This window comes from Telluria sp. Soil_C_11 (assembly GCF_057657395.1).
In genome coordinates this window covers 400,074-457,744 of the sequence record NZ_JBDGIN010000002.1, presented here as the reverse complement: position 1 = coordinate 457,744, position 57,671 = coordinate 400,074, and the positions used below count along the sequence as shown (strand labels likewise).

The 57,671-nt window shown below is 67.1% G+C and carries 44 protein-coding genes (2 of these 44 cut by a window edge); 29 read left to right on the top strand and 15 right to left on the bottom strand.

From position 1 onward, the window contains the following. Positions 1-640, bottom strand: the 5' portion of a protein-coding gene (locus AC3A6M_RS04955) for a CHASE domain-containing protein (protein WP_487851614.1). It extends 2,426 nt beyond the left edge of the window; 640 of the gene's 3,066 nt are visible here — the first part of the coding sequence; its start codon is at positions 638-640; its stop codon lies off the left edge, out of view. Between the two features lie 69 nt (positions 641-709). Between AC3A6M_RS04955 and AC3A6M_RS04950 the strand changes: the two genes are divergently transcribed. Then, positions 710-2,758, top strand: a complete 2,049-nt coding sequence (locus AC3A6M_RS04950; protein WP_487851613.1) for a prolyl oligopeptidase family serine peptidase — start codon at positions 710-712, stop codon at positions 2,756-2,758. Between the two features lie 145 nt (positions 2,759-2,903). Next, entirely contained in the window at positions 2,904-3,176 is a 273-nt protein-coding gene (locus AC3A6M_RS04945) for a helix-turn-helix domain-containing protein (RefSeq protein WP_487851612.1), read from the top strand. On the opposite strand, the gene AC3A6M_RS04940 is transcribed toward AC3A6M_RS04945, so the two are convergent. Continuing rightward, positions 3,151-3,897, bottom strand: coding sequence for a helix-turn-helix transcriptional regulator (locus AC3A6M_RS04940; protein WP_487851611.1), 747 nt, complete (start codon positions 3,895-3,897; stop codon positions 3,151-3,153). The two genes, AC3A6M_RS04945 and AC3A6M_RS04940, sit on opposite strands and share 26 nt — an antisense overlap. A 398-nt stretch (positions 3,898-4,295) precedes the next feature. Here AC3A6M_RS04940 and AC3A6M_RS04935 point away from each other — a divergent pair, with 398 nt between their 5' ends. Continuing rightward, positions 4,296-9,218 (top strand): hybrid sensor histidine kinase/response regulator, encoded by a 4,923-nt coding sequence (locus AC3A6M_RS04935; protein WP_487851610.1) that lies wholly within the window; start codon positions 4,296-4,298, stop codon positions 9,216-9,218. A gap of 10 nt (positions 9,219-9,228) precedes the next feature. Next, entirely contained in the window at positions 9,229-10,083 is an 855-nt protein-coding gene (locus AC3A6M_RS04930; protein ID WP_487851609.1) for a CheR family methyltransferase, read from the top strand. A 115-nt stretch (positions 10,084-10,198) separates the two neighbouring features. Here the strand turns inward: AC3A6M_RS04930 and AC3A6M_RS04925 are convergent, their stop codons facing one another. Next, entirely contained in the window at positions 10,199-10,822 is a 624-nt protein-coding gene (locus AC3A6M_RS04925) for a glutathione S-transferase family protein (RefSeq protein ID WP_487851608.1), read from the bottom strand. A gap of 242 nt (positions 10,823-11,064) precedes the next feature. Further along, a complete protein-coding gene (locus AC3A6M_RS04920) occupies positions 11,065-14,838 on the bottom strand; it encodes a DUF5801 repeats-in-toxin domain-containing protein (RefSeq protein WP_487851607.1) in 3,774 nt (1,257 codons plus the stop codon). A gap of 419 nt (positions 14,839-15,257) precedes the next feature. Here AC3A6M_RS04920 and AC3A6M_RS04915 point away from each other — a divergent pair, with 419 nt between their 5' ends. Next, positions 15,258-16,328, top strand: coding sequence for a response regulator transcription factor (locus tag AC3A6M_RS04915; RefSeq protein ID WP_487851606.1), 1,071 nt, complete (start codon positions 15,258-15,260; stop codon positions 16,326-16,328). Positions 16,329-16,521: 193 nt separating this feature from the next. Continuing rightward, complete coding sequence (locus AC3A6M_RS04910; protein ID WP_487851605.1) at positions 16,522-19,191, top strand: M1 family metallopeptidase; 2,670 nt, start codon at positions 16,522-16,524, stop codon at positions 19,189-19,191. 16 nt (positions 19,192-19,207) lie between these two features. Here the strand turns inward: AC3A6M_RS04910 and glpD are convergent, their stop codons facing one another. After that, positions 19,208-20,806: a glycerol-3-phosphate dehydrogenase gene (gene glpD / locus AC3A6M_RS04905; protein ID WP_487851604.1), complete on the bottom strand. Its 1,599-nt coding sequence runs from the start codon at positions 20,804-20,806 to the stop codon at positions 19,208-19,210. A 107-nt stretch (positions 20,807-20,913) separates the two neighbouring features. Between glpD and AC3A6M_RS04900 the strand changes: the two genes are divergently transcribed. Next, positions 20,914-21,561: a phosphohydrolase gene (locus AC3A6M_RS04900; RefSeq protein ID WP_487851603.1), complete on the top strand. Its 648-nt coding sequence runs from the start codon at positions 20,914-20,916 to the stop codon at positions 21,559-21,561. After that, positions 21,542-22,366: an SIR2 family NAD-dependent protein deacylase gene (locus tag AC3A6M_RS04895; RefSeq protein WP_487851602.1), complete on the top strand. Its 825-nt coding sequence runs from the start codon at positions 21,542-21,544 to the stop codon at positions 22,364-22,366. The genes AC3A6M_RS04900 and AC3A6M_RS04895 overlap by 20 nt, the downstream gene beginning before the upstream one ends. Positions 22,367-22,772: 406 nt before the next feature. Here the strand turns inward: AC3A6M_RS04895 and AC3A6M_RS04890 are convergent, their stop codons facing one another. Then, positions 22,773-24,866: an ATP-dependent helicase gene (locus AC3A6M_RS04890; protein WP_487851601.1), complete on the bottom strand. Its 2,094-nt coding sequence runs from the start codon at positions 24,864-24,866 to the stop codon at positions 22,773-22,775. Between the two features lie 289 nt (positions 24,867-25,155). Further along, entirely contained in the window at positions 25,156-25,356 is a 201-nt protein-coding gene (locus tag AC3A6M_RS04885) for a hypothetical protein (RefSeq protein ID WP_487851600.1), read from the bottom strand. A 174-nt stretch (positions 25,357-25,530) separates the two neighbouring features. On the opposite strand from AC3A6M_RS04885, the gene AC3A6M_RS04880 reads away from it, so the two are divergent. The 11 genes from AC3A6M_RS04880 to AC3A6M_RS04830 all read left to right on the top strand — a co-directional run bounded on the left by AC3A6M_RS04880 (position 25,531) and on the right by AC3A6M_RS04830 (position 36,206). After that, positions 25,531-25,707, top strand: a complete 177-nt coding sequence (locus AC3A6M_RS04880) for a hypothetical protein (RefSeq protein WP_487851599.1) — start codon at positions 25,531-25,533, stop codon at positions 25,705-25,707. A gap of 48 nt (positions 25,708-25,755) precedes the next feature. Further along, complete coding sequence (locus AC3A6M_RS04875; RefSeq protein WP_487851598.1) at positions 25,756-26,349, top strand: chromate transporter; 594 nt, start codon at positions 25,756-25,758, stop codon at positions 26,347-26,349. Continuing rightward, positions 26,346-26,933 (top strand): chromate transporter, encoded by a 588-nt coding sequence (locus tag AC3A6M_RS04870; RefSeq protein WP_487851597.1) that lies wholly within the window; start codon positions 26,346-26,348, stop codon positions 26,931-26,933. The genes AC3A6M_RS04875 and AC3A6M_RS04870 overlap by 4 nt, the downstream gene beginning before the upstream one ends. Positions 26,934-27,002: 69 nt before the next feature. Beyond that, entirely contained in the window at positions 27,003-27,860 is an 858-nt protein-coding gene (gene fghA, locus AC3A6M_RS04865) for an S-formylglutathione hydrolase (protein ID WP_487851596.1), read from the top strand. A 121-nt stretch (positions 27,861-27,981) separates the two neighbouring features. Continuing rightward, a complete protein-coding gene (locus AC3A6M_RS04860; protein WP_487851595.1) occupies positions 27,982-28,452 on the top strand; it encodes an Hsp20/alpha crystallin family protein in 471 nt (156 codons plus the stop codon). Positions 28,453-28,489: 37 nt separating this feature from the next. After that, positions 28,490-29,230 (top strand): phosphoribosyltransferase, encoded by a 741-nt coding sequence (locus tag AC3A6M_RS04855; RefSeq protein WP_487851594.1) that lies wholly within the window; start codon positions 28,490-28,492, stop codon positions 29,228-29,230. Continuing rightward, positions 29,181-30,419, top strand: a complete 1,239-nt coding sequence (locus tag AC3A6M_RS04850) for an SRPBCC family protein (RefSeq protein ID WP_487851593.1) — start codon at positions 29,181-29,183, stop codon at positions 30,417-30,419. The genes AC3A6M_RS04855 and AC3A6M_RS04850 overlap by 50 nt, the downstream gene beginning before the upstream one ends. Positions 30,420-30,428: 9 nt before the next feature. Further along, complete coding sequence (locus tag AC3A6M_RS04845; RefSeq protein WP_487851592.1) at positions 30,429-31,757, top strand: erythromycin esterase family protein; 1,329 nt, start codon at positions 30,429-30,431, stop codon at positions 31,755-31,757. A gap of 165 nt (positions 31,758-31,922) precedes the next feature. Next, positions 31,923-32,411: a (2Fe-2S)-binding protein gene (locus AC3A6M_RS04840; protein WP_487851591.1), complete on the top strand. Its 489-nt coding sequence runs from the start codon at positions 31,923-31,925 to the stop codon at positions 32,409-32,411. Further along, positions 32,408-34,693, top strand: a complete 2,286-nt coding sequence (locus AC3A6M_RS04835; RefSeq protein ID WP_487851590.1) for a xanthine dehydrogenase family protein molybdopterin-binding subunit — start codon at positions 32,408-32,410, stop codon at positions 34,691-34,693. Before AC3A6M_RS04840 ends, AC3A6M_RS04835 begins: the two co-directional genes overlap by 4 nt. 4 nt (positions 34,694-34,697) lie before the next feature. Continuing rightward, positions 34,698-36,206, top strand: a complete 1,509-nt coding sequence (locus AC3A6M_RS04830) for a tetratricopeptide repeat protein (protein WP_487851589.1) — start codon at positions 34,698-34,700, stop codon at positions 36,204-36,206. Positions 36,207-36,236: 30 nt separating this feature from the next. Here the strand turns inward: AC3A6M_RS04830 and AC3A6M_RS04825 are convergent, their stop codons facing one another. Beyond that, complete coding sequence (locus AC3A6M_RS04825; RefSeq protein ID WP_487851588.1) at positions 36,237-36,842, bottom strand: nicotinamidase; 606 nt, start codon at positions 36,840-36,842, stop codon at positions 36,237-36,239. Positions 36,843-36,992: 150 nt separating this feature from the next. Further along, positions 36,993-37,334: a hypothetical protein gene (locus AC3A6M_RS04820; protein WP_487851587.1), complete on the bottom strand. Its 342-nt coding sequence runs from the start codon at positions 37,332-37,334 to the stop codon at positions 36,993-36,995. A 211-nt stretch (positions 37,335-37,545) separates the two neighbouring features. Here AC3A6M_RS04820 and AC3A6M_RS04815 point away from each other — a divergent pair, with 211 nt between their 5' ends. The 4 genes from AC3A6M_RS04815 (at position 37,546) to AC3A6M_RS04800 (ending at position 44,452) form a co-directional block, all read left to right on the top strand. Continuing rightward, positions 37,546-38,703 carry a pyridoxal phosphate-dependent aminotransferase gene (locus AC3A6M_RS04815; protein ID WP_487851586.1) on the top strand — a complete coding sequence of 386 codons (1,158 nt, stop codon included), beginning with the start codon at positions 37,546-37,548 and terminating at the stop codon, positions 38,701-38,703. A 17-nt stretch (positions 38,704-38,720) separates the two neighbouring features. Continuing rightward, on the top strand, positions 38,721-40,958 hold the full coding sequence (locus AC3A6M_RS04810) for a hybrid sensor histidine kinase/response regulator (protein ID WP_487851585.1): 2,238 nt from the start codon (positions 38,721-38,723) through the stop codon (positions 40,956-40,958). Between the two features lie 87 nt (positions 40,959-41,045). Further along, positions 41,046-42,743: a vWA domain-containing protein gene (locus tag AC3A6M_RS04805; protein WP_487851584.1), complete on the top strand. Its 1,698-nt coding sequence runs from the start codon at positions 41,046-41,048 to the stop codon at positions 42,741-42,743. Positions 42,744-42,814: 71 nt separating this feature from the next. After that, on the top strand, positions 42,815-44,452 hold the full coding sequence (locus AC3A6M_RS04800) for a Na+/H+ antiporter (protein WP_487851583.1): 1,638 nt from the start codon (positions 42,815-42,817) through the stop codon (positions 44,450-44,452). 8 nt (positions 44,453-44,460) lie between these two features. Here AC3A6M_RS04800 and AC3A6M_RS04795 read toward each other — a convergent pair whose 3' ends face one another. Continuing rightward, positions 44,461-46,947: a PAS domain-containing protein gene (locus tag AC3A6M_RS04795; protein ID WP_487851582.1), complete on the bottom strand. Its 2,487-nt coding sequence runs from the start codon at positions 46,945-46,947 to the stop codon at positions 44,461-44,463. 193 nt (positions 46,948-47,140) lie between these two features. Here AC3A6M_RS04795 and AC3A6M_RS04790 point away from each other — a divergent pair, with 193 nt between their 5' ends. Together AC3A6M_RS04790 and AC3A6M_RS04785 are read left to right on the top strand one after the other, a co-directional pair. Then, entirely contained in the window at positions 47,141-48,298 is a 1,158-nt protein-coding gene (locus AC3A6M_RS04790; RefSeq protein WP_487851581.1) for a DNA topoisomerase IB, read from the top strand. Positions 48,299-48,323: 25 nt separating this feature from the next. Beyond that, positions 48,324-49,370 carry an L-dopachrome tautomerase-related protein gene (locus AC3A6M_RS04785; RefSeq protein ID WP_487851580.1) on the top strand — a complete coding sequence of 349 codons (1,047 nt, stop codon included), beginning with the start codon at positions 48,324-48,326 and terminating at the stop codon, positions 49,368-49,370. 9 nt (positions 49,371-49,379) lie between these two features. Here the strand turns inward: AC3A6M_RS04785 and AC3A6M_RS04780 are convergent, their stop codons facing one another. Beyond that, a complete protein-coding gene (locus AC3A6M_RS04780; RefSeq protein ID WP_487851579.1) occupies positions 49,380-49,526 on the bottom strand; it encodes a hypothetical protein in 147 nt (48 codons plus the stop codon). A 146-nt stretch (positions 49,527-49,672) separates the two neighbouring features. Here AC3A6M_RS04780 and AC3A6M_RS04775 point away from each other — a divergent pair, with 146 nt between their 5' ends. After that, positions 49,673-50,566 carry an AEC family transporter gene (locus AC3A6M_RS04775; protein ID WP_487851578.1) on the top strand — a complete coding sequence of 298 codons (894 nt, stop codon included), beginning with the start codon at positions 49,673-49,675 and terminating at the stop codon, positions 50,564-50,566. Here the strand turns inward: AC3A6M_RS04775 and AC3A6M_RS04770 are convergent. The 4 genes from AC3A6M_RS04770 to AC3A6M_RS04755 form a co-directional block, all read right to left on the bottom strand. Then, the gene (locus AC3A6M_RS04770) at positions 50,543-51,514 is read right to left on the bottom strand and encodes a DMT family transporter (protein WP_487851577.1); all 972 of its coding nucleotides are present in this window, start codon (positions 51,512-51,514) and stop codon (positions 50,543-50,545) included. The genes AC3A6M_RS04775 and AC3A6M_RS04770 overlap by 24 nt on opposite strands. Before the next feature lie 86 nt (positions 51,515-51,600). Beyond that, a complete protein-coding gene (locus tag AC3A6M_RS04765; RefSeq protein ID WP_487851576.1) occupies positions 51,601-52,338 on the bottom strand; it encodes a helix-turn-helix transcriptional regulator in 738 nt (245 codons plus the stop codon). Between the two features lie 91 nt (positions 52,339-52,429). Next, a complete protein-coding gene (locus tag AC3A6M_RS04760) occupies positions 52,430-53,818 on the bottom strand; it encodes an FAD-binding oxidoreductase (protein ID WP_487851575.1) in 1,389 nt (462 codons plus the stop codon). A 93-nt stretch (positions 53,819-53,911) separates the two neighbouring features. Continuing rightward, complete coding sequence (locus AC3A6M_RS04755; protein WP_487851574.1) at positions 53,912-54,664, bottom strand: SDR family NAD(P)-dependent oxidoreductase; 753 nt, start codon at positions 54,662-54,664, stop codon at positions 53,912-53,914. A gap of 193 nt (positions 54,665-54,857) precedes the next feature. Here AC3A6M_RS04755 and AC3A6M_RS04750 point away from each other — a divergent pair, with 193 nt between their 5' ends. The 3 genes from AC3A6M_RS04750 to AC3A6M_RS04740 form a co-directional block, all read left to right on the top strand. Further along, the gene (locus AC3A6M_RS04750; protein WP_487851573.1) at positions 54,858-55,442 is read left to right on the top strand and encodes an A24 family peptidase; all 585 of its coding nucleotides are present in this window, start codon (positions 54,858-54,860) and stop codon (positions 55,440-55,442) included. Between the two features lie 21 nt (positions 55,443-55,463). Beyond that, positions 55,464-56,297, top strand: coding sequence for a Flp pilus assembly protein CpaB (gene cpaB, locus AC3A6M_RS04745; protein ID WP_487851572.1), 834 nt, complete (start codon positions 55,464-55,466; stop codon positions 56,295-56,297). 90 nt (positions 56,298-56,387) lie between these two features. Further along, positions 56,388-57,671 carry the 5' portion of a type II and III secretion system protein family protein gene (locus tag AC3A6M_RS04740; RefSeq protein ID WP_487851736.1) on the top strand. Its footprint extends 195 nt past the window's final position, so 1,284 of the gene's 1,479 nt are visible here — the first part of the coding sequence; the start codon lies at positions 56,388-56,390; its stop codon lies beyond the right edge, outside the window.

The following is a 57,671-nucleotide window of genomic DNA, read 5'->3' as shown; positions in this document are numbered from 1 at the left end:
TCATGGCGAGCACCGGGCGCGGGGTAGCGAGTTTCAGCGGCGTGGTGGAAGGCAGGAGTTCCGCGCGGTCGCGCGCCCGGTCCAGCGCGCGCGACACCGCCGGCCGGTTCGCCAGCATGTCTACCCCGAGCCGCGGCGGCATCATCGGTTCCAGATAGCTCAGCACCAGGTAAGCCGGGCGGCGACCTGGCGGCTTGATGTCGAAGGCCGGATAACCCTGCGGGTCGAGGCTGCGGTCGGCCCGCACCGAGGCCACGAACGCGTCGCGCTGCTCATCGAGGACATGGACGCCGTAGTTGAGCGACTCGATGGCCGGGTAGTTCTCGCGCACGTCCAACGATTGCACGTAGCGGTGGAACTGCAGGCGCGAGACCTGGCCCCCGTTCGCGTTGAACAGGGCCGCCAGGTCGCGCACCACGCGGGCATAGGCCTGTACCGCGCCGTCCAGGCGCTGGCGGGCGGATTGCGCGATGCCGTCGAAGCGGCGCTGCGCCGCGTCTTCGACGGTGCGCTGCGCGCCGAAGTACAGGACCGCTCCCACCAGCAGCGCCAGCCACAAGCCGCCGAACCACAAAGCGATGCGCACCGGGCCACTGGCGCCGACGGTTTTCCCCATATTGCGCGTACTCGCTTCTGCCATGGCCGTATCGTCCTGGGCAAGTTGTGGATAGTTGCTAGTATTACGCAATCTATTAAGGCAAGGCAACCTATGGAACACGATCCCTACCTGTGGCTGGAAGACGTCGACTCCGGGCGCGCCCTCGCCTGGGTGGCCGCGCGCAACGCCGACACCGAAGCCGAACTGGCCTCGGTTCCCGGCCATGCGCAGCTGCGCACGCGCCTGAAAGCCATCCTCGATTCGAAGGACCGTATCCCCTACGTCGGCAAGCATGGCGGCTGGTTCTACAATTTCTGGCGCGACGCCGGACACGAACGCGGGATCTGGCGCCGCACCACGCTGGACGAATACCGCAGGCCGGCGCCGGAATGGGAAACGGTGCTCGACCTCGACCGGCTCGCGCGCGACGAAAACGAGAACTGGGTCTGGGCCGGCGCCACCTTCCTCCGGCCGCACGGCGAACGCTGCCTGGTCTCGCTGTCGCGCGGCGGCGGCGATGCCGAGGTGGTGCGCGAATTCGACCTGGCAGGAAAAGCCTTCGTGGAGGGAGGCTTCGTCCTGCCCGAAGCCAAGGGCAGCGTGGCCTGGATCGACCGCGACACGCTGTTCGTGGCCACCGACTTCGGCCCCGGCTCGATGACCAGCTCCGGCTATCCGCGCGTGGTCAGGGAATGGAAGCGCGGCACCGCCCTGCCTGAAGCGCGCCCGGTCTACGAAGCGCAGGAAGACGACCTGTCGGTATCCGCCTGGCTCGACCACACTCCCGGCCACGAGCGCCAGTTCGTGCAGCGCCAGACCGGCTTCTACGAGAGCGAACTGTTCGTGCGCGATCCGGCCAGCGGCGCGCTCACGCGCATCGACAAGCCGGACGACGCCGATGCCTTCACGGTGCGCGACCAGTTGCTGATCCAGCTGCGCTCGGACTGGCGCATCGGCGCCGCAACCTGGCCGCAGGGCGCGCTGCTGGCGATCGGGTTTGCCCGCTTCCTGCAGGGCGATCGCGGGTTCAGCGCGCTGTTCCTGCCTGGCGAAACCACTTCACTGGACGGGATCGCGGCCACGCGCAGCGCGATCCTGCTGACGGTGCTGGACAAGGTCAAGAACCGCATCGTCGAACTGCGCCACGCCGACGGCGGCTGGCAGCGGCGCGAGGTGGCCACGCCGGGCATGGGTGCGCTGGGCGTCTCGGGCATCGACGAGATCGAATCGGACGAGTACTTCCTGACGGTGACCGACTTCCTGACCCCGAGCTCCCTCTACCTGGCGCAGGCCGGCGCCGACCGGCGCACGCTGCTGAAATCGATGCCGGCCTTCTTCGACGCCAGCCCGTACGTGGTGAACCAGTTCGAGGCGGTGTCGCAGGACGGCACCCGGATCCCGTATTTCGTCGTGATGCGCAAGGACACCCCGATGGATGGCGCGAATCCGACCCTGCTGTACGGCTACGGCGGCTTCGAGGTCTCGCTCACGCCCTTCTACAGCGGCGTCACCGGGGAGGCCTGGCTGGCGCGCGGCGGCGTCTACGTGCTGGCGAACATCCGCGGCGGCGGCGAATTCGGCCCGCGCTGGCACCAGGCCGCACTCAAGGAGCAGCGCCAGAAGGCCTTCGACGACTTCCTGGCGGTGGCCGGGGACCTCGTCGCACGCAAGCTCACCAGCCCGCGCCACCTCGGCATCATGGGCGGCAGCAATGGCGGCCTGCTGGTGGGCGCCGCGCTGACCCAGCGTCCGGACCTGTTCGGGGCCGTGGTCTGCCAGGTGCCGCTGCTGGACATGCGCCGCTACCACAAGCTGCTGGCCGGCGCCTCGTGGATGGGCGAATACGGCGATCCGGACCAGCCGGAAGAATGGGCTTATATCGGCCGGTACTCGCCCTACCACCGGGTCTCGCCGCAGCAGCGCTATCCGCGCGTGCTGTTCACCACGTCCACGCGCGACGACCGCGTCCATCCGGGCCATGCGCGCAAGATGGCGGCCCTGATGCGGGAACAGGGCCACGACGTGCTGTACTGGGAAAACACGGAAGGCGGCCATGCCGGCGCGGCCAACAACGAACAGACAGCCACCATGTGGGCGCTGAGCTATACCTTCCTCTGGAAAGAATTGGCCGAAAATCAAGCCCGAAAACAGCAAGATTGAGTTAAATCAACTAGCAAAACAACACTTACCCGCTTTCTGGGGCAGTTCCTGACGGAACTATCAGTATTGCTAGGTCGCCGGATGAATGATGCATGGAATACTTGTCTTCCACACATCTTTACAACCTTTCCATGGAGGAGCGGCGATGGCTAATGATTTCGTTACCGAAGCAAGCCTGCGGGAGCCTGAAGCAGGCAACGCGGCAAAATTCCAGGCAGCGCTGGCTCCGACCGTGAGCGAGCTGAAGAAATACCGCATCAGCAAGCGGGAAAGTCAGGAAAAGTTCTGGGGACGCTTCGGCGTGACGCAGTCGAGCGGCAGCCGGTTCGAAACCGGCCTGGCCATTCCGGCCCCGGTGGCCCTGCTGCTGAAGCTGTATGTGAACGGCAAACTCAACGATGGTGATCTTCTGGGGTAATCAAGCCCAGCGAGATCGCCCGCACGACCGCCTGCTGCCGGGTGTTGACGTTGAATTTCTGGCGAATGTTGCCCATATGAAAATTCACCGTCGCCTCGGAGCAGCCGGTTATCTTTGAAATTTCCCACGAAGATTTTCCCACCATCACCCAATTCAGCACTTCGAGCTCGCGCGGCGTGAGCCGTGGCGCGGCTTCGTGCGTGGCCGGCGGGCAGAAACGGACGCCGGAAGCGAAGGCATGGTCGCGCACCAGCGCCAGTGCCGGCAGCAAGGGCAGCACCGCATTGGCGAAGTCGGGCTTGAACACCTGGCTGTCGGACGCAAGATTGGTGGCGAAACCGAGCATCCCGAACTCGCCGTTCGGACCGTGGATGGGAAAAGTCACGCCGGCGCGGATGCCGTGGCGGCACCCGTCTTCATACAAGGCGCGCTGGGCCGGGCTGCGGAAGGTGTCGGCCTGCCACACCAGCGGCAACGTGCTCGACAGGCAGTGGCTGACGATCGGATCGACATAGGCGAGGCGCTCGGCCTCGTAACGCTCGCGCCACGGGCGCGGATAATTGGTCTGGAAAAATGCGTGCTCGAGGCGCGCATGGCGCGATCCCGACATCGCAAACAACACCTTTTCAAAACCGTAGTGCCGGCCCAGGGAGAACAGCGCTTCTCCCCAGCTCGACGCCGTGTCGCTATGCATCAGCTCGTCAAGTTCGACGGTCATCATGGCTAACTCCGCGCTGTTGATGTGTAAAGTTGCTGTGTAACACCTGTATGCTAGTTGAGTTGTAACCAAAAAGCACGAAGAATTATTCTTTTAATCACTTTCTCTTCGACAATTGCAACGAGGAAGTTGTCGTTTTGCCACAACGGTGGAGTCCGACGCCATGCCAATCGTGCGCCGCGCTTCTCCAGAGTTGGCTAAGCTCGCGCGAATTGTCCGTTCAAAATTGCATGAATGCAAGTTTTAGCCATCGGTTAACATTGTTGCCATTCTTGCTTGCCCATGCTTGACTTGACCGGACACAAGAGTATCTTTACAGCTTTCTTATATTTAACAAACCGTTGTTGCGATGCCTGCTCGCGCGCGCTCTACACCTTTTCTACCTCGAGGAAACCTAGTCAATGAATAACATGACTGACCTGGCTGAACAGCTGGACGTCAAGCTGCTGCTGTCGACCTTGATGGCGCTGAAAAAAGGCGACTTCTCCGTGCGCATGCCCTCCGACTGGACCGGCGTGTCCGGCAAGATCGCCGACACCCTGAACGACATCATCGAGACCAAGCAGAAAATGGTCGAGACGGTGACCGAGGTGTCGCGCGTGGTGGGCCGCGAAGGCCACCTGACCCAGCGCGCCGACGTGCCGGGCGTGGTCGGCGGCTGGTCGACCATCATCAGCTCGGTCAACACCCTGATCGACGACCTGGTGCGCCCGACCACCGAAATGGCGCGCGTCATCGGCGCGGTGGCAAAGGGCGACCTGTCGCAGACCATGGCCCTCGAAGTCGACGGGCACCCGCTTAAAGGCCAGTACCTGCGCGCGGCGACCACCGCGAACACGATGGTGGAACAGCTCTCCTCCTTCTCTTCCGAGGTGACCCGCGTGGCGCGCGAGGTGGGAACCGAGGGCAAGCTGGGCGGCCAGGCCTACGTGCCGGGCGTCGCCGGCACCTGGAAGGACCTGACCGACTCGGTGAACTCGATGGCGGGTAACCTGACCTCGCAGGTGCGTAACATCGCGGAGGTGACCACCGCGGTGGCGAACGGCGACCTGTCCAAGAAGATTACCGTGGACGTGCGCGGCGAGATCCTGCAGCTGAAAGACACCATCAACGTGATGGTGGACCAGCTGCGTTCCTTCGCTTCAGAGGTGACGCGCGTCGCACGTGAAGTGGGTACCGAGGGCAAGCTGGGCGGCCAGGCCTACGTGCCGGGCGTCGGCGGCACCTGGAAGGACCTGACCGACAACGTGAACTTCATGGCGTCCAACCTGACGGGCCAGGTGCGTAACATCGCGGCGGTGACGACCGCGGTGGCGAACGGCGACCTGTCCAAGAAGATCACCGTGGACGTGAAGGGCGAGATTCTCGAACTGAAGAACACCATCAACGTGATGGTGGACCAGCTGTCCTCGTTCGCTTCCGAGGTGACCCGTGTGGCGCGCGAGGTCGGCACCGAGGGCAAGCTGGGCGGCCAGGCGCAGGTGAAGGGCGTGGCCGGCACCTGGAAGGACCTGACCGACTCGGTGAACTCGATGGCGGGTAACCTGACCGGCCAGGTGCGTAACATCGCGGACGTGACCACCGCGGTGGCGAACGGCGACCTGTCCAAGAAGATCACCGTGGACGTGAAGGGCGAGATTCTCGAACTGAAGAACACCATCAACGTGATGGTGGACCAGCTGAACTCCTTCGCCTCCGAGGTGACCCGCGTGGCGCGCGAGGTGGGTACCGAGGGCAAGCTGGGCGGCCAGGCGAACGTGCCGGGCGTCGCCGGTACCTGGAAGGACCTGACCGACGGCGTGAACTCGATGGCGGGTAACCTGACGGCGCAGGTGCGTAACATCGCGGACGTGACGACCGCTGTGGCGAACGGTGACCTGTCCAAGAAGATTACCGTGGACGTGAAGGGCGAGATTCTCGAACTGAAGAACACCATCAACGTGATGGTGGACCAGCTGTCCTCGTTCGCCTCCGAGGTGACGCGCGTGGCGCGTGAAGTGGGTACCGAGGGCAAGCTGGGCGGCCAGGCCTACGTGCCGGGCGTCGGCGGCACCTGGAAGGACCTGACCGACAACGTGAACTTCATGGCGTCCAACCTGACGGGCCAGGTGCGTAACATCGCGGCGGTGACGACCGCGGTGGCGCGCGGCGACCTGTCCAAGAAGATTACCGTGGACGTGAAGGGCGAGATCCTCGAACTGAAGGACACCATCAACGTGATGGTGGACCAGCTGTCCTCGTTCGCCTCCGAGGTGACGCGCGTGGCGCGCGAGGTGGGCACCGAGGGCAAGCTGGGCGGCCAGGCGAACGTGTCCGGCGTCGCCGGTACCTGGAAGGACCTGACCGAGAACGTGAACCAGCTGGCGGCGAACCTGACCAACCAGATGCGTGCGATCGGCGAGGTGGCGACGGCGGTGACGCGCGGCGACCTGTCGCGTTCGATCCAGGTGGAAGCGCGCGGCGAGATGTCCTACCTGAAGGACAACATCAACGAGATGATCCGCAACCTGAAGGAGACCACGCAGAAGAACGCGCAGCAGGACTGGCTGAAGACCAACCTGGCGCGCTTCACCCGCCTGCTGCAGGGCCAGCGCGACCTGCAGGCCGTGACCAAGCTGATCCTGTCCGAGCTGGCTCCCTTGATCACCGCCCACCACGGCGTGTTCTACATGATGGACTCGGAGGGCAATGACGCCCGCCTGCGCCTGATCGCCTCCTACGGCTATCGCTCCAGCCGCAAGCTGCCGACCTCCTTCCTGCCGGGCGAAGGCCTGGTGGGCCAGTGCGCGCTGGAGAAGACCCGCATCTGGCTGACCGACGTCCCGCGCGACTACATCCAGGTGTCGTCCGGCCTGGGCGCGGCGCCGCCGACCAACATCGTGGTGCTGCCGATCCTGTTCGAACAGCAGGTCAAGGCGGTCATCGAGATCGCGTCGCTGGACCGCTTCACGGAAACCCACCTGTCCTTCCTCGACCAGCTGATGGAATCGATCGGCGTGGTGCTGAACACCATCGAGGCGAACAGCCGTACCGAATCGCTGCTGACCCAGTCGCAGTCGCTGGCACAGGAACTGCAGCAGACCAACCAGGAGCTGGCGGAAAAGGCGCGCCTGCTGTCCGAGCAGAACATCGAGGTGGAACGCAAGAACCGCGAGGTGGAGCAGGCCAAGCTGGCGCTGGAAGAAAAAGCGACCCAGCTGGCCCTGTCCTCGAAGTACAAGTCCGAGTTCCTCGCGAACATGTCGCACGAACTGCGTACGCCACTGAACTCGCTGCTGATCCTCGCGCAGCAGCTCTCGGATAACCCCGAGGGCAACCTGTCGCCGAAGCAGGTGGAATTCGCGAAGACCATCCACGGCTCCGGCTCCGACCTGCTGACCCTGATTAACGACATTCTCGACCTGTCGAAGATCGAGTCCGGCACCGTCACGCTGGACGTGTCCGAGTACCGCTTCTCGGCGCTGCGCAACTACGTGGACCGCACCTTCCGCCACATGGCCGAGGCCAAGCACCTCGGCTTCCAGGTCGACCTGGCCGACAACCTGCCGACCGCGCTGATGACCGACACCACGCGCCTGCAGCAGGTCCTCAAGAACCTGCTGTCGAACGCGTTCAAGTTCACCAGCCACGGCAACGTCGCGCTGACGATCAGCCTGGTGACGAGCGGCTGGACCGCCGACCACCCGCACCTGCTGCATGCGGACGCGGTGCTGGCGTTCTCGGTGCGCGACACCGGCGTCGGCATCCCGTCCGACAAGCTGCAGCTGATCTTCGAGGCCTTCCAGCAGGCCGACGGCTCGACCGCCCGCAAATACGGCGGCACCGGCCTGGGCCTGTCGATCTCGCGCGAACTGGCGCGCCTGCTGGGCGGCGAGATCCGGGTCGAATCGACGGTCAACATCGGTTCCACCTTCACGCTGTACCTGCCGTACAACCGCGCCGGCTTCATCAACTACGAGCAGACCCGCCAGCCGCAGCCGGCCCGCTTCGCGCCGCCGCAGCCGCAGCCGCCGATGCTGCCGGCCCCGGTGGCCCAGCATGCGGAATCCGAGGCCGAGACCGTGGTCGCGACCAGCATCGCGGTACCCGACCCGGCTACCGGCCTGGTCGAGTATGCGAGCATGCTGGACGACCGCGGGCTGATCGTGCCGGGCGATCCGTCGGTGCTGATCGTCGAGGATGACGAACGCTTCGCCAAGACCCTGCTCGACTTCGCCCGCGAAAAGAACTTCAAGGGCATCGTCACCCACCGCGGCGACTCCGCGCTGTCGCTGGCGCGCGACTTCCAGCCGGCCGCGATCCTGCTCGACATCGACCTGCCGGACATCGACGGCCTGACCGTGCTGGAGCGCCTGAAGCGCGACCCGGGCACGCGCCACATTCCGGTGCACGTGCTGTCGGCGATGCGCGAGCGCGAGCGCTCGCTGCGCCAGGGTGCGATCTCGTACATCAACAAGCCGGTCAGCCGCGAGATGCTGCAGGAGGAATTCACGCGCATCCAGAAGTTCCTGATGGGCGGCAAGCGTTCGCTGCTGGTGGTCGAGGACGACATGGCCCAGCGCGAGTCGATCGTCTCGCTGATCGGCGATTCCGACGTCCACATCGTCACGGCCGAGACCGGGGCGGCGGCGCTCGAGGCGCTGGCCGGCCAGCACTTCGACTGCATGGTGCTGGACCTGACCCTGCCCGACATCTCCGGCTTCGACCTGCTCGACCAGATCGGCAAGCAGCCGGCGCTGCGCGACCTGCCGATCGTGATCTACACGGCCCAGGAGCTGAGCCGCAAGGAAGTCACGAAGCTGAAGCGCTACGCCAAGACCATCGTGGTCAAGGACGCCCGCTCGCCGGAGCGCCTGCTGGACGAGACCGCGCTGTTCCTGCACCGTTCGCACGCCAGCCTGCCGGACCTGCAGCGCCGCATCCTCGAGGAGATCCATGCCGCGGACGGCGGCCTGGCCGGACGCAAGGTGCTGATCGTCGACGACGACCTGCGCAACATCTTCGCCCTGTCCTCGCTGCTCGAGCGCCAGCAGATGCAGGTGCTGTTCGCCGAGAACGGCCGCGACGGCATCGAAGTGCTGGAGAAGGACCCGAGCATCGAGATCGTCCTGATGGACATCATGATGCCGGAGATGGACGGCTACGACACGATGCGGGCGATCCGCCGCATCCCGAAGTTCAAGTCGCTGCCCATCATCACCCTGACCGCGAAAGCGATGAAGGGCGACCGCGACAAGTGCATCGCCGCCGGCGCCTCGGACTACATCACCAAGCCGGTGGATGTGGCCCAGCTGCTGTCGATGATGCGCGTTTGGCTGCATTGAGGAGGTCCGCATGAACGCGTGGACCGGCCTAGCGGCCGGGCTCGCGGTCGAGGAACTGGAAACGGAGCTGCTGCTGGAAGCGATCTTCCAGCGCTTCGGCTACGACTTCCGCGCCTACGACCGCGCGGCCCTGCGCGCCAAACTGTCCGGGGCGATGCGCGAACTCGGCGCATCGACCCTGTCCGGCCTGCAGGAACAGGCGCTGCACGGGCCAAGCGCCGCATCGGCGGTGCTGCGCGCGCTGTCGCCAGCGCCTGCCCCGCTGTTCGACTGCGTCGGCCATGCGGCCCGCCTGCGCGGCGTGCTGGCGCCGTCGCTGCGCGGCTGGCCGGTGCCGCGGGTGTGGCTGGCCGAATGCGCCGGCGTCGGCGAAGCCTGGACCCTGGCCATCGTACTGGCCGAGGAAGACGTGCTGGGCAAGCTCGACATCCATGCCACCCTCGCCAACGAGGAGCTGGTGGCGGCCATGCAGGAAGCCCGCTTGCCGCTGGCCGAGCTGGAAGCGGCGCGCGCACGCCACGCCGAAAGCGGCGGACGGGGCGACCTGCTGGACTTCTTCGAGATCGAGGACGGCGCCGACGGCAGGCAGGTCCGCCTGCGCGCCGACCTGCGGCGCCGCATCACCTGGTCGCAATACAGCCTGGTGACGGATGCTTCCTTCAACGAGTTCCAGGCCATCCTGTGCTGCCACGCCCTGGGCGACTTCGGCCCGGTGCTGCGCCAGCGCGTGCTGCGCCTGTTCCACGACAGCCTGGCGCGTTTCGGGGTACTGTGCCTGGACCACCAGATGTCGGTGGCGGATGCGTATGCGGGGACCTACCAGGCGATCGAGGGGGATCGGCCCTGGTACAAGCGGGTGGGGTGAGCACCAGCTTATAAACAGTCGCCCCCGCGGAGGCGGGGGCCCAGGTTTGCATGCGTTGCATTAGCGCGCGCAACCTGGGTTCCCGCCTGCGCGGGAACGACGGTGCAGCGTCCGGTCAGACCACCTGCGCGCTCGGCCTCTCCGCAATCCTGTCGCGCCAGGCCTGCACGTAACCGAACCCCTCCTCCCCCGCCCTGAACTTCATCAGCCCGCGCGCGAACTCGAGCGCGCAGAAGGCCGTGATGTCGGCGATCGTGAAGCGCTTGCCGGCCACGTAGTCCTGGCGCGCCAGCACGCCGTCCAGCCAGCGCACCGTGTCGCGCATCTTCTGGCCCTGGGCCGCGCCGAAGTCGGCGAACTGCGGCTGTTCCAGCGGCGCCAGCGCGGGGTGGGTATGGCGGATGCAGTTGGCGGCCTTCAGGAACAGCTGCAGCTCGGCGCGGCGGTCCGCCATCTCGATGAAGGCGCGCTCCTCGAAGCCTTCGCCCATCAGGTTCTGCTGCGGGTACAGCCCCTCCAGGTAGGTGCAGATGGCGCGCGTCTCGGACAGCTGGCGGCCGTCGTCCAGTTCCAGCACCGGGATCTGGGCCATCGGGTTCATGCCCGTGAAGCTTTCGCTCCTGTGTTCCCCCTTGAACAGGTCGACCGGAACCAGCTCGATGCCGGTGATGCCCTTCTCGGCGATGAACATGAGCACCCGGCGCGGGTTCGGAGTACGGTGGCTGGTGTAGAGTTTCATGGGTCTCCTCGGGGTTATTGTAATGGCGAATGCGCTGCCGCCAGCGATCATAGCGCATCCGCTGCGGCGCCTGCCCCGCGAAGCGAGCCTGGCGATTTTTCAAGGCGAACAGGTAGCCGTGCACCCGCATACAAGAGCACATCCAGCTGCACCCGATGGAGCGGTTCACGCTGTTCTGCGTGTAGCTGTTGATCCTGTGCCGGCAGGGAGTGGCGCCCCGCTGCCGGCACACGCCGACGCGCTCAGACGAGCGTCGCGATATCCCCCGCTGCGATGTGCACCCCGACTATGGTCACGATGGTGTGCTGGCCACCGCTTTCGAGTATGTCGACCTTGGTGTCGGCCGTACTGGTGTCGAGCGTATAGCTGTTCGCCCCAAGCAGCACCAGCTTGTCGGTGCCGAGTTCGAAGCCGTTCACCTGGTACTTGGACTCGGCGGGGGCCAGGTCGATATCGAAGGCATCGGCCTTGCCCGAGACGCCGTTCAGTACATAGTCGAAGGTTCCCAGCTGGTTCGCCGACAGGTTGGTCGTGAACGCACTGCTGGCCGTATCGCCGTCGCCGTCGGTGACGGTTGCAGTGAAATCGAGCTTGATGCCGTTTGCAAGGTTGTTGATCTGGGTGATGAACTGGATCTCGGGAATCTTCACCACGCCGCTAGCCATCGTCAGCTGGATGGCGTCGATCAGCTTGCCGCCGCCGTCGATCGTGAACGATTGCGGCAAGTGGCCCGTGGTGGCGATATCCTGGCTGACCAGTAGCTGGTTGGATGTCGTGCCATCCGCGAAGAACACCCGGTAGTACAGTCGTTCGCCGCCCGAGTAGTTGTAGCCGGTGACGGCATTGTCGATGAACACCTTGGCGCTGGTGAACTGGGTGCCTGGATTGGCCACGAAGCTCTCGTCGCTGGCCGATATCGCGGCCGTACCGTCGCCCTGCAGGTTGTTGTTCTTGTTGCCGATACCGGAAGTGCTGACGTTGAGCGCCTTGGTGCCGTCGATATAGGATGGCAGTGGACTGGTTTGCAGTTGCGCCTCGGTCGGGTCGGGCGCGCCGGGCCCGACGCCCGTCAACAGGTCGGCTGCCGACGCCAGTGGCTTGGCTGCGAAGAACACCACGCTGTCGCTGCCGATGGTCAGGGTACGAACCGGGTCCGGCCCGCCCGCATCGAGGGTGCCGTTGCTGGTACTTTCCGTCACGGTCGACATGAAGCCTTCCACCAGGTCGATCGCGTACTTTCCGTTGGCATAGGCGGTGAGCGTGAAGTGCTCGACCGTATTCGGGGTCGCGGCGTTGTTATCGAAGTCTCCGGTCAGCGCGCCCGAGAACAGGTAATTCCCGCTGCCGTCAGGCGAACCGGCCAGTTCGCTGAAGGTCGCCCCCGCGCCGGCCACCGTGGTGCCGTCCGGACGCACCAGCGAGAACCCGTTGAGCGCGATGTCGAGGCCTGCCGCGCCCAGCCTGTCCACCCCGGCGGCATTGCTCCAGTAACCGAACTGCGGATCGAGGACTCCGGTACCGATCACGTTGCCGAAAGCCAGCGACGGCGCGTCGTCCTGGATAGCGACGCGGGAACCGATGTCCACCGAGGCAGCATTCGTATCGCCGTCGCCATCGGTGACGGTCACGGTCGCCGTCAGCGCGGTGCTGGCGATCGACAGGGACTCGTCAGGGTTGGCGGCGCCGCCGCTGGGATGCTTGATGGCGTTGTACTGGGCCATGCTCAGCACGCCGGTGCTCGCATTGATCGCGATCGCGAACGCCGCCTTGCCATTGTCGGCGCCGCCGGAGATCCGGCCCACCACCAGGTCGCCTTCCTTGTACAGGAGGATGCTGGCGCCGCCCGTGGTGTCGAGCCCGGAATCGACGCCGGCGGCCGTCACGTCCAAGGAGTAGGCAGAACCCGCCAGCCGGTCCACGCCGCCGGCACTGAGGCTGGAATCGATGGCGGAAGCGGTGCCCTGCGCATAGCCGGCCGTCATCTGGGTGCTGGCGCTGGTCACCCCACTGAACAAGGCGGCCACGGTGGCACTGCTGGTGTCGTTGGCATCGGACTGGAGGCCCGCCGTTTCGTCATGGATGACCGAACCTGCGCCCAGGGCCGCGTTCGCCGTCGGGGCGTCGTCCTGGATCGATACTTGTGCGCCGATCGCCACCGTAGCCTTGCTGATGTCGCCGTCGCCATCGGTGAGGGTCACGGTCGCCGTCAGCGCGGTGCTGGCGATCGACAGGGACTCGTCAGGGTTGGCGGCGCCGCCGCTGGGATGCTTGATGGCGTTGTACTGGGCCATGCTCAGCACGCCGGTGCTCGCATTGATCGCGATCGCGAACGCCGCCTTGCCATTGTCGGCGCCGCCGGAGATCCGGCCCACCACCAGGTCGCCTTCCTTGTACAGGAGGATGCTGGCGCCGCCCGTGGTGTCGAGCCCGGAATCGACGCCGGCGGCCGACACGCCAAGGGAATAGACGGTACTCGCCAACCCGTCCACGCCGCCGAGGCTGGCGCTCGCATCGATGACCGCGGCCGTGCCCTGCGCATAACCGGCCGCCATTTGGGTGCTGGTGCTGGTCACCCCACTGAACAAGGCAGCGACCGTGGCACTGCTGGTATCGTTGGCATCGGACTGAAGGCCCGCCGTTTCGTCATGCGCGACCGTGCCTGCGCCCAGGACCGCGCTTGCCACCGGGGCGTCGTCGACGAAACCGATATCGGCCAGCGGGGTCGTATTGTTGCTGCCCGTCGACAGCTGGAAATCGCCGATGTCGAACTTCGCATTGTTCGTGCTGCCGGTGCCCGCGTTGTCGATCTCGACCCGGTTGTGCATGCCGGAGGTCGTGTATTCGACGTGATAGTCGGCCTTGACCCCGACGAGTGTGGCGACACCGTTGGCGTCCACCGAAATGCTCAGGTTCTGGGAGTTCACCGCACCCGACCCGCTGATGCCGTAGGTTTCGAGAACGGTGCCCGCGGCGTTCTTGATGGTCACGGTCGAGATGGCAACGCGTGCATCGCCACTCAGGCCGGGAATGTAGTTGGCACCGGTTTCAAGGGCGGTGTTGAAGGCGCTGATCTTGACGGTGCTGGTCTGGCCGTTCGGCTGGGTCTGCGACACGACGAACGATGCCATTCCGGAGGCGGCCAGCCCTTTAAACTGGATATCGGCCGCCGTGGTCGCCTCCTCGTGGGTCAGGTTCGGCACGGTGTAGGCGGGGTTCGAATTGGTCACGAAGGTAAAGATCAATCCATGGTTCGGATCGATCATTTGCTTGTTGGTGCCTATCGTCGCATCGGTGCCGCCCTGGCTGGTATTGACGGTGCCGCCAGCGGCGGCGTCGGCTGCCGTGACGACCAGGGCCACATCGTCGCCGGGCGTTGCCGCATCTTCCGGATGGCCAAACATCAGGAACAAGTTCTGCCCCGAGGGCGCGTTTGCCAGGCTGAAGCTCTGCAGGCTGTTGACCTGGTAATTCAGGACACCGCTCAGGTAGACGATGTCGTTCGGGTTGGCATCGCCGCCGAGCGGGTGTTGCAGCGCCTCGTATTGCGCCACCCACACCTTCGCGCCGGTGGCGCCGGCGTCACCCGCAGCCGCCGTGCCGGTATCGAGGTAGACGGCAAACGCCAGCTTTCCGTTCGGATCGGCGCTCCCCGTCGATGTGCCTTCCCTGGCGAGCACGATGTTGTTATCGGTCGCAGAAACGTACAGGAAGATTTTCCTGCCCCCCGTCGTGGTCAGCAAGCTGTCGGCGCCATTTCCGCCCGTGAGCACGAACCCCACATCGGTGACATTCGGCCCGAACGACAGTGCGTTCGCGCCGGTGGGACTGGCGGCCGTCGCGCCGCTGACTGCGGCGCCGATCGCCGTCTGACCGGTTCCGGTGCCGGCCGCCGTGATTGCCGCGAGAACGGAATTGAACTCGGACGGCAGACTGCCAAACAATGCGTCATTGGTGATGAGCGATCCCTGCACATATTGAATCCCGGCTGTTTCGTCGATCTGGAGAACGGTGCTCATGATTGACTACCTCGAAAAATGACCGTGGTCACGAAAACTGACCGCAAAGTCGGACTAGCGATGGGAAAGCAGTTTTCTTAAAAAACATTTGAAGGAATGCATTGAGCGCACACCTTGCGTCGTCGATATCAATCTACTACCCATCGAGCCTAGTCTTAAGGCCGGCCGATTGTAATACCGCAAATGGGTGATACCGCCTGCTGGCTGAGGCCATCGTAGTCATTGAATCATCGATCATGTTTCGACAATTCCTGCAGCAATTATCATTAATTCTGACGGGAATGATTCCGCGCCGATTTTTAAAGAGGAATTGAAATTTTCTTTTCTATTAGTATTTAATTTTTTCTGTTCCGTTACTTTTTCCAATCACGCGAAGCGATCGAATCCGTGTAGGATAATTACTACTTAAAACAGAGCACATGACTGATATGCACCGGCAAGGCTGCGTGGTGGGCAATCGTCAAGTTGTCCGCATGAACGTGGAGGATCGCATGAGCATGGAGGAACTTATGCACCTGTTTTCGCGCGCCCTGCTCGCCATATACCTCGAGTCGACCAAGGGATCGATGCTCGAATTCCAAGCCGCAACGATACGCCTGCTACACGACAGTTTTGATTTTGATGGTGTTGTTCTCGGAGCGAGCCAATTCGATTCGATTCCGGGCATGCGCATTATCAGTGCGTTTATCGATGGCCGCCCGCGGTCTTTCCTGGATGACTACCTGCCCCTTTTATCGAGCGACCCGGTCATGCTCTCCTTGCTGGCCGGCCTGGATCGCCCTTTACAGGCGGACCTGGATTGCTATTACCGGCACCGGAATCTGGCGGCGCTGGATTCTTTTGCACATCAATATCGTTTGCGGCAGCTAATGGCGTTTGGCGATCCCCCATGTCCCGAAGCCCCGACGCGATGGATCATGTTATTCAGGGACGCCGACTCGGCATTTACTTCGGCCCAGCAGGAATTGCTGATCAATTTATGGCCCCACCTGTCCCAGGCGACATCCATATGCGATGCGCGCGCCCTGTCGCTGCGCAATCCGGCACCGCCACGCTGCGCCACCGCGCTATTAAATAGTTGCGGGGACCTAGCATATGCCGATATGCGGTTCATGCAGCTGCTGCGCTTCGAATGGCCGGACAGCGATATGCTGGGCGGGGTCAGGCGAGTGCGGGAGCAGTTGCTCCAGACACGTGCATTCAGGGGGAAACATATCGATATCGTCATGGCGCCCGGGTCGAGCCTGGTGTGCCTGGCGCGTCCGACCGTAGCGTGCAGGGCAATCACTCCGCGCGAAATCCTGGTGGCGCGGCGCTTCGCAGCGGGATTGAGTCACAAGGAAGTGGCGCGCGAACTCGGCATTTCACCCAATACCGTGCGGACGCAGTTAACCCACGTGTATGCCAAACTCAATCTGCACGACAAAGCCGCGCTGGCCAACTACCTGATGTCGCAAACCGAAGCAGCGTCGGTGGAGCTGCCGAATTAGCGAGCGAGTGCATCGGTCACCATTGGGGTCGACGCGGCCGCGCCGGTCCGCCGCCTTCACGCCGCTGCTCCTGCACCGGCGCCTGCCCGCACAAGCGCCCGATTGACAGGCGTGCATCTTTCCCCGTAGATTCGAGAACTGCCCTTGCCGCCAGCCCCGCAAGTTCGACATACATATATACAATAGGTATCACATGCACCGCAGCCTGATCGCCGCCGCCGTCGCCCTCGCGTTTTCCGCCCTGCCCCTCCACCACGCGGCCGCCGCACCGAAGGCCGCGCCGGCCATGGAGGCGACCACCCAGCTGCCGCGCGGGGTGATCCCCAGCCACTACGAGATCGCGCTGACGCCGGACGCCGCCGGCGGGCGCTTCGCGGCCAGGGCCACCATCACCGTCAACGTCACCAAGGCCACCAGCAGCATCACCCTGAACGCCGCCGACCTGACGTTCGACAGCGCGAGCCTGTCCCCGGCCGCCGGCGGCGCCGCGCAGGCCGCGAAGGTCAGCGTCGATGCCGCGGCACAGACCGCGACCTTCGCCTTCGAGCGCCCGCTCGCGCCCGGCCTCTACCGCCTCGCCCTCGACTACAAGGGCATCATCGGGACCCAGGCCGTGGGCCTGTTCTCGCTCGACTATCCGGCCAAGGACGGCAGGCAGCAGCGCGCCCTCTACACCCAGTTCGAGAACTCGGACGCGCGCCGCATGATCCCGTCCTGGGACGAACCGGCCTACAAGGCGACCTTCTCGCTGGAAGCGACCATCCCGGCCGGCCAGATGGCGGTCAGTAACATGCCGGCCGCCAGCACCACCACCCTGCCGGACGGCCGCCAGCGCGTGACGTTCGCGAAGTCGCCGAAGATGTCGACCTACCTGCTGTTCTTCGCGCTGGGCGACTTCGAGCGCGCCACCGTCAAGGCCGAGGGTACCGAGATCGGCGTGGTCACGCGCCGCGGCGCCATCGACCAGGCCAGGTTCGCCCTCGACTCCTCGAAGGACATCCTGCGCGAGTACAACGACTACTTCGGCGTGCGCTATCCGCTGCCCAAGCTCGACAACATCGCCGGCGCCGGCCGCAGCCAGTTCTTCGGCGCGATGGAGAACTGGGGAGCGATCTTCACCTTCGAGTACGCGCTGCTGTTCGACCCGGCCAGCTCGACCCAGCACGACCGCCAGGAGATCTTCGCCACCGCGGCCCACGAGATGGCGCACCAGTGGTTCGGCGACCTGGTCACGATGCGCTGGTGGGACGACCTCTGGCTCAACGAAGGCTTCGCCTCGTGGATGGAAAGCCGCATGACGGCGCGCCTGCATCCGGAATGGAATACCCGCCTGGGCGCGGTCGGCAGCCGCGACGGCGCCATGCACCGCGACTCGGTGGCCACCACCCACCCGGTGGTCCAGCACATCGAGACCGTCGAGCAGGCCAACCAGGCCTTCGACGAGATCACCTACCAGAAGGGCGAAGCGGTGATCCGCATGCTCGAGGCCTACGTGGGCGAGAACGCCTGGCGCAGCGGCGTGCGCAGCTACATGAAGGCCCACGCCTACGGCAATACCGTGTCCGACGACCTGTGGAAGCAGATCGAGAAGGCGGCGGGCAAGCCGGTCACGGCGATCGCCCACGACTTCACGCTGCAGCCGGGCGTGCCGCTGATCCGCGTGGGCGAGCCGGTGTGCCGCAATGGCAGCACCAGCGTCCCGCTGGCGCAGGAAGAGTTCTCGCGCGACCGGCCGGACAAGAAGCCGCTGGCCTGGCGCGTGCCGGTGATCGCCCAAGTCGCGGGGAATGCGAAACAGGCCACCGCCCTGGTCGCCGGCGGCAAAGGCGTCGTCACGGTGCCGGGCTGCGGCGCGGTGGTCGTCAACGCCGGCCAGAGCGGCTATTACCGGACCCTGTACGCGCCGAAGGAATTCACCCAGCTGGCGCAATCCTTCGCCAGCCTGGCGCCGATCGACCAGCTCGGCCTGCTGTCGGACAGCTCGGCGCTGGGCCTGGCCGGCCTGCAGCCGGCATCGAGCGCGCTGGAGCTGGTCAAGGCCACCCCGGTCGGCGCCGACCCGCAGGTCTGGAGCCGCATCGCCGGCCTGTTCGAGGTCCTGCACTGGCGCTATGAGGGATCGAAGGACGACGGCAAGGCGCGCCAGCGTGCCTTCGACGCCTTCGCGATCTCGCGCCTGGCGCCCGTGATGGCGCAGACCGGCTGGGAAACGCGTGCCGGCGAACCGTCCGCCGTCGCCAACCTGCGCGAACGGCTGATCGACACCTTGAGCGAGCTGGGCGACGCCAACGTGGTCGCCGAGGCGCGCCGCCGCTACGCCGCGATGGACAAGGATCCGGCCGCGGTGCCGGGCCCGCTGCGCAAGACCGTGCTGTCGGTGGTCGCCCAGCATGCCGACGCCGCCACCTGGGAGAACCTGCGCACGCGCGCACGCGCCGAGACCAACCCGCTGCTGCGCGACCGCCTGTACGCGCTGCTGGCCACCAGCCGCGACCGCGCCCTCGCCGAACGCGCCCTGCAACTGGCGCTGACCGATGAACCGGGCGTCACCAACAGCGCCGCGATGATCTCGGCGGTGGCCCAGCGCTACCCGGACATGGCGGTCGACTTCGCGCTGGCCAACGTGGAAAAGATCAACCAACGGGTCGACGCCAGCTCGCGCAGCCGTTATTTCGCGCGCCTCGGCCAGCCATCCGCGAACCCGGCGATGATCGACAAGCTGAAGGGCTACGCCCAGGCCAACCTGGCGCCGACCTCGCGCGGCGACGTCGATGCGGCGATTGCGGCGATCCAGGACCGCATCAGGACCAATGCGGCGCGGCTGCCGGAGATCGATGCCTGGCTGAAGCAGAACGGCAGCTGATGTAAAGGCGGGGCGTTCAATCCAGCACGCGCGAGGCGGCCGGCGCAGCGACGCCGCGCCGCGCCGCCAGCCACGCGTCCAGCCGGCGCGCGCTGCCCGGCGGAACATGCAGCCCCAGCTTGGTGCGGCGCCACAGGATGTCGTCCGCCGTCTGCGCCCATTCCTGCCGCACCAGCCAGTCCGCCTCCACCTCGAACAGGCCCGGCACGATCTCCTCGCCGAGGTCGGCGCGGCAGCGGCAATGTCCCAGCATGGCGCCGAGCCGGGTGCCGTAGGCGCGCGCATAGCGGGCCACCAGTTCGGGCGGCAGCCAGGCATATTGCTGCTGGCGGGTGCGGGTCCAGGCCTCGAATTCCAGCACCGCGCGGGCGCCGGGCTGGCGTCCGAACAGGTCGCCGCCGGGCAGGCAGGCGCGGTCGGTCCAGCCGGGCACCCGCCGCCCCAGCACGGGCGCGACCCAGTCCACCGCCTGCTCGGCCAGTTTGCGGAAGGTCGTGACCTTGCCGCCGAAGACCGACAGCAGCGGCGCGCCGTCGAGATTCGTCTCCAGCCGGTAATCGCGGCTCGCGCTGGAGGCGCTCCGTCCTTCCTCCCCGACCAGGGGCCGCACGCCGGCATAGCTCCACACCACGTCGCCCGGCGCGATGTGGCGGATGAAAACCCGGTTCACCGCCTCGCACAGGTAGGCCGTCTCGTCCTCGCCGATGGCGACGTGGTCCAGCTCGCCCCGGTAGTCGACGTCGGTGGTGCCGACCAGGGTGAACACGCCTTCGTAGGGTATCGCGAACACGACCCGTCCGTCCGGCTGCTGCAGCAGATAGGCGCAGTCGTGTTCGAACAGCCGCGGCACCACGATGTGGCTGCCCTTCACCAGGCGCAGCGGACGCGCGCCGCCGCTGCCGGATGGCGCCGTCGCCAGGCCGAGGAAGCCGGCCGCCCACGGGCCGGCGGCATTCACCAGGCAGCGCGCATGGACTCGCAGCTCGCCGTCCGGCCCCTGCAAGGTGGCGATCCAGCGCTGCGCCTCGCGCACCAGGCCGGCACAGCGGGTGCGGGTCAGCACGGCGGCGCCGCGGTCGCGCGCATCGACGGCGGCCAGCACCACCAGGCGGGCATCGTCGACACAGGCATCGGAATAGGCGAAGGCGCGCGAAAAGCGCGGCTGCAGCGGCGCGCCGCAGGGGTGGCCGCGCAGGTCCATGGCTCGCGATGCGGGCAGGAAGTCGCGCCGCGCCAGGTGATCGTAGAGGAACAGGCCGGCGCGGACCAGCCAGGCCGGGCGCTGGCCGGTGCCTGAGGCGTCGGCGGCCTGCGGCATCACGAAACGCAGGGGGCGCATGATGTGCGGGCCGCTCTTCAGCAGCACTTCGCGCTCGGCCAGGGCCTTGCGCACCAGGCCGAAGCGGTACTGCTCGAGATAGCGCAGTCCGCCGTGGATCAGCTTGCTCGACGCCGATGACGTGTGCTGCGCCAGGTCGTCCTTTTCGCACAGCACCACGCGCAGGCCGCGCCCGCTGGCGTCGCGCGCGATGCCGGCGCCGTTGATGCCTCCCCCCACCACCAGCACGTCGCAATCGATGCGCCGGTCAGCCGCACCGCGTGATTGTTCGCCCATTTTTCCTCCGTTCGCATGTTGCGCCAGCCAACGCAGCTTTCGAGTGTAGGTGCCGGCCCGGCAGCGGGTGTTCGGCCATATCAATGTGGACAATGTAGAATCCGTCCATGACCAATCGCGCCTGGGTTCGCATGCCATCCGGCAAGCGCCTCGACCTGCTCAATCCTACCCCTTTCGACTGGGACGATGCCGACCTGGCCCTCGGCCTGGCCCGCACTTACCGCTGGGGCGGCCACTCGGCCTGGCCGCTGCCGCTGTCGGTGGCCCAGCATTCCATCAGCGTGATGCTGCTGCGCCGCGCCGCCTCGCAGGCGGTGCTGGACCCGGTCGTCGAACTGCGCGAACTGCTGCACGACGCCGAGGAGGGCCTGCTGGGCTTCGATGCCGTCTCGCCCCTGAAACCCTTCCTCGGCGAGGGGTTCAAGGCCCTGACCCAGCGTCTCGAACAGGTGGTGTTCCTGCGCTACGGCCTGCCGGCCTGGACCCCGACCGAGCATGCCAGGCACAAGCAGGCCGACCGCCTGGCCGCCGCCAGCGAGGCCGTGCACGTGGTCGGCTGGAAGGAAGAGGAAGTGCGCAACACGCTGCGGATCCGCGCCGCCGTGCTGGAAGAAGATCCGCTGGCGGCGCGCTACCGCTGCCGGCCGTGGGAGCCATGGGCGCCGACCGTCGCGGCCGAGCGCTTCCTGGTCGAACTCGATCACCTGCGGCGCCGCATCGATGCCGGAGAAGCCCATGGGCGAGCACCTCGATAGCGCGATCGCCCGCGCCGCCGCCCTGCTGCGGGATGCCGACGCCCTCCTGGTCGGCGCCGGCGCCGGCATCGGCGTCGATTCCGGCCTGCCCGACTTCCGCGGCGACCACGGCTTCTGGCGCGCCTACCCGCCTCTGGCCAGGCTCGGCATCCGCTTCGTCGAGATCGCGAACCCGCGCAGCTTCGCGCGCCATCCCGAACTGGCCTGGGGTTTCTACGGACACCGGCTGGCGCTGTACCGGGATACCGTCCCGCACGAAGGCTTCGCCATCCTGCGCGAACTCGGCGGGCGGCTCGAACACGGCGCCTTCGTCTTCACCAGCAACGTCGACGGCCAGTTCCAGCGCGCCGGTTTCGACGCCGACCGGGTGGTCGAATGCCATGGCTCGATCCACCACCTGCAATGCAGCCGGCCCTGCGTGGATGCGATCTGGCCGGCCGATGCGGTCCGGCCCGAGGTCGACCCGGCCGACTGCCTGATGCGCCCGCCGCTGCCGGCCTGCCCGCATTGCGGCGCCCTGGCGCGGCCGAACGTGCTGATGTTCGACGATGGGCGCTGGCTGGACGGGCGCACCGCCGCCCAGTACGACCGCTTCGACGCCTGGAGCGTGCGGCCGCGGCGCCTGGTCGTGATCGAACTCGGGGCGGGGTCGGACGTGCCCTCGGTGCGCCGGACCTGCGAGGCGCAGGCCGCGCCGCTGATCCGCATCAACCCGCGCGAGCCGCAGGTGCCATCGTCGGGCGATGTCGGCATTGCGGCGGGTGCGCTGGACGCACTGCGGCGCCTGCGTGAAGCCTTGCTATAACGAAATATTATTTCATCAAGTCAGCTTTGATGAAATTTTCTATCAGCAATAAATTGGTGCAAACCAATAGCCCAGGAAGAGAGTTGGCCTTACGAAAATGCTAAGACATTTCTCAACATCAGCGGCTAAATCCTTGATTCCTCAGCTTTTATTTTCATATCCACAGGAAATGTGGATAACTGTGTGGACAAGCCCCTCTTGACAAGTCGCAAGCGCAGTATCGATGCGGGTTTCAACAAATTGCCCGTTCAAGAGGCAAATTTTAAAGCCTTAAGAATCAAGGACTTGCCCGTGCCCTCGTTTTGTGCGAAACGCGACAGTGCGGCAAATTCCTACAAGGGTAGGACACGGGGGATAACTCACGCTGCCTCCCTTCCCCAGACCCATTTCCGGGCCTCATCCGGGCTCATTTCCAGCGATTGCGCGAGCGCTCGCGCACCAGCATGCGCACCGCATCCGGCATCGGCTTGCGGCCGTGCGGCGTGTCCGCGTTCACCCACGCGCATTCTTCGTAATGCTTGAGCATGGCCGGACTGATGAACCGGGTACGCTGGGCATAGACGTGGCGGTCGCCCATCTGCGCCTGCTGCTTGATGAAGAAGCGGTTCGGCACCACCAGGTGCAGTTGCTCCCTGGCGCGCGTCATCGCCACGTACAGCAGGCGCCGCTCTTCCTCGATGTCATCGAGACTGCCGGTCGCCATGTCGGACGGGATGCAGCCGTCCACCACGTTCAGCACGTGCACCGACTTCCACTCCTGGCCCTTGGCCGAGTGGATGGTCGACAGGATCAAATAGTCCTCGTCCAGCAGCGGCGGGCCGGCGCGGTCGCTGGTCGCTTCCGGCGGATCCAGGGTCAGCTCGGTCAGGAAATTCTCGCGCGAGCCGTAGCCGCCGGCCAGCGCCACCAGCTGCTCCAGGTCGGCCGCGCGCACCGGGGCGTCGTCGTACAGGCGCTCCAGGTGCGGCAGGTACCAGTTGCGCACCAGTTCGATATCCATCGGCCAGCGCAGCCCGGGCGTGCGCAGCTGGCGGAACAGCGCGACGAAGGGTTCCCAGTCGCCCTGGGCGCGCGCGGGCGCCTCGAAGGCTTCCGCCGCCGCCAGCGGCTCAGGGGCTTCCGCCATCGCATCCAGCAGGCGCGCCGCGGTGGCCGGGCCGATGCCGGGGATCAGCTGGACGACGCGAAAAGCCGCCAGGCGCCCGCTCGGGTTCTGGGCGAAGCGCAGCACCGCCAGCACGTCCTTGATGTGCGCCGCTTCCAGGAACTTCAGGCCGCCGAACTTCACGAAGGGGATGTTCCGGCGCACCAGTTCCAGTTCCAGCGCGGCGCTGTGGCTGGCGGCGCGGAACAGCACCGCCTGCTGGGTCAGCCTGGTGCCGCTTTCCCGCTGCTCCAGCACGCGGTTGCAGACCCAGCGCGCCTGCTCGGCCTCGTCCGGAATCAGCACCAGTTGCGGCTTCGCGGTAGACACCTTGTCGGTCCACAGCGTCTTGGCGTGGCGTTCCAGCGCGGCGGCGATCACCGCGTTCGAAGCGTCCAGGATCGGCTGGGTGGAGCGGTAATTGCGGTCCAGCGTAATGACGCGGGCCGGCTGCGAAAAAGCCTGCGGGAAGTCGAGGATGTTGCGCACCGTCGCGCCGCGGAAGGAATAGATGCTCTGCGCGTCGTCGCCGACCACCATCACGCCCCGCCCGTCCGGCTTCATGCCCTGGATGATGGCGGCCTGCAGGCGGTTGGTGTCCTGGTACTCGTCGACCAGCACGTGGTCGAACAGCGCGCCCAGCTCCGGCCCCAGCTCGGGATCGGACGCCATCTCGGCCCAGAACAGCAGCAGGTCGTCGTAGTCGAGCACGTTCTGCTCCTGCTTGGCGTCGACATAGGCCCCGAACAGGCGCTTGAGCTCTTCTTCCCATTCGCTGCACCAGGGGAAGGTCGACTGCAGCACCTCGCCGAGGGAGTCGCGGCTGTTGACCACGCGCGAATAGATCGCCAGGCAGGTGCCCTTCAGCGGGAAGCGCTTCTGGCCTCCAGTGAGCCCGATATCCTGGCGCACCATGCCCATCAGGTCTTCCGAATCGCCGCGGTCGTGGATGGTGAACGAAGCTTCCAGGCCGATCCGTCCCGCATACTCGCGCAGCAGGCGCGCGCCGATGCTGTGGAAGGTGCCGGCCCAGGGCAGTCCGGCCACGGCCTGGCTGGAGGTCTTGAGGATGCGCTGCAGGACGCCGCCGGCGCGCTGCACCATCTCGCTGGCGGCGCGCCGCGAAAACGTCAGCAGCAGGATCCGCTGCGGATCGGCCCCGGACTCGATCAGGCGCGCGACGCGGTGCGCCAGCGTATTCGTCTTGCCCGAGCCGGCGCCGGCGACGACCAGCAGCGGCCGCGAGGTCGGCTCGCCGACGTCATGTTCGACCGCCGCGCGTTGTTCGGGATTCAGGGAGGCGTAGGGATCGTTGAGCGCGGGATCGGCAACGCTGGGGGCGGCGGTATCGGGCATGATGCGGCGGTTCTGGAGATGTCAGAACTGTACATTTATCCAGTGGCCTTAGGCAAGAGGCATGTGTAACCGTTGCTATACAGATATCCACAAAATCTGTGTATAACCATGTGGAAAAGCACCCCCTTGACATGCGGGAAGCAAGGAATGATGCGGCTTCCAACAACTTGCCCATTGCGCGTGCAGCTTGTGAAGCACGAAAAATCAATGGCTTACGAAGTCAAGTGGCGCACGATTCAAATATTTTTGCAAGATGCAGCGCAGAAATTTTTGTGTATAACCACTACGCTCAGGAAAGCGCCGAGGCGGCAGGCGCACGCCGGCGTTCCGGCTCGCCCAGTACCCGCTGGATGACGGCGGCGGCGATGTTCCGCGCGTGCAGGAATTCGAGCGCCGGGATGGTGCCGTCGCGCTCCTGCAGGGCGACGCCGAGGTCGACGATAGCGCGGCGCTCCGCGTCGCTGCGCTGGCAGCGGAAAGGTTGATCCATCGGGGCTCCAGTGTGTCGGTCGCGGCCGGGCGCCGCAGATGCAGTATCTCCGAGTACGCGTCTAAGTCAAGAGGAAATATCTTAGTTACATAGGCCAAGCCGTGCTTCCGCGTGCGCCGCGCCCGCGCCGCCGCGCCTAGAATGGCCTCGTCATCCATCACCAGCGAGGACCCCATGACCATGACTCCCGATCCCGACCTGAAGCCGGGCGACGAGGCCGAACCGGGCACCCCGGGCGCGGGCGAGGACCTGTGCGAGACCTGCGGCGGCAGCGGCAAGCTGGCCGACGGCAAGACTTGCCCGGAATGCGAAGGCACGGGCCGCGTGATGCGCGGCATCGGCGGCGGCTGAGCGCTGTCAATATGGACAGGACGGGAGCGGCGGCGAGATAATCAAGGCATGACCACCTCGCCCCACCCGCTTGCCGGGGAGCTCGCCTCCCCTCCCCGTCCGCAGTCCCTGACCGATCTCTTCCTCTCCTTCACGCTGCTGGCCCTGCAGGGCTTCGGCGGCGTGCTCGCCGTCGTCCAGCGCGAGATGGTCGAGCGCAAACGCTGGCTGACCCAGGAAGAATTCATCGAAGACTGGGCCGTGGCCCAGATCATGCCGGGCCCGAACGTGGTCAACCTGTCGCTGATGATCGGCGGCCGCTATTTCGGCCTGCCCGGCGCCATGGCCGCGCTCGGCGGGCTGCTGGCCGTGCCGCTGGTGCTGGTGCTGGGACTGGCGGTGCTGCACGACCGCTTCGCCGACAGCCCGCAGGTCGCCGGCGCGCTGCGCGGCATGGCCGCCGTCTCGGCCGGCCTGATCGGCGCCGTCGGCCTGAAGCTGGGCGCGGCCCTGAAGCGCAGTCCGCTGCCGACCGCCTGGGGCGTGGCCATCGCGGCCCTCGGCTTCGTACTGGTGGCGCTGCTGAAATGTCCGCTGATCTATGTGCTGGCCGGCCTGGGCGGCCTCGCCTGCGTCCTCACCTGGCGCAGGCTGGAAGCATGAGCGCGGCGCCCGACACCCTGCACCTGGCGCTGGCCTGGTCCGACTGGCTGAACCTCTTCGGCCACTTCCTGCTGCTGTCGATGATGTCGATCGGCGGCGCGATCTCGACCTCGTCCGAGATGCACCGCTTCCTGGTCGAGCAGCACCACTGGCTGACCCAGGAACAGTTCAACGCCGCGATCGCCCTGGCCCAGGCCGCGCCCGGCCCCAACGTGCTGTTCGTGGCCCTGATGGGCTGGCACGTCGGCATGAACGCCGGCAGCGTCGGCGCGGCGCTGTTCGGGGTGCTGGTGACCATGGTCGGCATCATGACGCCCTCGACCATCATCACCTATTCGGCCGCGCGCTGGGGCCACCGCAACCGCGAGCTGCGCGCCGTGCGCGCCTTCAAGCAGGGCATGGCGCCGGTGGTGATCGCCCTGCTGCTGTCGACCGCCTGGATCCTCGGCAGCTCGGTGGGCGAGGCCAACTGGCGGCTGGTGCTGCTGGCGGTCGGCGCCGGGCTGGTGATCTGGCGCACCCGCCTGCACCTGCTGTGGGTGCTGGCCGCCGGCGCCCTGCTGGGCGCGTTCGGACTGGTGTAGGCGCGCCCCTGCACGGCAGCCGCGCAACAGGCATACTTGCGTTATTGCTCACCTACCGATGGAACGACGATGACCGATCCTGCCCAGCTTGACCTGCTCAGCGAACATGCCTGTTTCGGCGGCGTGCAGCGTTTCTACCAGCATGCCTCCAGCGCGATCGGCCTGCCGATGCGCTTTTCCGTCTACCTGCCGCCCGGCTTCGAGGGCAAGCGGCTGCCGGTCCTGTTCTACCTGGCCGGCCTGACCTGCACCGAAGAGACCTTCATGATCAAGGCCGGCGCCCAGCGCGTCGCCGCCGAACTGGGCCTGATCCTGGTCGCGCCCGACACCAGCCCGCGCGGCGCCGGCGTACCCGGCGAGACGGACAGCTGGGACTTCGGCGCGGGCGCCGGCTTCTACGTCGACGCCACCGAGGAACCCTGGTCCCGCCACTACCGCATGTACAGCTACATCCTCGAGCTGCGCGCGCTGGCGCCGGCCGCGCTGCCGGCCGATCCGCAGCGGGTCGGCATCTTCGGCCATTCGATGGGCGGGCATGGCGCGCTGATCCTGGCGCTGCGCAACCCGGACCTGTTCCGTTCGGTGTCGGCGTTCGCGCCGATCGCCGCGCCGATGCGCTGCCCGTGGGGCCGGAAAGCCTTCGGCGGCTACCTCGGCGCCGACCAGTCGGCCTGGCGCGGGCACGACGCAACCGAGCTGGTGAAGGACGCCGGCCGCGCCCTGTTCCCGAAAGGCATCCTGGTCGACCAGGGCCTAGCCGACAAATTCCTCGCCGAGCAGCTGTATCCCGACGCCTTCGAGGACGCCTGCCGCGCCGCCGGCCAGCCGCTCGAACTGCGCCGCCACCCCGGCTACGACCACGGCTATTACTTCATCTCGACCTTCGTCGAAGACCACCTGCGCTTCCACCGCCAGACCCTGTCCTGACGTCCGGAATTCCCGCCACGCGCCCGTTCGCTGGCGGGTGTCAAAATTGCTTGCGCGGTTCTTGAAATCGATTTTCGACAGCCCTATAAATAATGCGTAGTCATTACAAAGGGAGGTCATCATGAACCTGATCAGAAGAGGCAACAGCCCGCTGTCCACCCTGCGTGGCGGCGCCATGGAAGACCAGTTCGGCCGGATGGTCGAGAACATGTTCCAGGACTTCTTCGCGCCGCTGGCGCAAGGCGGGCACTGGACCGACGACGGCATGGCCATGCCGCGCCTGGACGTCAAGGAAAACGACAAGACCTTCGAAGTCCAGGCAGAACTGCCTGGCGTCAAGAAGGAAGACGTCAAGGTCTCGATCGACGGCCAGCGCGTCACCATCGAGGGAGAATGCCAGCAGGCAAACGAACAGCGGGAGGGCGAACAGGTGGTGTATTCTGAACGCTCGACACGCAGGTACCAGCGCAGCTTCACCCTGCCGTCCGAGGTCGACGATGCCGGCGCCCAGGCGCACCTGGAAAATGGCGTCCTGATGCTCACGCTGCCCAAGAAACAGGGAAGCTCGGCAAAGCGGCTGACCATCCAGTAGGCACGGGCAGGCAGTAACCGCGGGAGAGCAGCACAGCATGGCCGAGTTCCGCCGTTTCAAGGACCGCACGCAGGCCGGCAAGCTGCTGGCCCGCGAGTTGCGGGAGTTTGCCGGACGCGCGGACGCGGTCGTGCTGGCGCTGCCGCGCGGTGGAGTACCCGTTGGGTTCGCCATCGCACAGCGGCTCGGAATCGAACTCGATATCCTCCTCGTTCGTAAGCTGGGCATGCCCGGTCACGAAGAGTATGCGATGGGTGCGGTCGGCAGCGGCGGCGTGCGCGTGCTGCAGCCGGGCGTGCCGGGGCTGATGGGCGTGAGCGCCGCGCAGGTCGAGGCGGTCACGCAACGTGAGCTGGCCGAACTGCAGCGGCGCGAACGCGCCTACCGCGGCGCGCGGGACCCGCTGGCGCTGGCCGGACGCATTGCGATCCTGGTCGACGACGGCATCGCCACCGGCTCGACCATGCTGGCGGCGATCCGGGTGGCGCGCGGACTGGGGCCGGCCAGGCTGGTGCTGGCGGTGCCGGTGGCCCCGCCGCAGACGCTGGCCGTGCTCGAGGGCGAGGTCGACACCCTGGTCTGCCTGTCGGCGCCGCCGCTGTTCCGCGCCGTGGGCCAGTGGTACGACACCTTCGACCAGACCAGCGACGAGGAAGTACAGGATCTGCTGGCCGACGCCTGGCATGCGCGTGCGGCCGCCCGACAACCACCAATGGAGGACCAACATCATGCAACGACTGCCGACGCAAAGCACGACGACGACGGACACCGGGCTTGAACTTGCCAAATGGCTGGGCGGCGCCGCCGCCGGCGCCCTGTTGATGTACATGCTCGACCCCGACCGCGGCAGCGCACGGCGCGCCCAGTCGGCCGCCGCCGTGCGCAACGCCGGCTCGCGCACCACCAGCGCCATCACCAATGTGTGGCACGGCGCCAGCGAGCGCATCGGCGAAGCTACCGACACGGCGCTCGAAGCGGTCAAGTCGGACGGCATCGCTTCCACGATGTCGCGCATGGGACGCGCCGCCGGCGACATGGCGGACGAGGCGATCTCGAAGGCGAAAGGCGCGATGGGCCGCGCCTCCAGCGCCGCCGGCGACCTGGCCGACCAGGCGCAGGACAGCGACAGCTATGCAGGGGCGCGCGGCGCGGTCGGCAGCGCAGTGAGCCGCGCCGCCGACAGCGTCTCCGAGTTCTACGACGATACCCGCAAGAGCGCAGGCCGCCTCGGCAGGCGCGTGGCGCAGGAAGTCCGCGGCGACAGCGAAGGCGCCTGGAACCCCGGCATGCGCAACACGGCCCTGGTGGGCGGCGCGCTGCTGGCCCTGATGGGCGTGATGCGCCGTTCGCCGGTGAGCGCGGTGCTGGGCCTGGCCGGCGCCGCCCTGCTGGCGCGCGGCGCCGCCAACCAGCCGCTGCGCACCCTGGCCAGCCGCGGCGCTGCCGGCCTGGGAGCGGCCAAGGGGCTCGGCATGGGCATCGACCAGACCATCGACTTCGAGAAGACGGTCCATATCGACGCCGCCCCGGCCGAAGTCTACGAACAGTTCTCCAACTACGAGAACTTCCCGCACTTCATGTCGCACGTGGCCGAAGTGCGCGACCTGGGCCGCCGCCGCTCGCACTGGATCGTGAAGGGCCCGGGCGGTTCGCGCTTCGAATGGAACTCCGTGCTGACGGAGCAAAGCCGTCCGAACCGCCTGGCATGGCGCAGCGAACCGGGCGCGGAGATTCCGAACAGCGGCTCGATCCAGTTCGAGCGCCACCGCGGCGGCACCCTGGTGACCGTGCGCATGTCCTATACGCCGCCGGCGGGCGCGCTCGGCCATGCCTTCGCACTGCTGCTCGGCTCGGATCCGAAATCCAAGATGGACGAGGACCTGGGGCGCATGAAGCACCTGATCGAACGCGGCACGATGCCGCGCGAAGCCGCCCAGTCCAGCTGGGCCAGCCGGCTCCTGCACTGAGAGCCCATCATGGCGAGCCTCGATCCGATCGCCGCCATCCGCTCCGCCGCCATTCCCCTCGGCGGCGGTCCGCGTGACTACGACGACCTGCTCGACCTGGTCGGCGATGCGCGCTTCGTGCTGCTGGGCGAGGCGACCCACGGCACCCACGAGTTCTACGAAGAGCGCGCCCGCATCACCCAGCGCCTGATCGAAGAAAAAGGCTTCCATGCCGTGGCCGTCGAGGCCGACTGGCCGGACGCCTACCGGGTCAACCGCTACGTGCGCGGCCAGGGCGGCGACGGTGATGCCGATGCGGCCCTGTCCGGCTTCGAGCGCTTCCCGAACTGGATGTGGCGGAACACCGACGTCGCCGGCTTCGTCGAATGGCTGCGCGAACACAACGCAAGGCAGGCCGGCGGCAGGCAGGTCGGCTTCTACGGCCTCGACCTGTACAGCCTGTTCACCTCGCTGCGCGAAGTGCTGGCCTACCTCGACAAGGTCGATCCGCAGGCGGCCAGGGTGGCGCGCGAGCGCTATGCCTGCTTCGACCATTATTACGAGGACAGCCAGCACTACGGCTACACGGCCAATCTCGATTTGTCGGCGTCCTGCGAGGAAGGCGTGATCGAGCAGCTGAACCAGATGCAGCAGCGCGCCTACGAGTATTCGCAGAAGGACGGCAGCGAAGACGCCTTCTTCTACGCCCAGCAGAACGCGCGCCTGGTCAAGAATGCCGAGGAATACTACCGGACCATGTTCCGCGGCCGCGTCTCGTCCTGGAACCTGCGCGACAGCCACATGGCCGAGACCCTTGAAGCCCTGTCCCAGCACCTGTCGAAAGGCGGCGAGCCGGCCAGGATCGTGGTGTGGGAGCACAATTCCCACATCGGCGACGCGCGCGCCACCGAGGTCGGCCAGCTCGGCGAGTGGAACGTCGGCGAACTGGCGCGCAAGGCCTACGATGGCCAGACGCGCCTGATCGGCTTCTCGACCTACGAAGGCTTCGTCACGGCGGCCTCGGAATGGGACGGCCCGGCCGAGCACAAGCGGGTGCGTCCCGGCATGCCGGGCAGCTACGAGGAGTTGCTGCACAAGGTCGGCATCGAGCGCTTCCTGCTGCCCCTGCGCGGCGACAATCCGGCCCGCGAAGCCTTGATGCAGCGCCGCCTGGAACGGGCGATCGGCGTGATCTACCTGCCGCGCACCGAACGCCAGAGCCATTATTTCGCGGCCCAGATGGCGGTGCAGTTCGACGCCGTGATCCACATCGACCGCACCACGGCCGTCACGCCCCTCGATCCGGGCGGCGGCTGGCATTCCGAAGAGCCTCCGGAAACCTATCCGGAAGGGTTCTAAAACGTAGGGTGGGCACACCGTGCCCACCTTTTCCGTGTGCGATATACAACCGTCCTGGTGGGCACGGGGTGCCCACCCTACGTCATTTCGCAAAAGTCCTTGGTCTTGACGGCAGCTTTTGTTTACGATTGCGTTGTTCTGATTTGGCAATAATTCAAACAACCCATGAGTAAATACACGTTGAACGTCAACGGCAAGGCGCAAGCCGTCGACGTCGAGGCCGACACGCCCCTGCTGTGGGCGCTGCGCGATACCCTGGGCCTGGTGGGCACCAAGTACGGCTGCGGCGTCGGCGCGTGTGGCGCCTGCACCGTGCACCTCGACGGCCAGCCGGCGCGCGCCTGCCAGCTGCCGGTGTCCAGCATCGGGAAGCGCAGGATCACGACCATCGAGGGACTCGACGCCAACGCCGCGCACCCGCTGCAGCAGGCCTGGCAGGAACTCGACGTGCCCCAGTGCGGTTATTGCCAGTCCGGACAGATCATGAGCGCCTGCGCCCTGCTCAAGCAGCATCCGCGTCCGACCGACGCCCAGATCGACGACGCCATGGCCGGCAACCTGTGCCGCTGCGCCACCTATGTCCGCATCCGCGCCGGCATCCACCGCGCGGCCGATATCGCATCGAGCGCCTCGACCGGAAAGGGCAAGAAATGAGCGCCCGTCCCGACGACCTGGCATCGGCTTCGCGCCGCAACTTCCTGCGCCAGTCCGCGGCCGGCGCTTCGCTGCTGACCCTCGGCGTGCTTGCCGGCGGCGCGATCGCGGCCGTCGCCGAAGCCCAGCCGGGCGCCGCCGGGCATGCCGGCGCGGCGGCCGAATTCTCGCCGAACGTCTTCATCCGCATCGCCCAGGACGGCACCGTGACCCTGGTGTCCAAGCAGCCGGAAATCGGCCAGGGCATCAAGACTTCGCTGCCGATGGTGATCGCGGAAGAGCTGGAGGTCGACTGGAAGGATGTGCGCGTGGTGCAGGGCGACCTGAACCCGGCCTACGGCCCGCAGGGCGCCGGCGGCTCGACCTCGACCCCGACCAACTACGAGAACTTCCACCGCCTGGGCGCCACCGCGCGCACGATGCTGGTCCAGGCGGCCAGCCAGGCCTGGGGCGTGCCGGCCGCCGAATGCCGCGCCGAACGCGGCGCCGTGCTGCACGACGCTAGTCGCCGCCGCCTCGGCTATGGCGAGCTGGTCAAGGCGGCCGCCCTGCTGCCGGTGCCCGATGCCAAGACCGTCCAGCTGAAGGATCCGGCCAGCTACCGCCTGCTTGGCACCCGCATCGGCGGGGTCGACAACGACAAGGTCGTGGCCGGCAAGCCGCTGTTCGGCATCGACGTCCAGCTGCCCGGCATGCTGTACGCCGTCTACGTCAAGTGCCCGGTGCTGGGCGGGCGCCCGGTGTCGGCCAACCTCGGCGCCATCAAGGCGCTGCCGGGCGTGAAGGATGCCTTCATCGTCGAGGGCACGGACAACCTGAACGGCCTGCGTCCGGGCGTGGCGATCGTCGCCAACAGCACCTGGAACGCGATCCGCGCCCGCAAGAAGCTGCAGGTGCAATGGGACGAAGGCGAAGGCGCGCAGCATGGCTGGGCCGGCTTCCTGGCCCAGGCCCAGGCGGCCAGCAAACAGCCGGGTGCGTCCACGATGCGCCGTGACGGCGACGTCGAGACCGCGCTGGCTGGCGCCGCCCGCACCGTCGAGGCGGCCTACACCTATCCCTTCATTTCGCACGCCAGCATGGAGCCGCAGAACTGCACCGCCTCGGTCGACCCGAAGGACGGCAGCGTGGAGCTGTGGGCGCCGACCCAGAATCCGGGCGCGGGCCAGGCCCTGGTGGCCAGCACCTTCAACATCCCGAAGGAAAAGGTCACGCTGCACATCACGCGCAGCGGCGGCGGCTTCGGGCGGCGCCTGTCGTCCGACTTCATCGTCGACGCGGTCGCCATCGCGCAAAAGATCAAGGCGCCGGTCAAGCTGACCTGGATGCGCGAAGACGACCTGCAGCACGACCACTTCCGCGCCGGCGGCTTCCACTTCCTGCGCGGCGGCGTCGACGAGCAGGGCAAGCTGGTGGCCTGGCACAACCATTTCGTGACTTTCGCCAACCGCGTCGAGAAGAAGGAAAGCGACGGCACCAGCAACAGCGTGCTGCAGCCGGGCAGCGGCGCCAACCTGTCGGGCGACGAATTCCCCGGCCGCTGGGCCGCCAACTGCCTGCTGGAACAGACGCCATTGGAATGCCGCATCCCGATGGGACCGTGGCGCGCGCCGGGCAGCAATGTGTTCGCCTGGGTGTTCCACAGCTTCATCGACGAGCTGGCGCACGCCGCCGGCCGCGACCCGGTCGCGTTCCGCCTCGAGCTGCTGGGCGACCAGGACATGGTGGCCGGGACCGGCGAGCGCGGCGTGCCCTACAACGTGGCGCGCATGCGCAATGTGCTGAAGGCGGTGGCCGAGAAGTCCGGCTGGGGCAAGCGCAAGTTCGCGCGCGGGCAAGGCGCCGGCGTGGCCTTCCATTTCAGCCACCGCGGCTACGTGGCGGAGGTGGCCGAGGTCACGGTGTCGAAGGAAGGCCGCTTGACGGTCGACCGCGTGGTGGTGGTGGCCGACATCGGCGCCCAGATCGTCAACCTGTCCGGCGCCGAGAACCAGGTGCAGGGCTCGGTGATCGATGGCCTGTCCACGCTGATGTACCCGGCGCTGGACATCGAGAAGGGCCGCATCGTGCAGAGCAACTTCCACGATTACCCGCTGCTGCGCATGCCGGACACGCCCGCGAAGATCGAAGCCCACTTCCTGAAGACCGATTACCCGGTCACCGGCCTGGGCGAACCGGTGTTCCCGCCGCTGGCGCCGGCCGTCTGCAACGCGATCTTCGCCGCCACCGGCAAGCGCGTGCGCGAACTGCCGCTCTCGCGGGCGGACCTGAGCTGGAGCTGATCCGGTGAGCGCCTCCGACCCCAGCGCCCTGCTCGGCCGGGCCGTCGCCTTGCACCAGCAGGGCCGGCTGGAGGAGGCGCACCTGCTCTATGGGGAGGTGCTGGCGGCCGACCCGCAGCAGTTCGACGCCCTGCACCTGAGCGGCGTGATCGCGCGCCAGCGCGGCGATGCGGCGCGCGCGGTGGACCTGATCCGCGCGGCGCTGCAGGTCGATGCCAGCCAGGCGCGCGCCCACTGCAACCTCGGCGCCGCCCTGCAGGACCTCGGCCTGGCCGATGCGGCGCTCGAGAGCTACGAAACCGCGCTGCGCCTCGACCCGCGCTACGCGCTGGCCTGGGACAACCGCGGCAACACGCTGCGCCGCATGCAACGCCTGCCCGATGCGCTGGGCAGCTACGAGCGCGCGCTCGCCCTGCGCCCGAATTATCCGGAAGCCTGGTGCCACCGCGCCATCGTCCTGAACGACATCGGCCGCCATGCGGACGCCGCAGCCAGCGCCGACCAGGCCCTGGCCGCCCGTCCCGGCTATGCGGACGCCCTGCAGGCGCTGGGCAATGCGCTGCAGGCGCTGGAGCGCTTCAGCGAAGCGGTCGCGGCCTACGACCGCGCGCTGGCCGGCGCGGCGCCGGAGCGCCAGGCCGAGATCTGGTGCGCGCGCGGCGCCGCCCTGAAAAAAGCCGGCAAGCTGGCGCAGGCGCTGGACAGCTACGAACACGCCCTCCTGATCCGCCCCGACTATGCGATGGCCGAACACTACCGCGCCAACGTGCTGCGCGCGCTGGGGCGGCGCGAGGAAGCCATCGACGCCTACCGCCGCGCGCGCGGGCTGGGCGCCGACCCGGCCGGGATCGGCTTCGCCCTGGCCGCGCTGGGCGAAGGCGCGCCGCCGACCTCGGCGCCGGCCGACTATGTAAAAGGGCTGTTCGACCAGTATGCCGGCCATTTCGACCGCCACCTGGTCGGGGTGCTCGGCTACCGCACGCCGGAGCTGCTGGTGTCATTGCTGCAGGCCGGGCCTGGCGCGCAGCCTGGCTCGGCGCTGGACCTGGGCTGCGGCACCGGCCTGTGCGCGCCCCTGCTGCGGCCGCTGGCGCGGCGCCTGGCCGGGGTCGACCTGTCGGAAAAGATGCTGGACAAGGCCCGCGGCACCGGCCTGTACGACGAACTCGCCTGCGCCGACATCCTCGCCTGGCTGGCAGGCCGGCAGGGCGAATGGGACCTCGTGCTGGCGGCCGACGTGCTGGTCTACTTCGGCGAGCTGGAGCCCTTGTTCGAACGGGTGGCGCAGGCCCTGCGGCCGGGCGGCCGCTTCGCCTTCTCGGTGGAGGCGCTGGCAAAGGATGCCGGCGGCGGCTATGCGATCACGGCCTCGAACCGCTTCGCCCATGCGCCCGCGTACGTGCGCGCCTGCGCGGCGCGGGCCGGACTGGAAGTCATGGAGCAGCGCGACGCCGTCCTGCGCAAGGAGCATGGGAAGGACGTGGCCGGGATGCTGTTCCTGCTCACCATATGAACGTCGTCCCCGCGAAGGCGGGGACCCAAGTTAAGCTACCGACAGCGCCGTCATCCCCACTTCGCCCAGCCGCACCGGCACCGCTCCGCGCGCCACCATGCGGTCGAGCGCGCGCGTACCGTCGCCCGGCTTGACGTCCACCGCGCGCATCGCTTCCGGCACGACGATGGCGTCGAAGCCCTCTTCCAGCGCATCGGTCACGGTATTCAGCACGCAGTAATCGGTCGCCAGGCCGCATACCGTGACGCGCTCCACGCCGCGCGCACGCAATTGCGCGGCCAGGTCGGTGCCGGCGAAGGCCGAATAGGCATCCACGGCCGCGGTATCGGCTTTCGAGACCACGATGGCGTCGTCCGGCAGCGCCAGCTCGGCCGTGAATTCGGCGCCCGGCGTGCCCGCCACGCAATGCGGCGGCCACGGCCCGCCCTGGGCCGCGAACGAGCAATGGTCGGCCGGGTGCCAGTCGCGCGAGGCGACGATGGGCAGCCCCTGCTCGCGGAACAGCGCGATCAGGTGGTTGATCGGGGCCACGACCTCGTGCCCGCTGGCGACGCCGAGGGCGCCGCCAGGGAGGAAATCGTTCTGCATGTCGATGACCAGCAGGGCGTCGGTGTTATCCAGATGGATGGCGCTCATTGATTCTCCACTCCGTCGTTCCCGCGATGATAAACCGTCGCCCCCGCGAAGGCGGGGTCCCAAGTTCTGCAGGCGTTGTCGTTAGCTCGACAAACTTGGATCCCCGCCTTCGCGGGCACGACGTTGGTTTATGTCGCGGAGCCACGTAGATTAATGCCTCCGATGCGCCGGATCCGGATCCAGCGCCCCCAGGCGGTCCAGGATTTCCATCGCCCGCTCCGCCTGCGCCGGATCGCCGGCGTTCACGGTGATCTGGCAGTCGCGCACGTCGTCCTGGGCCACCGGCGCGTAGGTATGGGTGTAGGCGGTCTTGCCGGTCACGCGGGGATCGTCGCCGACCGTGAAGTTGCCCTGCACGGGACCGGTTTCGTCGATGCGGACCGTGACTTCGACGTCGTCCGCCGCGATGCCGGCGGCAAGCAGCTCGCTGCGCGCCTGTTCCGCCGCGCCGGGATGCTTGAAGGTCCGGATAATCACATTTTCCATAGCCATGGCTTCGCTCCAATAAGTGATGCTTTGCGTTCAACGTACCAGAAACGGCTGCGGCGCGGCGCTCGCGCAGGCTGCGACGGCCCGTCGGGATTGCTCTTCCGTTACATATGTGTCCCGTGCGTCACATTTTTTTAAAACTAGTACAATCAGGAAACACTCTGCCATCCTTGGCAGAAATTCCTGCGGAATCAAACACTTACGGAGAACAAGAATGAAGACATCGGCCCGGATCGCCTCTTCCCGCCCGCTCGCCACCACCGCCATGCATGGCCGCGTGGAAAGTATGCGAAACGCGGGACAGGCGGTCATCGACTTCTCGATCGCGATCTCGCACTTCCCGGCGCCGCGGCCGGTGCTGGATACGGTGCTCGAGGCCGTCGAGCGCGAGCGCACCATGCCTTATACCAGCGTGGTTGGCGCCCTCGACGTGCGCGACCGCCTGGCCGCCAAGCTGAGCAAGGAAAACCGCATCGAAGCGCAGGCAAGCGAGATCATCGTCACCAACGGCGCCAAGCAGGCCTTGTACCAGGCGCTGTATGCGATCACCGATCCGGGCGACAGCGTGCTCATCTTCAAGCCGCACTGGCCGGCATATGTTGCCACCTCGCAACTACTGGGCCTGCGCCCCATCCTGGTGGACTTGCCTGATGTCATCACGCCACAACTGCTGGACAGCCTGGAAACGCCGAAGGTCGTGATTATTAATAACCCGCACAATCCGACCGGCAAGGTGTACACTCGCCAGGAACTGGAACATATTCGTGCCTGGGTGGAACGCATCGGGGCCCAGGTGATTGTCGACGAAAGCTACGAGCACCTGATCTTCGATGGCGAACACGTCAGCCTGGCGGCCTTGTGCGACTGGCGGAAGATCGGCGTCATCACCATCTTCTCGGCCTCGCAGAGCTACGCCATGATGGGCTGGCGGGTCGGCTTCGCGCTGGCCCCGGCCGAAGTGGTCAACGCGATGCAGACGCTGCAGGGTCCGATCACGGCCGCCGCGCCCCACCTGTCGCAGGTGGCGGCCGTCGCCGCCTTCGCCACCGGCGCGCCGCACGAGATGATGGCGGACTACCGCCAGCGGCGCGACCTGGCGGTGAGGCTGTTTGCCGAGGTCCCGTGGATCGTCATGCACGCGCCGGCTTCCGGTCCGTACCTGTGGGGAGATGTGCGCAGCCTGACGATGGACACCGTCGGCTTCGCCGAACGGCTGATCGAAGAGAAGAAAGTGGCCATCATGCCCGGCGACGCGCTGGGCGTACCGGGCTTTATCCGGCTCGGCTACATTTCGGACGACGTGGCGACGCTGCGCGACGGCATCCGCAGGATTGTGGAATTCGGTGACGCCTGCCAGCGCACCAAGCGGTAAATATAAAGAAAAGCATAATGACATCTGGGTTGGGCCGCTTCCGGCTGAACAGTCTGCGCAGCCGGCTCATGCTGCTGGTGGCACTGGCGTTGATGCCCCTCGCGGTCATGACGGTCCTGTCGGGCATCCGCGAACGCGAACATGCCATCAAGGCATCCGAGGAAAACCTGCGCCGGCTGACCGGCATGGCGGCGGCCAACGAGGCCCAGTCGATCGAGGGCGCGCGCCAGATCCTGGTCGACCTGGCCAGCGTGCCCGATTTGATGGGCGATACGGCGAAATGCACCTCGCTGCTGTCGGACGTACTCGACCGCAACGAGGGCTTCGTCAACTTCGGCCTGATCCAGTTGAACGGCGATGTCACCTGTTCCGCCGTGCCGCTGCTGCACCCGGTCAACCTGGGCGACCGCAGCCACTTCCGCCGCGCCATCAGTGAACGGCGCTTCATCGCCGGCGACTACGTGTTCGGGCGCGTGATCAAGAAGCACACCATCAACCTGACCTATCCGGTCATCGACCGCACCGGCAAGGTGCTGGCCGTGGTGTTCGCCGCCATGGACCTGGAAGGCCTGGACACCTTCATCAACGACATCAACCTGCCGCCCGGCTCGGTGCTGGCGACCGCCGATGCGCGCGGCACCATCATCTCGCGCCGTCCCGACCCGGAACGCTATTTCGGCACCAGGCTCTCGGCGCCGACCATGGAAGCGATGGCGACCGCCGGCCAGCGCGCGGTGACGATCCGCGGCGAGGACGGCGTCGAGCGCCTGCACACCTTCGCCCGCGTGGGCGCGCCCGCCCTCACCGACTACACCGTCACGATCGGCATCCCGACCGACACGATCACCTCGGCCGCGCGCCACGACCAGCTGATGTCCCTGCTCGGCCTAGCCGCCACCACCATGCTGGCGCTGCTGGCGGCCTGGCTGGTGGGCGACGTGCTGATCGTGCAGCGGGTGCGCAAGCTGATGGGCACCGCCGAGCGCATCGCCGCGGGCGACCTCGACGCCCGCTCCGGCATCGACTACGCCAACGAAGAGATCGGCAACCTGGCCCAGGCCCTGGACCGCATGGCCGCGGCACTCCAGAAGAAGGAATCGGCGCGCTCGCTGGCCGAGCGCGAGCTGCGCGCCGCCGACCAGCGCAAGGACGAGTTCCTGGCGATGCTGGCGCACGAGCTGCGCAACCCGCTGGCGCCGATCAGCACCGGCGCGCACCTGCTCAAGCTGCTCCACTCCGACAATGCCCAGATCACCCAGACCTGCTCGATCATCGTGCGCCAGGTCGATCACATGACCAGCCTGGTGGACGACCTGCTGGACGTCTCGCGGGTGACGCGCGGCCTGGTCTCGCTGTCGACCCAGGTGCTGGACCTGAAACGCGTGGTCGACGACGCCGCCGAGCAGATCCGTCCGCTCGTCACCGCGCGCCGCCACCGCCTGGTGATCGACCTGCCGTCCACGCCGGCCCACGTCAAGGGCGACCACAAGCGCCTGGTGCAGGTGATCGCCAACCTGCTCGGCAACTCGACCAAGTACACCCCGGAAGGCGGCACGCTCCAGCTGCGCCTGGACACCGAGGGCGACAACTACGTGCTGACGGTGTCGGACGACGGCATCGGCATGGACCCGGCGCTGGTGGACCGCGTGTTCGACCTGTTTACCCAGGCCGAACGCACCCCGGACCGCTCGCAGGGCGGCCTCGGGCTGGGGCTGGCCCTGGTGAAGAGCCTGGTCGAGCTGCATGGCGGCAGCGTGTCCGCCTACAGTCCGGGCCTGGGCAAGGGTTCGACCTTCACGGTGCGCCTGCCGCGCTACACCCAGGACGTGGCGCTCGCGCCGCAGCCGAGCAGCGAACGCCTGCGCGCAGGCGCCGCCCCGCTGCGCATCCTGCTGGTGGACGACAACGTCGACGCGGTCCACACCCTGCAACTGTTCCTGAATTCGGCCGGACACCAGGTGGAAGTCGCGTATTCGGCCGGCGACGCGCTGGAGCTGGCCAAGACCATGGTCCCGGAAGTCTGCCTGCTCGACATCGGCCTGCCCGACTTCGACGGCAACGAGCTGGCGCGCCGCCTGCGCGTGCTGCCGCAGGCCAGCGCCGCGACCCTGATCGCGATGACCGGCTACGGCCGCCAGCAGGACCGCGACGCCTCGATGGCGGCCGGCTTCGATCACTACCTGGTCAAGCCGGTCAACACCACCCAGCTGTCCGACATCCTGGCGGCGACGGCCGAGGCCAACGTCCGGCGCTGACAACTTCATAACAATATGTAACCTTGATTGTCACTGGTTCGCCCTTGTAGCAAGTTATCGACACAATAACTTTTAACAAGGCCAAGGATGAACAAGCTGACCGCCGTACCGGCCGCCCTCGCGGCCGTTTCCCTGCTGCTGGCCGCCTGCAGCTCCCCCTATCCCGGGGTGGCGCGCGTGGAGCAGGCGCCAGCCGGCGCCGCGCCCGTGCTGGCGAGCCCCGCCCCGCCGCCCGCTCCTTCTTCCGTCTCGGTTTCGGCGTACGCGAGCTCGGCCCAGGTCTTCAGCAGGGTCGCGCCGCATACCTTCGCACCGCCGATGCCGCCGCTGATCGTCCTGCCCCAGGGCACGGACAGGTTCCCGGGCAAGGAAGCGAACAAGGCGATCCTGGTCAGCGAGCAGCCCGTGTCCACCTTCAGTGCCGACGTCGACACCGCCTCCTACGCCTTCGTGCGCCGGATGCTCTCTAGCGGCCATCTGCCGGCGCCGGACGCGGTGCGGGTCGAGGAGATGGTGAATTACTTCCCCTACCACTATGCCGGGCCGCGCAGCGCCGGCGAGCCGTTCGCGGTGTCGACCTCGGTGCTGCCGAGCCCCTGGAAAGCCGGCAACCAGTTGGTCCACATCGCGGTGCGCGGTTATGACATCGACGCGGCCGAGCGCCCGCCCGCCAACGTGGTGCTGCTGGTCGACGTGTCCGGTTCGATGGGCCCGGCGGACCGCCTGCCCCTGCTCAAGCAAGGCTTCCGCCTGTTCGCCCAGCAGCTGCGCGACGAAGACCGCGTCGCCATCGTCAGCTACGCGGACGGCACCCGGGTCGTGCTGGAGCCGACCCCGGGCAAGGAACGCGGCAGGATCCTCGACGCCATCGACGGCCTGCGCGCCGGCGGCGGCACGGCGGGTGGCGAAGGGCTGCGCAATGCCTACGAACTGGCCCAGCGCAACTTCGACCCGAAGGCCGTGAACCGGGTGATCCTGGCCACGGATGGCGATTTCAACCTCGGCATGACGGACCCGAAGCAGCTCGAAAACTTCATCGCCAGCAAGCGCAAGACCGGCATCTACCTGTCGGTCTTCGGGGTCGGCGCGGGCAACCTGAACGACGCCCTGATGCAGCGCCTGGCCCAGTCGGGCAACGGCAACGCCGCCTACATCGATTCGCTGCTCGAAGCGCGCAAGGCGCTGGGCCAGGAACTCGGCTCGACCATGTTCCCGATCGCCAATGACGTCAAGGTGCAGGTCGAGTTCAACCCGGCCCAGGTGGCGGCCTACCGCCTGATCGGCTACGAGACCCGGATGCTGCAGCGCCAGGACTTCAAGGACGACAAGGTCGACGCCGGCGACATGGGCGCGGGCCACACCGTCACCGCGATCTACGAGATCACCCCGGCCAGCGAGGCGAACCGGCTGGCCGACCCGCTGCGCTACGGCAAGCAGGGCAAGGCCGACGCCGCAGGCCATGGCGACGAACTGTGCTTCGTGAAGCTGCGCTACAAGCTGCCCGGCGCCGCCTCCAGCCGCCAGGTCGCGCATCCGGTGCATGCCTCGTCCGCGCACGGCAGGCTCGCCGAAGCGCCGGCCGACCAGCGCTTCGCCGTCGCCGTGGCCGCCTTCGGCCAGCGCCTGCGCGGCGAGCCGCAACTGGCCGACTACGGCTACGACCGCATCGCCGAACTCGCCAACGGCGCGCGCGGCGACGATCCGGAAGGCTACCGCGCCGAGTTCGTGAAGCTGGTGCGCATGGCCGAGACCCTGGGCCAGGCCGGCGTCGGGGGCCAGCCCTGAGCGTCCGGCGCTAACGGACCACGCTCAGCCGCGCCATCCCTTATCATCGGGTTTTGACGAGGAGAAGATGGATGGAGTCGGTCGAGGTCGTCCTGGCGATGCTGCTGGCGGTCGTCGCCAGCGGCTGGGTGGGTCGGATGCTGCCGTTCGCGGTGCCGCTGCCGCTGATCCAGATCGGGCTCGGGGCCGTGATCTCGGGTGTGTTCGGCCACGGCGTGGCGCTCGAACCGGACATCTTCTTCCTGCTGTTCCTGCCGCCGCTGCTGTTCCTGGACGGCTGGCGCATCCCCAAGGTCGGCCTGTTCCGCGACAAGGGCACCATCATCGAACTGGCACTCGGCCTGGTGCTGTTCACCGTGCTCGGCGCCGGCTTCCTGATGCACTGGCTGATTCCCTCGCTGCCGCTGCCGGTGGCGTTCGCGCTGGCGGCCATCGTCGCGCCGACCGATCCGGTGGCGGTGTCGGCGATCACCAGCCGTATTCCGGTGCCGCCGCGCCTGATGCACATCATCGAGGGCGAATCCCTGCTCAACGACGCCAGCGGCCTGGTGTGCTTCCGCTTCGCCGTGGCGGCCGCGGTCACCGGCACCTTCTCGCCCGCCAAGGCCGGCCTGACCTTCCTGTGGGTGGCGCTGGCCGGCATCGCCGCCGGCGTCGCCGTCACCTGGGCGATCACCCGCACGCATGGCTTCCTGCTGCGCCGCTTCGGCGAGGACGACGGCATGCCGATCCTGATCAACCTGCTGACGCCCTTCGGCGCCTACCTGGTGGCGGAACACATCCACGCCTCCGGCATCCTGGCGGCGGTGGCGGCCGGCATCACGATGAGCTATGTCGAACTCGGCGGCTCGGCCACGGCCTCGACCCGCATCCGCCGCAACGTCATCTGGGACGCCCTGCAATTCACGCTGAACGGCGTGATGTTCGTGCTGCTGGGCGAACAGCTGCCGGACATCGCGCGCGGCGCCCTGCACCCGCCCGGCGGCGGCGAGCCCTTCGATCCGTGGTGGCTGACCGGGAATGCGCTGGCCCTGAGCCTGGGCCTGGTGCTGCTGCGCTTCGTCTGGGTGTGGGTGTCGCTGCGCCTGACCATCCTGAACCAGCGCCGCCTGGGCCAGCAGGTGTTCAAGCCGCGCATGCGGCTGATCCTGGCGACCTCCTTCGCCGGCGTGCGCGGCGCCCTGACCATGGCCGGCGTGTTCACGCTGCCGCTGACCCTGGCCGACGGCTCGCCCTTCCCCGGCCGCCAGCTGGCGATCCTGCTGGCAAGCGCCGTGATCGTGGTCTCGCTGCTGCTGGCCAGCGTCGCCTTGCCGCGCCTGCTGCGCGGGCTGGAGGTGCCGGCCGAGACCAATGCCGAACAGGAAGAAGACCGCGCCCGCCAGGCCGCCGTCGAGGCCGCCGTCAGCGCGGTCGAACTGGCCGGCCGCGCGCATGCCGGCGGCCCCGACGCCGAACTGCACGCCAACGCCTACGGCATGGTGTCCAACCTGTACCGCAACCGGCTGCGCAACATCCAGCTCAACGCCGGCCCCGGCACCGACGCCCATGCGGCGCGCCAGGTCGAGCGCGAGTACAGGCTGACCGCGCTGCGGGCCGAGCGCGACACCATCCTGCGGCTGGGGCGACGGCGCGAGATTTCGGACGAGACGGCGCGCAAGTTGCTGCGCGAGATCGATCTGGTGGAGGCGCGGTATCGGGAGTCTTGATCCCGATGTCAATGCACCTGCTGTTCGGACGTGTCGAGCAGCGTCCTGATCCGGAATGACAGCTCTTCGATCGCGAACGGCTTCATCAGGATGTGAATGCTCTGTTCATTCATCCGGTCGGCCAGGGCAACGTTGCCTACATAGCCTGTCGTAAACAGGACCTTGAGGTCGGGACGGCGCTTCAGGGCCTGGTCGACAAGTTCCCGTCCATTCATTTCCGGCATCAGGACATCGGTGACGACCAGCTTGATCTCGGGATGCTCATCAAGCATCTGCAAGGCCGCGGCTCCGCCTTCCGCGGCGAAAACCCGGTAACCCAGGTGGGTCAGCATTTCGCCAAGGAGCAGGCGTACGCTGGCCTCGTCATCGGTCACGAGGATGGCTTCCAGCTTGCCCGGCACGATCTGCGCGCGCGCGGCCTCCACCACCGCGCCCTCCACCTTGCCGGTGTGGCGTGGCAGGTAGAGCTCGACCACCGTACCCCGGCCCGGCGTGGAATCGATCTTCACCTGCCCGCCCGACTGGCGCACAAAGCCATACACCTGGCTCAGCCCGAGTCCGGTGCCGTGCCCGACCGCCTTGGTAGTAAAGAAGGGGTCGAAGGCTTTCGCCATGACTTCCGGCGTCATCCCGGTGCCGGTATCGCGGATCGCCATCGCCACGTAGGACCCGGGCACCAGGTCTGCCATGCCGACGCCCTCGTATTCGTCGAGTGCGCAGTTGCGGGTTTCGATCGTCAGCCTGCCTCCTTCTTCCATGGCATCGCGCGCGTTGACGACGAGGTTCAGAACGACATTCTCGAGCTGGTTCGGGTCGACGTAGGTCAGCCATGCATCGTCGGCAAGTGCCGTATCGAAAACGATGGTTCCTCCCAGCGAGTGCTTCAGCAAGGGCGCCAGCCCGTTGACCAGCTCGTTCACGGATACCGGTCCGGGATGCAGGGGCTGTTGCCGCGAGAACGCAAGCAGGCGCTGGGTCAACTGCGAAGCGCGGGTAATGCCGCCTTTTGCCAGGCCGATATACTTGCCGGCAAGGTCATCCTCGTTCTCGACACGGCGACGGACGAGTTCCAGCGCGTTCGAGATGACGGCAAGCATGTTGTTGAAGTCGTGTGCAATGCCCCCGGTAAGCTGCCCGACGGCCTCCATTTTCTGGGCCTGACGCAAGGCGTTCTCGGTTTGGGTCCGCTTGCCGACTTCCTCCGCCACGCGGCGCTCGAGGGTGTCATTCAGGTCGCGCAAAGCGAGTTCTGCACGGTGGCGTATGGATACATCCCGGAACAGGACAGCCACCTGGCGGCGCTCCAACGGTTCGATACGCAGGGCGGCGAGTTCCAGGAAGCGCCCGGTATGTTCGAGCTTGCGTTCGAAGCGGATCGGTTCGCCGGTGAGCAGTACCCGCCTGTAGATTTCCACCCAGCCTTCAGCCTCCCCCGGCACCATGTCGCGCACCCGCTGGCCGACCACGTTCTCGATCCCGGCATTCATGGCATAGGCGGGATTGGCCATGACGTGCACGTAATCGCCCAGATGCCCATGCGGACCATCGATGAATTCGATGACGCAGAAGCCCTCGTCGATCGAGTCGAACAGGGTCCGGAACAGGCGCTCGCTCTCGCGCAGTGCGCTCTCCGCCGCCTTGCGCTCGGTAATGTCGCTCGCCGCCCCGATCCATTCTTCGATCTCGCCGTGCCGGTCCAGCATCGGAACCGCGCGCGACAACGTCCAGCCCATGCTGCCATCGACACGCCGTACACGGTGCTCGAGTTGGAACACAGCCTTGTCACGGATCGCCGTCCCGATGGCCGCATGCACCCGTCCCTGCTCGTCCGGCGGGATATACTCATCGATCCAGGAACGGTACGGGGACTCGGTATCCTTGATGAAACCGCGCCCGTCGAGCTCCCACATCTCGCTCCAGTCCGGGCTCATGCGGTAGATGACATCGGATGTCGCGGCCGCCAGGCCCTGCAAGCGCCCTGCCACTTCCGCCAGCTCGCGCCGCTGCGTGGCACGCCCTTGCTCGGCCCGTACCTCTTCCGTGGTTTCGATCACCGTGGCCTTGACCGCGACGACGTTCCCGTCGGCGTCGACGACGGGGCCGTAATACAGGTCGAACCACGAATCGAGCATCATGCCGTCCCGCTCGAGCCTGAAACAGGCATTGCGGAAAACCTGGGCTTCGCCGGCCAGCACCGTTTCCAGCATCCTGCCATTGAAATCCGCGGCATCCGGCCAGGCCTCGCGCAGGGGTGTGCCGAGGACGCCCGGATGCCGCTGCCCGCAGACCTTCGCATAGCCGGCGTTATAGAGAAGGATGCCTTCCTTGCCCCAGAGAAGAGCGGTCGGGACGGGGTCCAGCAGCATCACATCGACGAGAGCCCGCTGGCGCTCCGTCCAGGCAGCGATCGGCCCCAGCGGCGTCAGGCTCCAGTCATGCAGGCGGATCAGGTCCGCGATCTCGTCATGCCGTACGGGCCGGCTTGTGTTTTTCATTCTTGTTGCCTTGGACCCCGACCGGCGTTGCCCGATCAGCCTTTGGATATGCAGTGGAATATGTGTATCGATATTGCGGCCGTATTGTCTCATAGCTCATAGGCGATGCAAGTCCTACGTGCGCTCCCGTACGGTACGCCTGTTCGCAGCCAGCGTAGACTGGCCCGGCCTTGCATCTCGAACGGGTGAACCAATGAAGAGCGATACCAGCGGCGACACCGCAGCAGACGAACGCGCATCGGGCGGCGCCCCGATCCCGAACAGCGATCCGCCCACCGCCGCGAAGGCGGCCGGCCTGCGCTACGTCCACGACGACCGTCCCGGCATCCGCCGCGAGCCGGACAAGGAAGGCTTCCGCTACCTCGACGCCCGCGGCGAACCGGTCGACGACGAGGCGACACTGCAGCGCATCAAGTCGCTGGCCATCCCGCCGGCCTGGACCGAGGTCTGGATCTGTCCCCAGGCCAACGGCCACCTGCAGGCCACCGGGCGCGACGCGCGCGGGCGCAAGCAGTACCGCTACCACCCGAAGTGGCGCGAGGTGCGCGACGAGGTGAAATACGAGCGCATGATCAAGTTCGGCAAGGCCCTGCCGCAAATCCGCAAGGAGGTCGACCGCGCCCTGAGTTTGCCCGGCCTGCCGCGCGAAAAAGTGCTGGCGACCATCGTCTACCTGCTCGAAGCGACCATGATGCGCATCGGCAATGACGAGTACGCGCGCGAAAACAAGTCCTATGGCTTGACCACCTTGCGCAACCGCCACGTGAAGATCGACGGCAGCGAGGTCGAATTCCGCTTCCGCGGCAAGAGCGGCGTCTACCACGACGTCAAGGTGAACGACCGGCGCCTGGCGCGCATCGTCCAGCGTTCGCGCGACCTGCCGGGCCAGGACCTGTTCGAATACCTCGACGACAACGGCGAGCCGCACACGGTCAATTCCGCCGACGTCAACGACTACCTGCGCGAGATCAGCGGCGAGGACTACACGGCCAAGGATTTCCGCACCTGGTCGGGCACGGTGCTGGCCGCGATCGCGCTGCAGGAGTTCGAGAAGTTCGATTCCGAGGCGCAGGCCAAGAAGAACGTGGTGCGGGCCATCGAGACGGTGGCCGAAAAGCTCGGCAATACGCCCTCGGTATGCCGCAAGTGCTATGTCCACCCGGCCGTGCTGGATTCCTACATGGACGGCACCATGATCGAAGGCCTGCTGGCGCGCGCCGAGGAAAAGCTGGCCGAAGACCTGCAGGACCTGCGGCCGGAGGAAGCCGCGGTGCTGGCCATGCTGCAGCAGCGCCTGGCCCGGGACGTTCCCGAACCCAAGAAAGTGCAAAGCCGCCGCAAGGCCGCGTGAACCACCCTCCAAGAAAGGAAAAACAATGGCAGCAAGTATCGAACTGGTCGCCGAGTTCGGCCACCAGGTGACGGGCGTCTCCGTCTCCGAAACCGGGCGCATCTTCGTGAACTTCCCCCGCTGGACCGAGGACACGGCCGTCTCGGTGGCGGAACTGAAGCATGGCCAGGTGACGCCCTACCCGGACCAGGAATGGAACGCCTGGCGCAACGCGAAGAAGGACGAGATCACGCCGCATGACCACTGGGTCTGCGTGCAGAGCGTGGTGGCCGACCAGCGCGGCAGCCTGTGGGTGCTGGACCCGGCGGCGCCGGCCCAGGCCCATGTGGTGTCGAAAGGCCCGAAGCTGGTCAGGATCGACCTCGCCAGCGACAAGGTGGCGCAGACGATCGCCTTCGACGAAGACACCGCGCCGCAGGGCTCCTACCTGAACGACGTGCGCTTTTCGAACGACGGCAAGCATGCCTTCATCACCGATTCCGGCGTCCAGGGCGCGCTGGTGGTGGTGGACATCGCGGCCGGGAAGGCGAAGCGGGTACTGGACGGCCATCCGTCGACGCAAATGAAAAAGGGCCTGAACGTCACCGCGGACGGCAAGGTGCTGCGCCGCCCGGACGGCCGCGGCGTGGAATTTTCGGCCGACGGCATCGAGCTGTCGTCGGACGGAAAATACCTGTACTGGCAGGCGATCAAGGGCGATGTGCTGTACCGGATTTCCACCGCGGCGCTGGTCGGCGACGGCTTGAACGGCAAGGACGTGTCGGGCCAGGTCGAGCACTACGGCCTGAATGGCGTCAACGACGGCCTGCTGATCGCACGCGGCACCGACGACATGTACCTGACCGCGGTGCAGGACAACGCCATCAAGGTGCGCAGGCTGGCCGAGGGGCCGCAGGCCGAGGCGAAGACCGTGGTGCAGGACGAGCGCCTGCGCTGGCCGGATACGTTCAGCCAGGGTCCGGACGGCGCGATCTATGTGACGACCTCGCACATCCAGGATTCGGCATTCTTCAAGCCGGATGCGCCGGCGGCGCTGCCGACGCAGCTGTGGAAGCTGCGTCTCGAAGGCTGACGGCCTGGCTTATTTGCCGGCCGTGGCGTGGCTCGCGGCCGGCTGCAGGGTTTCGGCCTGGGCCTGCAAGCCGATGCACGCGGCCAGCACCAGGGCGGCGAGCGCGGCCAGCGCGCCGAGGTGGCGAAGGCGGGTGGAAGGCAGGGTGCGTCTCATGATTGTCATCCTAGTTTCGTTTTTGTACTAAACAGCGTCCTCCAGCATACCAATCCTGATGCGGTAAATATACGCGAATTGTAACGAGTATCCTCAAAGCAACACCTGGATTAGAATGGCGCCCGACGCCATCCTTGTCCACGCCCATGTCTTCCACGCTGCTGCTGCCCATCTTCCTGCTCGCAAGCCTCGGCGCCCTGCTCGCAAGACTGCCATGGCTGCGCCCGTCCTGGCATGCGGGCGTCACGGAGCTGACGGCCAAGTTCCTCGTCCCCGCGCTGCTGCTCGCCGGCGCCTGGCGCACCGGCATCCCGCCTTCGCTGTCGTGGAAAGTCATGTGCGCCTTCTACCTGCCGCTCGGCCTGCTGTTCGTCGGCGCGCGGTTGTTGGCGCGGCGCCACGGAACCGGGGCAGCGTCGGCGCTGGCGGCGACGTATTCGAACACGGTATTCGTCGGCGTGCCGGTGCTGGTGCAGGTGCTTGGCGAAGGCAGCCTGCAGTTCGCCTACCCCGTGATCGCCTTCCACAGCCTGTTCTGCTTCACGCTCTATCACCTGGGCGAGGAGGGTGCGGCGTCCGGCCGGTTCCGCCCGGTGTTGAACACCATGAAGAATCCGGTCGTCGCCGCGCTCTTGCTCGGTCTCGCGCTGAACCTGGGCGGGATCGCCCTGCCGCCCGCCTTGAACCGGGTGCTGGCCATGCTGGGCGGCGCCGCCCTGCCCTGCGCGCTGCTGTCGCTGGGCGCCTCGCTGGTATCGCTCAAGCCGGCAAAGTGGTCCGCGACCGGCGCCATCGTGCTGGCCAAGCTGGTGTTCCTGCCGCTGGGCGTGGCGCTGCTGGCGGTGTTCGTGCTGCACCTGCCGGCGACGGCGGCGATGGTGCTGGTCGTGCTGGCGTCCTGCCCGGTCGGGATCAACGCCGCCTTCGTGGTCAAGCCGGCCGGCGGCGGCGCCCAGCTGGTCAATTCGGCCATCCTGCTGTCGAGCCTCCTGTGCGCCGCGACCATTCCGGCCTGGTTATGGGCGCTGCGCCATTTCTGAACCTGGCCCGGAGGCCGCCGCGGGCGCGCGCTCCCGGTGCGCCGACGCGCAGCTCAGCACCCCGCCGACCAGCAGCCCCATCGCCAGCCATTCCAGCCCGGTCGGCCAGCGGCCCTCCCACAGGAAGCCGTAAAGCAGCGCGAACAGGGTTTCGAACACGATCATCTGCCCGGTCATGGTCAGCGGCAGCAGGCGGCTGGCATGGTTCCACAGCGCATTGCCGACCACCGAGCACAGGATCGCGACGGTGGTCACGACGCCGCCGAAATACAGCCAGCTTGACGCCGCATGCACGCCCGGGTTCAGGACGAAGGCCGGCACCGCCAGCAGCAGCGCCTGGGCGCCGGTGACGACCCCGACCAGCAGGCTCCAGTCGTGCGCCGAGATGCCCTTCAGCCGGGCCAGGGCGCGGCTGTTGCCGACCGCGTACAGGGTCCACGAGACCAGCGCCCCGATCGCGCACAGGAGGCCGATGAAGGAGCCCTGCGCCGAGCCGTGCTGCGGCGTCGACAGCGACTGCCAGCTGATGCAGACCAGCCCCGCGATGCCCAGCGCCAGCGATGGCAGCAGGCGCAGCATCGGCGCGGCATCGGCGTCGCGCCGCCCGGCCAGGGTGACGGTGACGGGCAGCAGCCCGATGATCAGCGAGGTCATGGCCACCCCGCCCAGCTGCACGGCGTTGGCCAGGAACACGTAATAAATGATGTTGCCGGCGAAGCTGAGCCAGGCCAGGGTGCGCCACTCGCGCCAGGACAGCGCGCGCGCCAGGCGGCGCCAGGTGCGCGCCAGCAAGGCGCAAGCGATCAGGCCGTAGGCCAGATAGCGCCCCGCCGACAATTGGATGGGCTGGAAGCCGCGCGTCAGTTCGGGTGTGAGAAAGACCAGGCCCCAGAAGGCCCCGGCCAGGACGCCCGCGCCGATGCCGAGCCAGTGATTGCGTACAAGCATGAATAAAACCTCCGAGCCCGACATGATCCTCGAAAAGCCCGGAGTTGTCTTGACCGCCCCTCGCGCCGGATTGACCGGTTCTACATTCAGCGATGCTGGCGCCGGTAGGCCGCCGGCGTCATCCCGGTCGCCTTGCGCAGCGCCCGCGTCAGCGCGCTCTGCTCGGAAAAACCGGCGCGCAGCGCGATCTCGGCGATCGCGAGCTCGGTCGAGGCCAGCCATTCGCGGGCGCGCCGCAGGCGATGTTCCAGCAGCCAGGCGTGCGGGCTGGTGTCGAGTTCTTCCCTGAACAGCGCGTGCAGGCGGCTGACGCTGCAGCCCACTGCCCTGGCCATCGATTCGGTAGTCCAGGCGTGCCCGGGCACGGCCTCGATGCGGGCCAGCAGCGCGGCCAGGCGCGAGGCCGGGCGCGGCGCGTCCAGCGTGAGCGTGTCCAGCAGCAGCGGTACCCAGCCCTGCACCACCCCAGGCGGCGCGGAGCCACCGTCCGCGTTCAGCATCAGCGCCATGAATTCGACCAGCTTGCGCGAGGCCGGGCCGAGCGGCGCGAACGTTCGCCCGAACAGGCGTTCACCCGCTTCCGGCGCCAGCGCTTCCACGCCGATGTCGACGATGATCGAACGGTTGCTGGCGTCGCCGTGCTGGGCATGCCAGGCGCCGGGCGCGACGAAGCCGGCGCGCAGCGGATCGAGCATGCCTTGCCGCCCTTCGACGTCAAGCAGCAGCGATCCGCTCAGCGGCAGCACCAGCTGGGCGAAGTCGTGGCGGTCCGGCTCGCTGGGCTGGCCGTAGCTGCGCAGGTGGAGGTCGACGGTGGAAGGCATCCGGCTAGTGTAGCACCGCGCCGACGGGCCCGCCGGCGAGGTCCCGGGACGCCGCCGCATGCGACGGCGCCCCGGGCATCGGTCCGACGCGTCATGCGTCAGGGCGGATGTTGTGGTTGAAGCGGAACAGGTTGTCCGGGTCGTAGCGCTGCTTGATCTCGACCAGGCGCGCGTAGTTGGGGCCGTAGGCCTCGTGGATGCGCGCCCCTTCGTCCTGGGTCAGGAAGTTGATGTAGACGCTGCCGGCCGCATGCGGCGCCGCCGCGGCGAAGAATTCGCGGGTCCAGCCGACCACCGTGGCGTCGTCGCCGGGCTCTAGCCAGCGCCCGTGCACATTCATCGCGAACTGCACGTTGCGGTGCGGATAGGCGGTGGCGTCCGGCGGACGGGTGTTGGCCTTGCCGCCGATCAGGCCGAGGAAGATCTCGCAGTGCGGCGTCGGCACGTTGCCGGCATAGTGCAGCACGACGTCGATGGCGTCGTCGGACAGGTGGGTGAAGTTGTGCGATTTCCAGTAGTTGCGCGCGCCCGGCGCCAGCAGCGGATCGAAGATCTTCTGCCAGGCTTCGTACGGCATAGCGCCGACGTGCTCGCCCAGCACCTGGCCGAAGCCGCGCACCCGCTCCAGCAGCGGCTGCACCGCATCCGGCGCCTGCGGCGAGAACAGCGCCAGCGCCACGATATCGGTGCCGTGGCTTTCCGGCGGCAGGAACGGCAAGGGCGGCGCCTGGCGCAGCACGGCCCACACCGACAGCTCGTCCGGCAGGGTGTCCACCAGGTCGCGGTAGCGGCGCATCACCTCGCGCCCCTCCGCGGCGGAAAACACGACCAGCCCGGCCGTGACCTCGGGTCCGACCGGGTGCAGGGCGAACTGGAACAGCGTCACCACGCCGAAATTCCCGCCGCCGCCGCGGATCGCCCAGTACAGGTCCGGCTCTTCCTGCGGGCCGGTCCAGCGCCGCTTGCCGTCCGCGGTGACGATCTCGGCCCCGGCCAGGTTGTCGACCGCCAGCCCGTACATGCGGCTCAGCCAGCCGAAGCCGCCGCCCAGGGTCAGCCCGCCGGCGCCGGTGGTGGAATTGATGCCGAGCGGAACCGCCAGGCCGCAGGACTGGGTTTCGTGGTCGACGTCGCCAAGCAAAGCGCCGCCGCTGACCCAGGCCTGGCGTGCGCGCGGATCGACGTGGACGTCGCGCATGCCGGACAGGTCGATCACCAGGCCGTCGTCGCACAGCGCGCTGCCGGCGATGTTGTGGCCGCCGCCGCGCACGGCCAGCGGCAGGCCGTTGGCGCGCGCGAACCGGACCGCCGCCATCACGTCGGCGGTGCCGGAACAGCGCGCGATGAATGCCGGGCGCCGGTCGATCATGGCGTTCCAGATCGAGCGCGCCTCATCGTAGCCGGGTTCGCCGGGCTGCAGGACCGGTCCCCGTAGCGTGGCCTTGAATGCGTCGACCACATCGTTCTTCATATTGGTCATGATTGCCTCCGCAGGACAGGACGCCATTGCGGGCGCCATCATTGCAGCATAGGTGCTGCGGGAGGATGTGCAAGGACCGTCTGCGGTCGGGGGTCAGAGGCGTACCAACCGCCCGCCGTCGACCCGCAAGCCGGCGCCACAGATGAAGCGGGCGCCGTCGCCGGCCAGGAAGGCGATCGCGGCGGCAATGTCGTCCGGTGTGCCGACTTCGGCCTTGTTGATGGTCTCGGCGCCGGAGCGCACGTTCGGGTTATTCCACAACATCGGCGTGTCGACCGCGCCCGGCAGCACGGCATTCACGCGGATGCCCTTCGGCTTGCCTTCCAGCGCGGCCGAACGCGTCAGCGACAGCAGCGCCGTCTTGGCCGCCGCGTAAGGCGCGACCAGCGGCTCGGTCTCGACCGCATGCACGCTAGACACGTTCACCACCGCCCCGCCATCCTTCATCTTCAGGAAAGCCTGCTTGATGAACAGGAAGGCGCCGAGCAGGTCGACCCCGAGGATGCGCTGCCAGTCGTCGACGGTCTGCTCCTCGATTGGCTTGAAGATCATCAGGCCGGCATTATTGACCAACAGGTTCCAGTGGCCGAAACGGTCGATGGCGGCGTCGGCCGCGGCCGCGACCTGGTCCTCGCGCGCGACGTCGCAGACGATGGTGGCGATGCGCTCCGGCACGGCCTGCGTGTCCGCCGCGAGCCGGGCGGCAGCGGCGTCGAGCCGGTCCTGGGCGAGGTCGGCCAGCAACACACTGGCGCCGTCCCTCAGCAGGCGGCGCGCGGTGGCGAGGCCGATGCCGCCGGCGGCGCCGGTGACGATGGCGGCATGTTGGCTTGGGTTGGCTGTCATTCGGCCAGCATAGCCGAATGTGATGCCGTGCGGCGCCCGCCGTGCATACACATCGCCTAGTCGTTCCGTACTGGGTGCCCGCATAAATTCAGGGCCACTGTCTATGCAAGCTACGACAGAGCGCTGATGTTCCACTTCTTTCCCTTCCCTACAATCCATTTCAACTACAGATCTCCACGCAAGGAGAACAAACATGGATGAACTGAAAGCATTCCTGGAACTGAGCACCATGCTGGTCACCGACCCGCGCACCGTGGTCCTGTTCTGCCTCCTCGGCTATGCCGTGGTCAGCGACGTGCGCAGCCACCGCATCCCGAACCGCCTGGTCCTGGCGGGCCTGGGATTCGGCTTCATCTACAGCGCCTTCGTGCCGTTCTGGGGCCAGCACGGTTTCCTCTGGTCGCTGGGCGGCGCCGCGATCGGCTTCGGGGTCCTGTTCCCGCTCTGGCTGCTGCGCATGATGGGCGCCGGCGACGTCAAGCTGATGGCGATGGTCGGCTCCCTGCTCGGCATGGATGCGATGCCGGCGGCACTGGGCGCCACGCTGATTGCGGGCGCCGTGTTTTCGATCGGCTTCGCCGCGCGGCACGGCAAGCTGCGCCAGATGCTGGCCAACGTCGGCCGCATCCTGCGGATCGGCAGCTTTGCGGTGGCAACAGGTGGTCCGGTGAGCGCGGCCGCCAGCGGCTGGGAGTCGGTCGGCAAGATGGCCTTCGCGGTGCCGATCGCGACCGGCACCATCGGCGCCGTGCTGGCCAGGCATTTTGGTTTCCTTTGATTGAGAAGCGGGGGTGACATCATGAAGAACATCAAGGCTTTCGCCCTGCTACTGGTGGCGATCGTGCTCGGCCTGGCGGCAGCCGTCTACGCCAACGCCTGGATCGGGCAACGCTCGAATATCTCGGCCAACAAGGTCGTCGTCGCGGCGGTCGACATCCCGGCCGGCGGCCGCATCGCTCCCGAGATGCTGACCACCCTCGACTGGCCCAGCGGCGCGCTGCCCGCCGGATCCGTCACCGATCCAACCAAGCTGAAGGAGCGCGTGGTGAAGATGGACGTGGTGCGCGGCGAAGCCATCATCGAAGGCAAGCTGGCCCCGGTCGGCACCAAGGGCGGCCTGTCCGCGGTCATCACCGAAGGCAAGCGCGCCATGACGGTGCGGGTCAACGACGTCGTCGGGGTCGCCGGCTTCGCCCTGCCCGGCAACTACGTCGACATCCTGGTGCACACCCAGCAGGAAGGAACGGGCAAGGACGACAAGGCCAAGCCGATCAGCAAGACGGTGCTCGAACACGTGCTGGTGCTGGCCGTGGCCCAGGAAGCCAGCCGCGACGACACCAAGCCGAAGGTCGTCAGCGCGGTGACCCTGGAACTGTCGCTGGCGGACGCCGAGAAGCTCGACCTGGCACGCAGCATCGGCACCCTGTCGCTGGCCCTGCGCAACCAGACCGACCCGGAAAAAGTGACCACCGACGGCATCACCAAGGGCGACCTGTTCGGCGAAGCGAAGGTATTCAAGGCAGTCGCACCGGTGCGCGTCGCCCGCCCGGCGGTGCGCACAGCGGTGGCGCGCGATTGCGTCGAAGTGATCGACATGAACGGAGGCTCGGCGCGCATGAGCTGCTTCCACTAGCCCTAAAAAAACGAACTTAACAACCAGAACAGGAGCGAACCCGTGCCCACCCCATCCATCAGGATCGCCGTCGCCGCCGCGCTGCTCGCCATGAGCGCCGCCGCCTCGGCCGCCGCCAAGGTCAAGGCCCCGTCGGCCGCCAAACCGGATGCCGCCACCCTGCGCAAGTGCAGCGCCACCGAGATCGAGAAGCCCGCCACTGTCACGCTGGGCAAGTCGACGATCGTGCCGCTGCCCTACTCGGTGGTGCGGATGGCGGTGGGCGGTAGCCAGTCGGGGTCGAGGGCGGCTGCCATCGGGCAGTCGGGTGGCCAGCCAAGCGCCGGCCCGGCGCCGAAGGTTGCATCGCCCCTGGCGGCGATGGCAGCGGCGATGGGTGCGCCGATGGGCGAGCAGGAATCGGATGGGGTGTCGGATGTGCAGATCGCCCTGCTGGCGCCGAACGAGCTGTTTGTCCTCGGCCGCAAGCCCGGCGCCATGAACGTGGTCCTGCAGGACGGGAACGGACGCTGCCACGTCAAGGACATCGTCGTGACCATCGACCCGGGCGCCCTGCAGGGCATGATCGCCGACCTGGTGCCGGGAGAGCGCAACATCAGGGTGCGCGCCGCCCAGAACAACCTGGTGCTGACCGGCGAGGTCAGCGACACCATCGCCCTCGACCAGGTGCTGGCGCTGGCCGGCTCCTACGGCGATCCGAAGAAGATCGTGAACATGCTGAAGGTGAGTGGCGCGCAGCAGGTCATGCTCGAGGTGAAGATTGCGGAGGTCAGCAAGACCTTGCTGGACAAGCTGGGCGCCAGCGTCGGAGTGCACCGCAACCGTAATGGCGGTACCGATTCCTTTTCCGTGCTGTCGGACTTCCTGAGCCAGGGTGGCGGGTTCATCGAGGCGCTGCGTCTCGGCCGCACCGCGGTGCAGGTGGATGGGCAGAAGGATGACGGTTTGGTGCGGGTGCTGGCGGAGCCAAACATCATGGCGATCAGTGGGCAGCAGGCGAGTTTCCTGTCGGGTGGGAAGATCTTCATTCCGGTGGCGCGCGACCCTGGCATCGCAGGGTTCAGCACGATCACGCTCGAGGAAAAGGAATTCGGCATTGGCGTGAAATTCACTCCGACCGTGCTGGGCGGCTCGCGCATCAACCTGAAGATGGTGTCCGAAGTCTCGGACCTGTCGCAGACCGGCTCGCCTTTCACCTCGGTCAATGGCTTTACTTCGGTACTGCCCTCGTTCTCGGTACGGCGTGCCGACACGACGGTGCAACTGAACGATGGCCAGAGTTTCGTGATCGCCGGCCTCATCAAGAACAATATCACCGAGACCATCAAGCGCTTCCCCGGCCTGGGCGAAGTTCCGGTGCTGGGGGCACTGTTC

Bases quoted from the DNA above. Each gene is read 5' to 3' on its own strand.
- AC3A6M_RS04950 (WP_487851613.1), top strand. From the start codon at position 710: ATGGAACACGATCCCTACCTGTGGCTGGAAGACGTCGACTCCGGGCGC.
- AC3A6M_RS04945 (WP_487851612.1), top strand. From the start codon at position 2,904: ATGGCTAATGATTTCGTTACCGAAGCAAGCCTGCGGGAGCCTGAAGCA.
- AC3A6M_RS04940 (WP_487851611.1), bottom strand. From the start codon at position 3,897: ATGATGACCGTCGAACTTGACGAGCTGATGCATAGCGACACGGCGTCG.
- AC3A6M_RS04935 (WP_487851610.1), top strand. From the start codon at position 4,296: ATGAATAACATGACTGACCTGGCTGAACAGCTGGACGTCAAGCTGCTG.
- AC3A6M_RS04930 (WP_487851609.1), top strand. From the start codon at position 9,229: ATGAACGCGTGGACCGGCCTAGCGGCCGGGCTCGCGGTCGAGGAACTG.
- AC3A6M_RS04925 (WP_487851608.1), bottom strand. From the start codon at position 10,822: ATGAAACTCTACACCAGCCACCGTACTCCGAACCCGCGCCGGGTGCTC.
- AC3A6M_RS04920 (WP_487851607.1), bottom strand. From the start codon at position 14,838: ATGAGCACCGTTCTCCAGATCGACGAAACAGCCGGGATTCAATATGTG.
- AC3A6M_RS04915 (WP_487851606.1), top strand. From the start codon at position 15,258: ATGACTGATATGCACCGGCAAGGCTGCGTGGTGGGCAATCGTCAAGTT.
- AC3A6M_RS04910 (WP_487851605.1), top strand. From the start codon at position 16,522: ATGCACCGCAGCCTGATCGCCGCCGCCGTCGCCCTCGCGTTTTCCGCC.
- glpD (WP_487851604.1), bottom strand. From the start codon at position 20,806: ATGGGCGAACAATCACGCGGTGCGGCTGACCGGCGCATCGATTGCGAC.
- AC3A6M_RS04900 (WP_487851603.1), top strand. From the start codon at position 20,914: ATGACCAATCGCGCCTGGGTTCGCATGCCATCCGGCAAGCGCCTCGAC.
- AC3A6M_RS04895 (WP_487851602.1), top strand. From the start codon at position 21,542: ATGGGCGAGCACCTCGATAGCGCGATCGCCCGCGCCGCCGCCCTGCTG.
- AC3A6M_RS04890 (WP_487851601.1), bottom strand. From the start codon at position 24,866: ATGCCCGATACCGCCGCCCCCAGCGTTGCCGATCCCGCGCTCAACGAT.
- AC3A6M_RS04885 (WP_487851600.1), bottom strand. From the start codon at position 25,356: ATGGATCAACCTTTCCGCTGCCAGCGCAGCGACGCGGAGCGCCGCGCT.
- AC3A6M_RS04880 (WP_487851599.1), top strand. From the start codon at position 25,531: ATGACCATGACTCCCGATCCCGACCTGAAGCCGGGCGACGAGGCCGAA.
- AC3A6M_RS04875 (WP_487851598.1), top strand. From the start codon at position 25,756: ATGACCACCTCGCCCCACCCGCTTGCCGGGGAGCTCGCCTCCCCTCCC.
- AC3A6M_RS04870 (WP_487851597.1), top strand. From the start codon at position 26,346: ATGAGCGCGGCGCCCGACACCCTGCACCTGGCGCTGGCCTGGTCCGAC.
- fghA (WP_487851596.1), top strand. From the start codon at position 27,003: ATGACCGATCCTGCCCAGCTTGACCTGCTCAGCGAACATGCCTGTTTC.
- AC3A6M_RS04860 (WP_487851595.1), top strand. From the start codon at position 27,982: ATGAACCTGATCAGAAGAGGCAACAGCCCGCTGTCCACCCTGCGTGGC.
- AC3A6M_RS04855 (WP_487851594.1), top strand. From the start codon at position 28,490: ATGGCCGAGTTCCGCCGTTTCAAGGACCGCACGCAGGCCGGCAAGCTG.
- AC3A6M_RS04850 (WP_487851593.1), top strand. From the start codon at position 29,181: ATGCAACGACTGCCGACGCAAAGCACGACGACGACGGACACCGGGCTT.
- AC3A6M_RS04845 (WP_487851592.1), top strand. From the start codon at position 30,429: ATGGCGAGCCTCGATCCGATCGCCGCCATCCGCTCCGCCGCCATTCCC.
- AC3A6M_RS04840 (WP_487851591.1), top strand. From the start codon at position 31,923: ATGAGTAAATACACGTTGAACGTCAACGGCAAGGCGCAAGCCGTCGAC.
- AC3A6M_RS04835 (WP_487851590.1), top strand. From the start codon at position 32,408: ATGAGCGCCCGTCCCGACGACCTGGCATCGGCTTCGCGCCGCAACTTC.
- AC3A6M_RS04825 (WP_487851588.1), bottom strand. From the start codon at position 36,842: ATGAGCGCCATCCATCTGGATAACACCGACGCCCTGCTGGTCATCGAC.
- AC3A6M_RS04820 (WP_487851587.1), bottom strand. From the start codon at position 37,334: ATGGCTATGGAAAATGTGATTATCCGGACCTTCAAGCATCCCGGCGCG.
- AC3A6M_RS04815 (WP_487851586.1), top strand. From the start codon at position 37,546: ATGAAGACATCGGCCCGGATCGCCTCTTCCCGCCCGCTCGCCACCACC.
- AC3A6M_RS04810 (WP_487851585.1), top strand. From the start codon at position 38,721: ATGACATCTGGGTTGGGCCGCTTCCGGCTGAACAGTCTGCGCAGCCGG.
- AC3A6M_RS04805 (WP_487851584.1), top strand. From the start codon at position 41,046: ATGAACAAGCTGACCGCCGTACCGGCCGCCCTCGCGGCCGTTTCCCTG.
- AC3A6M_RS04800 (WP_487851583.1), top strand. From the start codon at position 42,815: ATGGAGTCGGTCGAGGTCGTCCTGGCGATGCTGCTGGCGGTCGTCGCC.
- AC3A6M_RS04795 (WP_487851582.1), bottom strand. From the start codon at position 46,947: ATGAAAAACACAAGCCGGCCCGTACGGCATGACGAGATCGCGGACCTG.
- AC3A6M_RS04790 (WP_487851581.1), top strand. From the start codon at position 47,141: ATGAAGAGCGATACCAGCGGCGACACCGCAGCAGACGAACGCGCATCG.
- AC3A6M_RS04785 (WP_487851580.1), top strand. From the start codon at position 48,324: ATGGCAGCAAGTATCGAACTGGTCGCCGAGTTCGGCCACCAGGTGACG.
- AC3A6M_RS04780 (WP_487851579.1), bottom strand. From the start codon at position 49,526: ATGAGACGCACCCTGCCTTCCACCCGCCTTCGCCACCTCGGCGCGCTG.
- AC3A6M_RS04775 (WP_487851578.1), top strand. From the start codon at position 49,673: ATGTCTTCCACGCTGCTGCTGCCCATCTTCCTGCTCGCAAGCCTCGGC.
- AC3A6M_RS04770 (WP_487851577.1), bottom strand. From the start codon at position 51,514: ATGCTTGTACGCAATCACTGGCTCGGCATCGGCGCGGGCGTCCTGGCC.
- AC3A6M_RS04765 (WP_487851576.1), bottom strand. From the start codon at position 52,338: ATGCCTTCCACCGTCGACCTCCACCTGCGCAGCTACGGCCAGCCCAGC.
- AC3A6M_RS04760 (WP_487851575.1), bottom strand. From the start codon at position 53,818: ATGACCAATATGAAGAACGATGTGGTCGACGCATTCAAGGCCACGCTA.
- AC3A6M_RS04755 (WP_487851574.1), bottom strand. From the start codon at position 54,664: ATGACAGCCAACCCAAGCCAACATGCCGCCATCGTCACCGGCGCCGCC.
- AC3A6M_RS04750 (WP_487851573.1), top strand. From the start codon at position 54,858: ATGGATGAACTGAAAGCATTCCTGGAACTGAGCACCATGCTGGTCACC.
- cpaB (WP_487851572.1), top strand. From the start codon at position 55,464: ATGAAGAACATCAAGGCTTTCGCCCTGCTACTGGTGGCGATCGTGCTC.